Below are 56,828 nucleotides of genomic sequence, written 5' to 3'. Positions count from 1 at the left end.
GCGGGGAGAAGTCTCTCTGATGACGTTTGACCCATGAACTTTTTCCGCAACGGCGCGGACGAAGGCAGACCGAAACAGACAGGAGAACATCATGACGCCAGAGCAGATCGCCCTCATTCAGCAGAGCTTCGCCAAGGTCGCGCCGATATCGGAGCAGGCCGCGGTGCTGTTCTACGATCGCCTGTTCGAGGTGGCGCCGTCCGTGCGCGCGATGTTTCCCGAGGACATGACCGAGCAGCGCAAGAAGCTGATGGGCATGCTCGCCGCCGTGGTTGGCGGCCTGTCGAACCTGGAGTCGATTCTTCCCGCGGCCTCCGCCCTCGCCAAGCGTCACGTCGCCTACGGCGCCAAGGCCGAGCACTACCCTGTGGTCGGCGCGACCTTGCTGTGGACCCTGGAGAAGGGGCTCGGCGAAGCATGGACGCCCGAACTCGCCAAGGCCTGGACCGACGCCTACGGCGTGCTGTCCGGCTACATGATATCCGAGGCCTATGGCGCACAAGCGCAGGCCGCCGAATAGGAGATGCCTCGTGAGTGAACCGCTGGTCATCGTCGGTAACGGTATGGCGGCCGCGCGTCTGGTCGACGAGCTTGCGAAGACCGCGCTCGGCCGCTACGCCGTCGCCGTGATCGGCGAAGAGCCGCGGCTCGCTTACAACCGCGTGCTGCTCTCCTCCGTGCTGGCCGGCGAGACCGGCTCGCACGAGATCGAACTGCGGCCGGCCGAGTGGTGGCGCCATCGCGGCGTCACGGTGCGCTACGGCTATCGCGTCACCGAGATCGACACCGGCCGCCGCGAGCTGAAGATCGAAGGCGAGGAGAGCATGGAGTACTCCAAGCTCGTCCTCGCCACCGGCTCGACGCCGCTGCGGCTCAACGTGCCGGGTGCCGATCTGGCCGGCGTGCACACCTTTCGCGACACCCGCGACGTCGACCTGCTGCTGACGCTGGCCGCGGCGAAGAAGCGCGTCGTCGTGGTCGGCGGCGGCTTGCTCGGGCTGGAGGCGGCCTACGGTCTCGCCAAGGCCGGTGCCCCGGTGACGCTGCTGCATCTAATGGACCGGCTGATGGAGCGCCAGCTCGATCCGCCCGCGGCCGACCTGCTCAAGACGCTGGTCGAGCGCAAGGGCATCCGCATCCTGCTCAACGCCAGCACGAAGTGCATTCATGGCGACGGTCATGTCGAGGCCGTCGAGCTCGCCGACGGCAGCCGCATCGAGGCCGACGCCGTGATTTTCGCTGCCGGCATCAAGCCGAACGTCGTGCTGGCGAAAGATGCGGGTATCGCGGTCAATCGCGGGATCGTCGTCAACGACGTCATGCAGACCTCCTCAGCCGACATCTTCGCGCTCGGCGAATGCGCCGAGCATCGCGGCACCTGCTATGGCCTTGTCGAACCCGCTTACGAGCAGGCGCGCGTGCTGGCGCGGCATCTTGCCGGCCGCCCCGCCGCCTATCAGGGCAGCGTGGTCTCGACCAATCTGAAGGTCTCCGGCGTCAGCGTGTTCTCCGCCGGCGACTTCATGGGCGGGGAGGGCAGCGAGAGCCTCGTGCTGTCGGACCGCAGCCGCGGCACCTACAAGAAGCTCGTGATCGCCGACGGCCGGCTCACCGGCGCCGTGCTGATCGGCGATACCGTCGATGCGCTCTGGTATCTCGAGCTGATCCGCAGTCGCGACAAGGTCGCGGCGATCCGTACAGACATGATGTTCGGCCGCGCGCTGGCGCACCCCTCCAAGGCTGCTTGACAAGGCTTGTTGACGATGACGGCGATCGATCCCGCGCTCCGCACCACCAAGACGACGTGCCCCTATTGCGGCGTCGGCTGCGGCGTGCTGGCGACACCCGACGGCAAGGGCGGGGCGGCTATCGCCGGTGATCCCGACCACCCCGCCAATTTCGGCCGGCTGTGCTCAAAAGGCTCAGCGCTCGGCGAGACCGTCGGGCTCGAAGGCCGGCTGCTCTACCCGATGATCCGTTGCAAGGGCGTGCTGGAGCGCGTCGCCTGGAGCGATGCGCTCGATCATGTCGCCCATCGCATGCAGCACATCGTGGCGCGCGACGGCGCCGACGCGGTCGCCTTCTATCTCTCCGGCCAGCTCCTCACGGAGGACTATTACGTCGCCAACAAGCTGATGAAGGGGTTTGTCGGCACGGCGAATGTCGACACCAATTCGCGGCTCTGCATGTCCTCCTCGGTCGCCGGTCACCGCCGTGCTTTCGGCGCCGACACCGTGCCCGGCTGCTACGAGGATCTCGACCAGGCCGATCTGCTCGTCTTCGTCGGCTCGAATGCAGCCTGGTGCCATCCCGTGCTGTTCCAGCGCATGCTGAAGAACCGGCAGGATCGTGGCGCGCGCATGGTCGTGATCGACCCGCGGCGTACCGATACCGCCGGCGATGTCGATCTCTTCCTCGGCCTCAAGCCCGGCACCGACACGGCGCTGTTCTCCGGCCTCCTCGTTCATCTCGCCGACAATGGCGCACTCGATCGGGACTACATCGCGCAGAATACCAGCGGATACGACGACGCGCTGGCGCGTGCGCGCAACATCGCAGGCAGTGTCACTGCGACGGCGCTTGCCACGGGCCTCTCCGAGCAGGACGTCGCCACCTTCTTCAGGATGTTCCGTGACATCGAGAAGGTCGTCACGCTCTATTCGCAAGGCGTCAACCAGTCGGCGCAGGGCACCGACAAGGTCAACGCCATCCTGAACTGCCATCTTGCGACGGGGCGCATCGGCAAGCCCGGTGCCTCGCCGTTCTCGCTCACCGGCCAGCCCAATGCGATGGGCGGTCGCGAGGTCGGCGGCCTCGCCAACATGCTTGCCGCCCATATGGGTTTCACGCCGCCCGACATCGATCGCGTCAGGCGGTTCTGGAAGGCGCCGCGCATCGCCACCCATGAGGGGCTGAAGGCGGTGCAATTGTTCGAGGCCATCAATCGCGGCGAGGTCAAGGCGCTGTGGGTGATGGGCACCAACCCGGCGGTGTCGCTGCCGGATGCCGACATGGTCCGCGATGCCCTGAAGAAGCTCGAACTGTTCGTGGTCTCCGAGAACGTGCTCTCCAACGACACGGTCGAGGCCGGTCCGCATGTGCTGCTGCCGGCGCTGGCCTGGGGCGAGAAGTCGGGCACGGTGACCAATTCCGAGCGGCGCATCTCGCGCCAGCGCGCCTTCCTGCCGGCGCCGGGCGAGGCGCGCCCCGATTGGTGGATTCTCAGCGAGATCGCAAAACGTTTCGGTTTCGGCGACAGCTTCAACTACAAATCCGCCGCCGATATCTTCCGCGAGCACGCCGCACTCTCGGCCTTCGAGAACAATGGCAGCCGCGATTTCGATATCGGCGCGCTGAGTTCGGTGTCCGACGAAGCGTTCGACGCCTTGAAGCCGGTGCAATGGCCCGCGCGCGACGGGCAGCCCCCCGGCGAGCGCTTCTTTGCGAGCGGCGGGTTCATTACCAATGACGGCAAGGGCCGCTTCGTCGCGCCGGAGGTGCCGGCGCTGCGCGGCGAGACCGGTCCGTCGCGCCCCTTGCGGCTCAACACCGGGCGCATCCGCGACCAGTGGCACACCATGACGCGCACGGGGCTGAGCCAACGGCTGGGCGCGCATTTGCCGGAGCCCTTCGTCGAGATTCATCCCGATGACGCCAGCAAATACGGCATCGTCCATGACGGCTATGCCCGCATCACCACCGATTATGGCCAGTGCATCCTGAAGGCCGTCGTCAGTGAACGGCAGCAGCGCGGCAGCCTGTTCGTGCCGATCCACTGGAGCGCGACGAACACCTCGCACGGCCGCGTTGGCGCGCTGGTGCAGTCCTTCACTGATCCGTTCTCGGGCCAGCCGGAGACGAAGGCGACACCGGCCGCGATCGCTCCTTACGAATTCGTCTTCCGCGGCTTCGCGCTGTCGCGAAAGCAGATCGACCTGCCGGAGAACCTGTTGTGGACCCGCGTCACGGTCGCCGGCGGCTTCGGCTATCTCTTCGCGGACAACGGCGATCTTTCGCGCTGGCCCGCCTGGCTCGAGAACGTCGCGGGCGAGGACGTTGCCGAGTACCGCGACTTCGGCGGCGGGGTCTATCGCGCCGCCTCGTTCGCAGGCGACCGTATCGAGACCTGCCTGTTCGTCGGACCCGCGCACGATGCCGGCGATTGGGAGGTGGTGAAGAATGCATTCGCCGCCGACCAGGTGACCGACGAGCAGCGCCGCATGCTGCTGTCCGGCAAGTCGATAGAGGGCGCCGCTTCGACCGGCCCGATCGTCTGCGCCTGCTTCGGCGTCGGCCGCGGCACCATCTGCGACACCATAGCTGGCGGCGCACGCACCGCCGCCGAGATCGGCGCCAAGCTCAAGGCCGGCACCAATTGCGGCTCCTGCATCCCCGAGATGAAGCGCCTGATCGCGACGACCGCGGCGGTGCCGGCAAAGCAGGTGAAGGTCGCTGGCGCGGCGGGGTAGGGCTGCTTTTCTGGGGCGTCGCCGACATTCGATGTCATCGCCCGGCTTGACCGGGCGATCCAGTACGCCGAGACACTTTTGATTAAGCGGTGAGGCCGCGGTGTACTGGATTCCCCGCTTTCGCGGGGAATGACAATGAGGGCGAGGCGCCATGCCGCCCACGCCAATCGACGCGCCGTCGATTGTGCCCTATGCTGCCGCGCTCCCCCTCTGCAATCACAACAACAATGATGTACCTGGAAACGCCGCCCCGCCTGATCGAGACAAAAGTCTTCTCCGCAATGCCCGACAAGTTCCGCCGCAAGGGCGTGCGGACGGATTGGGCCGATGCCAACCGGCCGGGCATTGCCACCGACAGCTTCATCGAAGGGCCGTCGTCGGATGCCGACGGCAACCTCTACATCGTCGACATTCCGTTCGGCCGCATCTTTCGTATCGCGCGTGACGGCGAGTGGTCGCAGGTCATCGAATACGAGGGCTGGCCGAACGGGCTGAAGATCGCATCCGACGGCCGCATCCTCGTTGCCGACTACATGCACGGCCTCATGGAGCTCGATGCAAAGGCCGGGCGGATCAAGCCGGTGCTGACTGCGCGCAATTCGGAATCGTTCCGCGGCTGCAACGATCTCCACCTCGCCAGCAATGGCGACGTCTATTTCACCGATCAGGGCCAGACCGGCCTGCACGACCCCAGCGGCCGGGTCCATCGTCTCGCGTCGAATGGCCGGCTCGATTGCCTGATCGATACGGGCATCAGCCCGAATGGTCTCGTGCTCGACCCGACCGAGACCGTGCTGTTCGTCGCGATGACGCGCGACAACGCGGTGTGGCGGTTGCCCTTCATGAAGGACGGCAGCGTGTCCAAGGTCGGCCGCTTCTGCTCGCTGTTCGGCACCAGCGGTCCTGACGGCATGACCATGGATGCCAAAGGCCGCCTGTTCGTCGGTCATGCCTCGCTCGGCCACGTCTTCGTGTTCGCGCCCAACGGCGAACTGATCGCGCGGATCAAGTCCTGCGCGGGGCCGAACTGCACCAATGTCGCGATCGGTGGCGCGAAGAAGGATCGGCTCTATATCACGGAGTCGGCGACGGGCAGCGTGCTGGTTGCCGACATCAGTGATCTCTAAAGCGCGATGCGATTGGATGAATCGTCATCGCGCTTTGGGTCATTGTTTGAGCATGATCTTTTCGGAAAACCGCTGCACACTTTTCCGGATCATGCTGTAGAGCATCTGAAGGAGTAAACATGAAGACACATCCCTTCGGCCAGACTGGCGCCAACGTCTCCGTCATCGGGCAGGGCACCTGGTATCTCGACCACGGCGACCGCAAGCGCGCGATCGCGGCGCTTCAGCGCGGGCTCGATCTCGGCATGACCCATGTCGACACCGCCGAGATGTATGGCGATGCCGAACTCGTCATCGCGGATGCGATCGCGAGCCGGCGCGACGAGGTGTTCCTCGTTTCGAAGGTGCTGCCCAGCAACGCCTCGCGCCGCGGAACCATCACCGCTTGCGAGCGCTCGCTGAAGCGGCTCAAGACCGACCGGCTCGACTGCTATCTCCTGCATTGGCGCGGCTCCTATCCACTGGAGGACACCGTCGCTGCGTTCGAGGAACTGGTGAAATCAGGCAAGATCAAATCCTGGGGCGTCTCCAATTTCGACGCGGACGATCTCGACGAAATTCTCGACGTTGCGGGCGAGGGCCGGATCGCGTGCAACCAGGTGCTCTATCATCTGAAGGAGCGCGCGATCGAGCATGCGGTGATCCCGTGGTGCGAGCGGCACGGTGTCGCCGTCGTTGCCTATTCGCCGTTCGGGCACGACGATTTCCCGGCGAGCAGCAGCAAGGGCGGCGCGGTGCTGGCGCGCATCGCGGAGACGCGTCGCGCGACGCCGCGTCAGGTCGCGCTGAGCTTTCTCACCCGTGCGACTACGGTGTTCGTGATTCCGAAGGCCTCGTCTGCGGAACATGCCGGCGAGAATGCGGCGGCAGGCGACCTCGTGCTGACGAAGGACGAGATTGCCGCGCTGGACGCAGCGTTTCCCCGCGGGCCGAAGCCGCGCAGCCTTCCCATGCTGTAGTGCACAACGGGCAATATTAACGGAGCATTGACGCGCGCGGCGGCCCGCGCATATCGGCATCCTGTTTTCGGAAGTTGTGAACGGGGCGCATTTGTCGTTTTTTACGGCCGTTCTCGATTCGCATTTTGCCCGGGTTCCAGCCGTGACACCGCCGCCCGCCGCAGCCGCAAGGCTCGACAGTATCCCCATGCCCGCGCCGGAGAAGAAGCAGCAGGCTCGCCGCGCGCCTGCGCGCGTCGATCATCCCTTCAAGGGCATCGCACTGATCCTGCTCTCGACGGTGTTTCTCGGCTGCTCCGACGTCACCGCGAAGTATCTGGCGGCCAGCCTGCCTTCGATCGAGATCACCTGGATCCGCTTCCTCACCTTCACGCTGCTGTTCACGCCGGTGATGCTGCCGGCCTCGCCGCTCTATGCGATGCGCACCAAGCGTCCCGGCCTTCACGTGATGCGCGGGGCGGCGCTGCTCGGCTCCTCGCTGTTCTTCATCACGGGCCTCGGCTTCCTGCCGATCGCGGAGGCATCGGCCACCGGCTTCGTTGCACCGCTGTTCGTCACTGCGCTTTCGATCGTCTTCCTCGGCGAGAAGGTCGGCATGCGCCGCTGGCTCGCGACCGCGCTCGGCCTCATCGGCGTGCTGATCATCCTGCGCCCGGGCACCAGCGCATTTCACCCCGCCGCGTTCTTTCCGTTGGTCTCGGCCGCGTGCTGGGCCGGCACCCTGATCCTGACACGCATGATGAGCGGACGCGAGGCCGTCGTCACCACCATGGCGTATTCCTCGCTGACGGGCCTTGCGATCCTCACCGCGCTGGTGCCGTTCGTCTGGGTCACGCCATCCTGGACCGCGATCGCGCTCGGCATCTTCATCGGCGTCGCCTCGACCGCAGGCCAGTGGATCGTCGTGCTGGCCTATCGCTACGGCGATGCCTCGGTGCTGGCGCCGTTCTCCTATACGCAGCTGCTCTGGGTCAGCATTCTGGGCTTCTTCATCTTCGGCGAAGTGCCCGATGTCTTCACCATCACCGGCGCGGCCTTCATCGTGGCCAGCGGCCTCTACATCGCCCATCGCGAGCGTGTCCGCCGCGCCCAGCTCCTGGTACTGGAAGAGCGTTCCCCGAACGCCTGACGCAAGTTCGCTTCTCGTGCTTCGTGGTATCAGCGCTCCAAACAATACGGGAGGAGCCGGATGCGGGCCGCGATTTTCAGGAACGGAGAGATCGTCGTCGACCGGATCGCCGAGCCGAAGCCGGGCCCCGGCCAGGTGCTGGTCAGGACGCTTGCCTGCGGCATCTGCGGCTCCGATCTGCACGCGCGCCAGCACGCCCATCGCATGGTCGAGATGGCACGGAAGGTCGGGCGCAAGCCGATGGATCTCTCCCGTGACGTCGTGTTCGGCCACGAGTTCTGCTGCGAAATCGTCGACTACGGCACCGGCACCGAACGCAAGCTCAAGCCCGGCACCCGCGTCTGCTCGCTGCCGGCGCTGCTGACGCCGCAGGGTATCGAAGGCATCGGCTATTCCAACGACAATGTCGGCGGCTATGCCGAGGCGATGCTGCTGAGCGAGGCGCTGCTGCTTGAGGTGCCCAACGGGCTTGCGCCCGAGCATGCCGCGCTCACCGAGCCGCTGGCGGTCGGGGTCCACGCCGTGGCGAAAGCCAATATCAGCGGCGGCGAGGTGCCGCTCGTGATCGGCTGCGGCCCGGTCGGCCTCGCGGTGATCGCCGCGCTGAAGCTTAGGGGCTTGCACCCGATCGTCGCCGCGGACTATTCGCCGGCCCGGCGCGCGCTTGCGGCGAGGCTGGGCGCCGACGTCATCGTCGATCCCAGGGTATCGCAGCCCTATGCGACCTGGGCCGCGCACGCGCAGATGTCGGAAGCGGAGAAGGCGGCGCGACCACCGTTCCGGGCCATGCTGCCGGCGCTGAAGCCCGCGGTCATCTTCGAATGTGTCGGCGTGCCCGGCCTGCTGCAGCAGGTGTTCGAAGGCGCGCCACGCGATGCCAAGATCGTGGTGGTCGGCGTCTGCATGGAGAGCGATAGAAGCGAGCCCATGCTCGGCATCATGAAGGAGCTGAGCGTCCAGTACGTGCTCGGCTACACGCCGGACGAATTCGCAGGCTCACTGCGCCTGATCGCGGAAGGGCTGGTGGACGCCGCGGCGATGGTGACCGCCGAGGTCGGCATCGACGGTGTCGCCAAGGCGTTCGCCGATCTCGCCAATCCCGAGATGCATACCAAGATCATCGTGCAGCCGTGGCGGTAACGGCCACGTAGGGTCGGCAAAGCAGTAGCGTGCCCACCATTCTCACCACAAACGCGGACGCAGGGTGGGCATGGCGCTACGCGCCTTTGCCCACCCTGCGAGACCACCGTCAATATTTCGCCGGCACGTACATCTCCGGCGGGACCGGGCCTCGCTGATAGTCGGGGTTGCGCACGCGCGGCGGCAGCCTCACCAGAGCCCGCGCGACCTCCTGGTACGGGATCTGGGTCAATAGATGCGCGATGCAGTTGAGCCGGGCGCGTTTCTTGTCCACGGCATCGACGATCCACCATGGGCTATCCGGCAGATGCGTGTGCTCCAGCATCGTCTCCTTGGCCTTGGTGTACGCCTCCCAGCGACTGCGGGATTCGACGTCCATTGGGCTCAGCTTCCACTGCTTCAAGGGATCCTTGATCCGCATGGTGAAGCGGAACTGCTGCTCGTCGTCGGTGATCGAGAACCAGTACTTGACCAGGATGATGCCGGAGCGGATCAGCATGCGCTCGAATTCCGGCACTGACTTGAAGAACTCCTGATACTCGTCCTCCGAGCAGAAGCCCATCACGCGCTCGACGCCGGCGCGGTTGTACCAGCTACGGTCGAACAGCACGATCTCGCCGCCGGCCGGCAGGTGCGCGACGTAGCGCTGGAAGTACCATTGCGTTCGCTCGCGCTCGCTCGGCGCCGGAAGCGCCGCGACGCGGCAGATGCGGGGATTGAGCCGCTGGGTGATGCGCTTGATCACGCCGCCCTTGCCGGCGGAGTCGCGGCCCTCGAACAGCACCACGACCTTCTTCTTCTCGCTCTGCACCCAGTCCTGGAGCTTGACGAGCTCGCCCTGGAGGCGAAGCAGTTCCCGGAAATAGAGCCTGCGATCGACCGTCGGTTTCAGCGTTCCGGCCTCGTCAAGGAGCTCGTCGAGACGGGCATCATCCAGCTCCATCTCCAGTTCCTCGTCGAGATCGTCGGCCATTTCCTGGATGATGCGCTCGCGCTTGGAGATCTCGGATTTGCGATCGGCTGCGGTCATGGGTGCTTCTCTCGGCTCGGATACCAGTCACAACGACCATCGGCGGGGTTTGTTGCGTCCATGTGACATGCGATCCCGCCGACGCAGGTCACTCCGGCAGTGCGATCGAATACTTCACCTGGCTCAGCGCAAAGCTCGACTCGATCGAGGCGATGCCGTCGAGCCGGGTGAGCTTGGTCTTGAGGAACGTCTCGTAGGAGGCGAGGTCGGCGGCGACGACGCGGAGCAGATAGTCGCGGTTGCCGGTCATCAGATAGCATTCCAGCACCTCGTCCCATTTCGAGATCGCGCGGGCGAAGCGATTGAGGTCCTCCTCCTTCTGCCGCGCCAGCTTGATCGAGATGAAGACGCTGACATGCAGCCCCAGCGCCTTCTGGTCCACGGTCGCGATATAGCGCGAGATCACGCCGCGCTCCTCCAACAGCTTGACCCTGCGGTGGCAGGGCGAGACCGAGAGCCCGACCTTGTCGGCTAGCTCCTGCATGGTCATCCGGCTGTCGTTCTGGAGATGGCTGAGGATTTTTCGGTCGATGGCGTCGAGCTCTGGCATTGGGATGTAACCTGGGTCAGGAGGCGTCTGATTGGTAAAATATCCCAATCTTGACCGGTATGGCGCGAAAAATTGAGAAGTTTGGCGCGGCCCGCAGGGGTATGATCGGTGCTTATTTCCCGGAGCATCGCCATGCCCGTTGATCCCGCTCGCCTCGACACCCTGACCGCGCTTGCCCGCAAGGCGCTGTGGCTATCGTCCTGGACCATCCACCACGCCAACCACATCCGCGCCAATGCGGACGGCCTCAAGGTCGGCGGCCACCAGGCCTCCTCCGCCTCGCTCGCGACCATCATGTCCGCGCTGTACTTCCACGTGCTGCGGCCGGAGGACCGCGTCGCGGTGAAGCCGCATGCGAGCCCGGTGTTCCACGCCATCCAGTATCTGTTCGGCCGCCAGACCCGTGAGAAGCTGGAGAATTTTCGCGGCTTCAAGGGCGCGCAGTCCTATCCGTCGCGCACCAAGGACGTCGACGACGTCGATTTCTCCACCGGCTCGGTCGGCCTCGGCGTCGCGCAGACGCTGTTCTCTTCGCTGGTGCAGGACTACGTCAAGGCGCATGGCTGGATGAAGGACCGCCGCGAAGGCCGGATGATCGCCCTCGTCGGTGACGCCGAGATGGACGAGGGCAACATCTTCGAGGCTCTGGCAGAGGGCTGGAAGCACGGCCTGCGCAACACCTGGTGGGTGGTCGACTACAACAGGCAGTCGCTCGACGCCGTCGTCCGCGAAGGGCTCTGGGAAAAGTTCGAGACCATGTTCCGCAATTTCGGCTGGGACGTGGTGATCGTGAAGTACGGCCGCCTGATGCGCGAGGCCTTTGCGGAAGCAGGCGGCGAAGCCTTGAAGCGCTGGATCGACAACTGCCCGAACGCGCTCTACGCGGCGCTGTGCTTCCAGGGCGGTGCGGCCTTCCGCAAGCATCTGCACGACGAGATCGGCGACCAGGGCCCGATCACGAAGCTGATCGACAGGCGCAGCGACGAGGAGCTGCTGGCGCTGATGTCGAATCTCGGTGGCCACGACATGGCGAGCATGCTGGAGGCGTTCGACTCCATCGATCACGATCGCCCGGTCTGCTTCATCGCCTACACCATCAAGGGCGTCGGCCTGCCGTTCCAGGGCCACAAGGACAACCACGCCGGCCTGATGACGGTCGCGCAGATGGAGAAATATCGCGACAGCCAGAACATCCGGCCCGGACACGAATGGGACAAGTTCGAAGGGCTGGCGCAGGATGCGGACGAACTCGAAGCTTTCCTTGCACGGGTGCCGTTCAACCAGGACGGCCGCCGGCTGACGGCTCCCGTCGTCGAGGTGCCCCAGCAACTCGCCTTCAAGCCGTCGCCGCAGATGTCGACCCAGCAGGGCTTTGGCCTCGTGCTCAACGAGATCGCGCGCAGCGACGGCGAACTGGCAAAGCGCATCGTCACGACATCGCCCGACGTCACCGTCTCGACCAATCTCGGCCCTTGGGTCAACCGCCGCGGGCTGTTCGCGCGCGCCGAGAAGGCGGACTTATTCCGCAGCGAGAAAATTCCCTCGACCTACAATTGGGACGCCTCGCCCAAGGGCCAGCATCTCGAGCTCGGCATTGCCGAGATGAACCTGTTCATCATGCTCTCCGCGCTCGGCCTGTCGCACCAGATCAACGGCGAGCGGCTGCTGCCGGTCGGCACGCTCTACGATCCCTTCATCGAGCGCGGCCTCGATGCGCTGAACTATGCCTGCTATCAGGATGCCCGCTTCATGGTGGCGGCGACGCCGTCCGGCATCACGCTCGCGCCGGAGGGCGGCGCGCACCAGTCGATCGCGACGCCGCTGATCGGCATGGCGCAGGATGGCCTGGCTTCATTTGAGCCGGCCTTTGTCGACGAGCTCGCGGTGATCATGGCGTTCGGTTTTGAGCACATGCAGCGCGAGGCGGGCGAGGGCGGGTCGGTTTATTTGCGGCTTTCCACGCGCAGCATCGAGCAGGCGCAGCGCATCATGACGCCGGAACTGGGGCAGGGCATCACCGACGGTGCCTATTGGCTGCGCAAGCCGGGCCCGAATGCCGAAGTCGTGATCGCCTATACCGGCGCAGTCGCGCCGGAAGCGATCGAGGCCACCGGCTTCATCGGTGAGAGCCGCCGCGACGTCGGCCTGCTCGCGATCACCTCGGCGGATCGTCTCCACGCCGGTTGGACCGCCGCGCGGAAATTGCGGCGCGACCGCCGCGGCGTCCAGCATCTCAGCCACATCGAGAAGCTGCTGGCGCCGCTGCCGCGCGACTGCGGCATCGTGACCGTGATCGACGGCCATCCTGCCGCGCTCGGCTGGCTCGGCAGCGTCCGCGGCCACCGCGTCGAGGCGCTCGGCGTCGAGCAGTTCGGCCAGACCGGCAGCATCGCGGACCTTTATCGGCACTACGGCATCGACGCCAACGCCATCATCGATGCGGCCGAAAGCCTCACCACCGGTGCGCCGGTGCTGCACCGGAAGATGGCGGTGTAATCGAGGTAACCACGGTGTCATTCCGGGGCGGCTCGGAGGGCCGAACCCGGAATCTCGAGATTCCGGGTTCGATGCTTCGCATCGCCCCGGAATGACTGCTGAGAGAATCTTGCCACGTTCCCGCCATCGGCTCATATAGCCTCCGCTCGCCGCAACGCTGGCCCCGCATATGGCGGGTTCAATTGCCGGCGCTTTCGTGCAAGGATGCCTGCCGAAACGCCCCCTCCAAGCCCCAAGAAGAGGTTAACGATGGTCAATCGCATGCAATTCTACATCGACGGCGCCTGGGTCGATCCCGCCGTCAAGAAGTCCACCGCCGTGGTCAATCCGGCGACGGAAGAGGCGATGTACGAGGTTGCGCTGGGCTCCAAGGCCGACGTGGACAAGGCCGTCGCCGCCGCCAAGCGCGCTTTTGCCACCTTCTCCCAGACCAGCCGCGAGGAGCGCGTTGCGCTGCTGTCGAAGGTCATCGAGGTCTACAAGGGCCGTCTCAAGGAGATCGGCGCTGCTGTCTCCGACGAGATGGGCGCGCCGCTGCCGATGGCGGAAAAGCTCCAAGCCGGCGCCGGCCTCGGCCATCTCATGACCACGCTCGACGTGCTCAAGAACTATCATTTCGAGGAGCCGGTCGGCACCGCCATGGTGCTGCGCGAGCCGATCGGCGTGGTCGGCATGATCACGCCCTGGAACTGGCCGCTGAACCAGATCGCCTGCAAGGTCGCGCCCGCGCTCGCCGCCGGCTGCACCATGATCCTCAAGCCGTCGGAATTCACCCCGACCTCGGCGCTGATCTTCGCGGAAATCCTCCATGAAGCCGGTGTGCCCAAAGGCGTGTTCAACCTCGTCAACGGTCTCGGCCCCGAGGTCGGCGCCGCCATGAGCGAGCACCCCGACATCGACATGATCTCCTTCACCGGCTCGACCCGCGCCGGCATCGACGTGGCCAAGCGCGCGGCACCGACCGTGAAGCGCGTCAGCCAGGAGCTCGGCGGCAAGTCGCCGAACGTCATCCTCGAAGGCGCCGACCTGCAGAAGGCGGTGACCGGCGGCGTGATGCACATGTTCAACAACTCCGGCCAGTCCTGCAACGCGCCCTCGCGCATGATCGTGCCGCTGTCGAAGATGAAGGAAGTCGCCGCGATCGCGAAGGCCGTGGCCGACAAGACCAAGGCCGGCGATCCCCGCGCCGAAGGCACCACCATCGGCCCGGTCGTCAACCGCGGCCAGTGGGACAAGATCCAGGGCCTGATCAAGAAGGGCATCGACGAGGGCGCTACCCTCGTCGCCGGCGGCCCGGGCCTGCCCGAGGGTGTCAACAAGGGCTTCTACGTCCGTCCGACCATCTTCGCCGACGTCACTCCTGACATGACCATCGCCCGCGAAGAGATTTTCGGACCGGTGCTGACCATCATCGGCGCCAAGGACGAAGCCGACGCCGTGCAGATTGCCAACGACACGCCCTACGGCCTCGCCGGATACGTCACGGGTGCGACCGTCGAGGACGCCAAACGTGTCGGCCGCCAGATCCGTGCCGGCAACGTCAACCTCCAGGGCGTGCCCAACGACCGCACCGCTCCGTTCGGCGGCTACAAGCAGTCGGGCAACGGCCGTGAGTGGGGCAAGTTCGGTCTCGAGGATTTCCTCGAAGTGAAGGCCGTTGCCGGCTTCAACGCGGCGTAAGCATAGTCGCGTGAACCAACATGACGCCGGAGCGGGAAACTGCTCCGGCGTTTTTGTTTTGCGCCGTCGTCATGCGAGCGAAGCGAAGCAATCCAGAGTCCCTCCGCAAAAACAGCCTGGATTGCTTCGTCGCAAGAGCTCCTCGCAATGACGGAGGAGAGAGGAGCGCCTATCCTCCCACCGCGCCCGGCGTATTCACATACAGATCTCGTAGGGTGGGCAAAGGCGCGCGCTTCGCGCGACGTGCCCACCATTCAGAAGTGGTGGGCACGCTTCGCTTTGCCCACCCTACGAGACCTCCTTTGCGGAGCGCCTATCCCCCCACCGCGCCCTGCGTGTTGACATACAGCGCGTAGATCGACTGGCTCGCGGCCATGAACAGGCGGTTGCGCTTGACGCCGCCGAAGCAGAGATTGGCGCAGCGTTCGGGCAGCGCGATGCGGCCGATCATGACGCCGTCGGGCGCGAACACCACGACGCCGTCGAGCTCGGGATCGCCCATGCCCCAGCCGCACCAGAGATTGCCGTCGATGTCGCAGCGCATGCCGTCGGGCGTGCCGGGACCTGCATCGATGTGGACGCGCTTGCTGGAAATCGTGGTGCCGTCGGCCGAGACGTCATAGGCGAGGATCTTGCGGTTCGGCACCCCGCGTGACTCCACGACGTAGAGGATCTTCTCGTCCGGCGAGAAGCACAGCCCGTTCGGACCGAGCACGCCTTCGGCGACGATCGTCGCCCTGCCGGTCGCGGGATCGAGCCGGTAGACGTTCGGCTCGATCTCGGGTTCTGCCGTGTAGCCCTCGTAATTGCCGAGCAGGCCGAAGGTGGGATCGGTGAACCAGATCGAGCCGTCGGACTTCACCACGACGTCGTTCGGCGAGTTGAGCCGCTTGCCGTCGAACGAGTCGATCAGCACGGTGATGCTACCGTCATACTCGGTGCGGACAACGCGCCGCCCGCCATGCTCGCAGGTGATGAGCCGCCCCTGCCGGTCGCGGGTGTTGCCATTGGCGAAGTTCGAGGGCTTGCGGAACACGCTGACGGCGCCGGTCTCTTCCTCCCATTTGAGGATGCGCTGGTTCGGAATGTCGCTGCAGAGCAGATAGCGCCCGTCGCCGAACCACACCGGACCCTCGGCCCAGCGCAAGCCGGTCGCCAGCCGCTCCACCGCCGAAAGTTTCAGCCAGTATTTTTCGAAGCGGGGATCGAGTGCCTTGATCGCGGGATCAGGGTAATAGGTCGCCGGCCGCCAGCCTTGGTTATGGGACGATGCATCGTTCATGTACGGTTCTCGTCGTTGCGTTCCCTCTGTCCAAGTCTGCTAGCATCAGATATCCATGGCCGCAAATCGGCCGCTAGAGATGAGGGAAAAATATGCCGCGCATCTTGATGACGGGAGCTTCGGGCGGAATCGGAACGCGCCTGCGCAAACTGCTGCCGCAGATCTATCCGGATCTGCTGCTGTCCGATATCAAGCCACCCGCCGATCTCGGAGCCAACGAAACGTTCAAGGCGGCGGACCTCGCCGATCTCGCGCAGTGCGAGGCGATTTGCGAGGGCGTCGACGGCATCCTCCATTTCGGCGGCTATTCGGTCGAAGGCACCTGGGACCAAATCCTCCAGGCCAACATCATCGGCGGCTACAATCTGTTCGAGGCCGCTTATCGCACGGGCGTCAAGCGCGTGGTGTTCGCCTCGTCGAACCACGCCGTCGGCTTCTATCCGCGCCACCACAGGATCGGCACGGACGTCACCGCGCGGCCCGACAGCCGCTACGGCGTCAGCAAGGTGTTCGGCGAGGCCGTCGGCGCGCTCTACGCCGACAAGCACGGGCTGAAGGTGACGTGCCTGCGCATCGGCAATTTCGGCGACATGCCGCTCGACCAGCGTCGGCTCGCGATCTGGCTCAAGCCCGATGATCTGGTGCAGCTCTGCCGCATCGGGCTCGAACATCCCGACATCCATTTCGAGGTCTTCTACGGTGCCTCTTTCAACGAGCGTGCCTGGTGGGACAATCACCGCGCCTACGAGCTCGGCTATCGCCCGACCGGCCGCGCCGAAGATTTCCGTGAGCACGCGATGGCGGAGCAGGCCAAGCTGAAGCCGGACCCGGTCGGCGATTATTTCCAGGGCGGCACGTTCTGCAGCATGGAGTTCGATGCCGACCCAGGCCGCGTGATCGACTGGACCAAGCGTTAGAAGCGGCTCACCTGCCGAGCGTCAACAGCGGCTTGCCTGTCTCGACAATGTAGGTCGCAAGCTCCGCCGCGTTGCCGCTGCCGACGTTCGTCACCGCGTGATGCACTCCGTGAGGAATGAGCAGCACGTCGCCGGCCTTCAGGATCACCGGCGGCCTGCCGTCGAGCCGATACTCCAGCTCGCCTTCGATCATATAGACGAGCTCTTCGCCCGGGTGACTGTGCCTGACGGCGACAACGCCCGGAGGAAAATCGACGCGGACCTGGACGACCTCGCGTCCGGGGACGCTCAGAGCTTCCTTCATGAGATGTGTGCGCTTGATGTCTCCCAGCCGTGGCTCTTCGGATCGGGCGGCGAGCGAAGTCAGGCCGGTTGCGGCGATCAGCGCCGCCGCAACGATGATTCCATATCTCTTCATGTGAATGGCCTTTCGGTTGTGCGCGACGTTGCGCGAGTGTCGATCAGGCGGCGGCCACTGCGGCAGGTGTTGCGCGAAAGCTGATGGCCATGCGGTTGTAGGCATTCATCAGGCTGATGGCGATCGTGAGGTCCACAAGCTCACGCTCCTCGAACACGGCGCGTACGGCTTGGTATGCCTCGTCGGGCACGCCCGTCTCGGCAACCCGTGTCACCGTTTCCGCCCAGGCCAGGGCAGCCCGTTCGCGGTCGTCGAAGAGATTGCCGGCCTCGCGCCATGCCTGCAGCAGCGCGATCTTCTCGACCTTTTCTCCCTTCTTGAGCAGGTCGCGGGTGTGCATGTCCAGGCAGTAGGCGCAGTTGTTGATCTGAGAGATCCGCAGATAAACCAGCTCGATCAGCGTGGCGGAGAGCCGGCTCTGCAGGACGTAGCCGTAGACGCCGCCGAGCGCCTTGATGCCTGCCGGCGCGACCTGGTTGTAGTCGAGACGCTTACTCATGTTTCTCTCCTTGACGGTGACCCTGCTGGACGGCAGTGGTCAGATCCTTCTCGCTGCTGTCGACGACGAACACTGCGAGCAGGCTTGCGGGTTTGGACCGGCTCGCATTGCGGCTGACGGGATGACGGGAGCCCGGCGGCTCGTAAAAGCTCTCACCGGTGCGGTAGACCCGTCTGGGTCCGTCGTTCACCTGAGATTCGATTGCGCCTGACAGCACGTAGCCGAAGATGAAGGCCGACTTGGCGTGGATGTGCGAAGGCGACGCTCCGCCAGGTGCGTAGTTCACAACCAGGGCGACGACTGACTTGCCCGGGATATTGGGGATCGATTGCTCGAAGTGCGGCGTGACCGTTTCGCCGATGCCGTGGGCGGCGCTGGGCGCCGCACCCGCAATGGCAATGGCAGCGAAAGCCGCCCCGAAGATGAATGGCACTTTCATGGAGGGTCTCCTGTTTTCGAATTCGTGTCTGTTGCGCTGTGGGGTGAGTTCTCACCTGCGGATGGCGGCCTTCAGCGAGTCCGTGAACACCCAGAAGGAGGCGGCGAACAGGCCGACGTCCTTCAGCAGGAACTGCCCCGGAGCGACCGTGATCGCGGGCGCCCCGAGTTCCGGCACGACGACGCCGGGCGTCGAGATCATGAAGCTCAGCGTGGTGACGAACAGCCCCGCCGACAAAAGCCCGCCGGCCGCGGAATAGATCGGACTGGACAGCCGGAGCGCGATCAGAAGCCCGATGCTCAGTTCGACTAAGCCGAGAAAGGTCGAGAAGCCGCGGACCGAAAACAGCGCGTAGAACCAGCGCAACAGTGGGCTGTTCTCCACCAGAGGCACCAGCCCCTGTGCTTCGTAGTCGGTGAACTTCATCCCGCCGAACCAGGCATAGATGATTGCAAGCGATGCATAGAGACCGATCCGGCTGACCGGTTCGGCGTAGGCGAGCAGGCGTTCAGACTGGTCGCGCCAGCTGATGGTGCGGCTCAGCGCGATAGGTGAGGTGGGCGAGTGGCTGATGATGCGTGACATGGTTGTCTCCGTTTTGATGCTGGGTTTCGCTCACGCATTCACGTGCGTGTGCAGGTTGTAGCGAGGGGCGGGAATGGCGCTCGAGAGCTTGTTCGTCATGGCGAGCCGCGTGCTCTCGTGGCGATCCCACGCGGACCGGTCGGCCAGCGCCGGGATCGTCACGACCTCGCCGAGGTCGAGACCCGCGAGCGCCGCGTCGACCATGTCGTCGGCCGACATGACGATCTCGGCGGGCAGTTGGTGGACCGGTGTACCGGCGACATCCCAAAACTCGGTTGCAGTGGCGCCCGGCAGCACGGCTTGCACGCGGATGCCCTTGCCGGCGAGCTCGTGAACGAGTGACTGGGTGAAGGCGAGCACGAAGGCTTTCGAGCCGCCGTAGACGCCGTTCAGCAGTTCCGGCGCGATCGCGGCGATGGAGGCGATGTTGATGATTGTACCGTGGCCGCGGTCGATGAATCCGGGGACCGCCGCGTGGGTCAGGCGCGTGAGCGCGCCGACGTTGAGGCGGATCATGTCCTCCATCTTGTCGATGTCGGAGGCGATCAGCGGGGCTGAGGCGCCGACGCCGGCGTTGTTGACCAGCACCGAGATGCCGGGCTCGGTTCTGAGGAGTTGCTCGACATGGCGCAGGTCGGACGGGGAGGTGAGATCGGCTTGCACCGTCTCTACCTTGCCGCCGCTTTCATTGGCGAGCCTGCGCGCCAGCGATGCGAGCCGCTGCCTGTTGCGCGCAACGAGGATGAGGTCGTGGCCGCGCTTCGCCAGGCGGTCGGCGTAGATCGCGCCGATTCCGGTCGAAGCACCAGTGATGAGGGCCGTGCCTTTTCTGGTCTGGGTCATTTTCGTCTCTCCGTTTCGGTGCGGAGAGGAATAGGCACTTCCGGAAATGATCGGTATCTGGCAAATCCGGGATCTATCCTTCCAGAATATGGAAGACCCAGATGGATCGTCTCGAAAGCATGTCGGTGGTTTTGGCGGTGGCGGAGGCCGGCAGCCTGTCCGCCGCCGCACGCCGCCAGAAAATGCCGCTGGCAACAGTGAGCCGGAAGGTCTCGGAGCTCGAGGAGCACCTGCGCACCAAGCTGTTTCACCGATCGAGCCGCGTCCTCGTTCCCACCGATGCCGGGCGCTCCTACATCGCCGCAGCTAAGCGAATTCTTGCCGATCTCGCCGAGGCCGAGCGGGTTGCTTCCGGCGAATACACCACGCCGCGCGGAGATCTGAGTGTCACGACGCTCGTCGCACTCGGCCGCCTCTGCCTGCAGCCGATCCTGGCCGAGTTCCTTGCAGCCTTCCCGGAGGTCGACGTTCAGCTCAACTTGCAGGACCGGACGCTCAATCTCCTGGACGAGCACATTGACGTCGCGCTTCGCGTCGGCGAACTCGCCGACAGCGGCCTGATCGCCGTGCGCGTGGGAGACATTCGCCGCGTGGCATGCGCCAGCCCGGCCTATCTGGAATTACGCGGGATACCGCAGTCTCCCGACGACCTCTCTGCGCATGACTGCATCAGCTATCCTCCGCTTCAGTCGCCGAATGTCTGGAGGTTCAAACGCGGGCAGACCGAGTATGCTGTCCCGGTGCGGTCGCGCTTCATTGCGAGCAATCTCGAATCGGCCTTCGATGCGGCACGCGCAGGCATAGGGGTCACCGTCGCGTTCTCATACCTCGTCGCCGACCCGCTGCGGTCGGGAGAACTCGTCGCGCTTCTGCAGGACTTTCAGCCGCCGCCGCAGCCGGTCAACTTCGTTTATTCGCCCAACCGCTTCATGCCGGCCAAACTGCGAGCCTTTCTCGATTTTGCAGTACCGCGCCTGAGGACGCGCCTGGCCGACATGCCCCGGGACGTGGCGTCGCGGAAGCAACGGGCGTGACTGTGTCGGGCGCGGACATCAGAAATGCAGGTTGAGACGCAACAGTGCCTGGTGCCGTTCGAACTGCTCCAGGTTGAGGCTGCGGCCGTCGCCGACCGCGCTGCCTGCAACCTGCATCTGCCAGGTGCCGGAGATGCCGACTTCCTTCGAGATGGTGTAGGAGAAGGTCGGGCCGGCGAAGACCGCATCGCCTACGAAGCGGTCGAGTGCGCCGCCGTCATACGCCCGCGCGTAGCGAACGCCGAGGCCGAGCACGAGCTCGGGCTGCACTGCGTACGAGATCGCTGCCTGCAGCTGCATCTCGGAATCGTGTCGCCAAAGATTGGTGACGATCTCGCGGGTTCCGCCGGTCCCGTACCAGACGTTGAAGGCCGCAAACAGCCTGTCCTTGACCAGCTCGCGATCGAACAGTGCGGCAAACTCTGCGCCATATTGCTGGATATGCACGCCGCTGGCGTCGTCGATCCGGCTCCAGCCGGGCTGTGCGTGAAGGGTGAGCCCAAAGGGTGCGACGGCGCGATCGACCAGCTTGTAGCGCAGTTCAAGCGCGGCGCCGCCGAAAGAGACATCCGAATGATCGGCAAGTCCCGGAACGCCGCTGATGCGCTGTCCGCTCAGTGCAAATCCGGGTGCGATCCGGAAATTGTCCGAGACCGTGTACTTGATCTGATTGAGATTGGCCCAGGCCGCGTAGCTGCCGGAGCGCTTGCCGAACGCGCCGACATTCTCGAACTCGATCTCGATTTCGCCGGGCTTGCCGATGTCGGAGCCCATGCTGAAGCCGAAAATGTGCTCGGTGTCGATCTCCGCGTGGGCTGACGGCAGGTTCTGCGCAGGCTTCGAGGCGGCGTGGCTGAGCGGGTCACGAGGCGTACCATATGTGCGCCCCGGCTTGTCGTCGGCGAAGGCCAAGGCACAGCTCGCCAGCTGACTGGCCACGATCGTTGCCGCCGCTACGGCGCGCGGGAAGCTCAATATTCCAGACACGAACAATTCACCTCTAAGCCGAGACTCGCTGATGGACGGAAGGTCTCAGGCGTGCGCCGACCGTATGCAAATGCAAGTCATTCGCAAGATATTCCATGAAATTGCCCTCGATGCAATTGTTGCGACTCATTCTTAGTTGCGTTCAAGTGTCGCGGCTGGACTGAGCTCCAGCGCAATCGCCTGGGGAGAGGCCGGGGGGCGCCGGGGAATTCGCGCGGGTCAGGCCTCAATTGATGCAAGACCAGCTGGCCGCACCGGCTATGCGAGACCAGTGCGGATCGCGAGCGGCTGGGAAGATTGTGCGGTCCTTGCGCGCTTGTGGGCCACGACGTGCCGGCCGGAGGCATTGACCGTGCTGCCGGCACGGGGCTGCGACAGGACGTCTGCCGAGCCAGTCAAGCTAATCGAAATCAACCTCTGGCGATGTCCCGGCTTATCTTCTGCAATCGTGCAAAGGCGGCCCACGCGTTTGGATACTGGGCGTCTCTTGAATCGATCGTGAGCAGCGCGCGGCAGGCCTCGTTGATGTCGTCCGCTGAAGGACGCATGGAGATGTCGCCTGATGACTCCGCCCGCTTCCAGCGGTCCTCGACCTCTTTCGCCCGGGCCAGTGCTTCCGACGGGGTTCGCTTCCGGGTTGGCTTCGCCAATGCGTGGTCCGGAGGGAATGTGGGCCAGGCGGTGGGAGGCCGATCGGCTCGCCAGTCGCCTTCCTTGGCGGCCTCGCGCTTCGCGGGCGGATTTGCCTGTCCATGTGCGGCATCAGGGGGAACGGTCCGGCCGGCCAACTCACGGATCTGCTGCTCCATTGTCCCGCCAGAGGACGATCCGCCCGCCGAGGGCGCAGGCGCTGTCAGGACGGGCGCAATCGACGTCTGCACGTCGGGGGCAATCTTCTGAACGGTCTTGACGACCGCCGACGCGCCGGGTGACAGAGCCGGCCGCTCTTGCGCGACCTTGTCGTCCTCGGTGGGGCAGGGCCGGTATCCCGAACGCTGACGCGTGATGCGTCCGTCATCATCGATGCGGGCAAAATCAATGGCCACAGTGTAGACGAAAGCGGCGTCGATGACCTGGCCGGACTTGTCCCTTGCCTTGACACCGCCGCAAACATATCTCGCCGCGCCGGCTTCGACTGAACGCAACGCGCCGAATGTGGCCGTCCCTGGATCGATCAGCGCATGTCGAACGGCTGCGCGAGCTTTCATGTGTTCGGTCGATAGCGCGCTGATCAGGACGTCAGGATTGATCAAATCGGGCTGGTAGTACCACACATACTCCACGGCGAAAAATGCTGCGCCGAAAGCCGCTGCGACCAGGACACCGGGTACATTCATGGGAATTTCTCCGGGTGAAGGAACCCGGCATGGTCGTTATCTGTTTCGACACCATTTGCGCTAGAGTCTTCTAACAAGTCGTTAATCGGTTGTGAGGTCGCGAAGAATCTACCAGACGATGGTCCTCGGGAAGGGATGAGCTCCGCCGGATCCATGCGTGCGTCTTGTTGACAATACGGGGCGAGGCGGTACCACCATGGCAAACTGGACGGAGCGACCTGATGACGAGCGGCTTGCGTAAGGGTCTGACGAGCTATGGCGATGCCGGCTTCTCGCTGTTCCTGCGCAAGGCGTTCATCAAGGCCATGGGCTATTCCGACGACGCGCTCGAGCGTCCGATCGTCAGCATCACCAACACCTATAGCGACTACAATCCCTGCCACGGCAACGTCCCGCAGATCATCGAAGCCGCCAAGCGCGGCGTGATGCTGTCCGGCGCGATGCCGTTCGTGTTCCCGACCATCTCGATCGCCGAGAGCTTTGCGCATCCGACCTCGATGTACCTGCGCAACCTGATGGCGATGGACACCGAGGAGATGATCCGCGCCCAGCCGATGGATGCGGTGATCGTGATCGGCGGCTGCGACAAGACGCTGCCGGCGCAGGTGATGGCGGCGATCAGCGCCGACCTGCCGACGGTGGTGATCCCGGTGGGGCCCATGGTGGTCGGCCATCACAAGGGCGAGGTGCTGGGCGCCTGCACCGATTGCCGCCGGCTATGGGCCAAGTATCGCGCCGGCGACATGGACGATGCCGAGATCGAGGCGGTGAACGGGCGCCTCGCGCCGTCGGTCGGCACCTGCATGGTGATGGGCACGGCCTCGACCATGGCCTGCATGATCGAAGCCATGGGCCTGTCGCTACCGATGAGCGCGACGATCCCGGCGCCGCATGCCGAGCGTTTCCGTCTCGCGGAGGCGAGCGGCAAGGTGGCCGCCGAGATGGCGAAGACGAAGGGGCCGAAGCCCAGCGAGTTGCTGACGCCGGCCTCTTTCAGGAATGCGCAGGTCGTCCTTCAGGCGATCGGCGGCTCGACCAATGGCCTGATCCATCTGACCGCGATGGCGCATCGCTCGCCGCACCGGCTCGATCTCGAGGTGTTCGACCGGATCGGCCGCGAGGTGCCGGTGCTGGTCGATCTCAAGCCGTCCGGCGAGCATTACATGGAGCATTTCCATCACGCCGGCGGCGTGCCGAAACTGCTGGCGCAGCTCGGCGATCTCGTCGATCTCGATGCCAGGACCATCTCGGGCCAGACGCTGCGCGATGTCGTGGCGAACGCGGAGGACGTGCCTGGGCAGGACGCGATTCGTTCGCGTGACAACCCGATTAAGAAGGAAGGCGGCCTCGCCATCCTGCACGGCAATCTCGCGCCGCGCGGCGCCGTCATCAAGCAATCGGCCGCGAGTCCGAAGCTGCTGCAGCACACCGGGCGCGCGGTGGTGTTCGAATCCGTCGAGGACATGACCTTGCGGGTCGACGATCCCGATCTCGACGTCACCGCCGACGACGTGCTGGTGCTGCGCAATGCCGGTCCGAAGGGCGCGCCGGGCATGCCGGAAGCCGGCTATCTGCCGATCCCGAAGAAGCTGGCGCGCGGCGGCACCAAGGACATGGTGCGCATTTCGGATGCGCGCATGAGCGGCACCGCGTTCGGCACCATCGTGCTGCATATCACGCCGGAATCCGCCGTCGGCGGGCCGCTGGCGCTGGTCGAGAACGGCGACATGATCCGCCTCGATGTCGAAAAGCGCAGCATCGAGCTGCTGGTCGATGCCGCCGAGCTGGAGCGGCGACGCGCCGCGCCGAAGCTGGCCGCCGTCCCCGAGGAAACGCGGCGCGGCTACGCCTGGCTGTTCAACGAGACCATCATGCAGGCCGACGAGGGCTGCGACTTCGACTTCATGCAGAGGACCGGAAAGTAGACGGAGAAGCGTTGATCGGCCGCGCGAACGAACGCTCGGATCGGCTGCTTCAAATTGCCGGCGGAGACAGGCTGCATCTGTCCTAGGTAACGACCTGCTCGATCCGCTACTGCGCGTCTTCGTGCAGGTAGCGGAACGGCGTGCCGTGGCTGTTCTTGAAATAGCTGCCACATAGTGCGTTTGCCATGGCTTGCATCACGGCGTCGTGGCAGACGAACAGGAGATTGTCGTCGGGATGGCGCGCGAGCCACCCCGAGACGCAGGCCAGCGACCGTCCGGCCATGGCGTCCCAGCTTTCGCCGTCGGCCGGCAGGATCGACACGAGACCCGTCGCGGATTTGACGCCGTGCTTGATCATGAGGTCGCGGACGGGGAGGCCTTCAAAGCTGCCGAAATCGTACTCGATGATGCCGTCGTCGATCGCGAGCGGCACCGCGATCACGTCCGCGATGATCTCGGCCGTCCGCGCCGCGCGTACCAGGGGGCTTGCGACGATGCGGCTGATGCCGACGCCGCGCAGCACGTGCGCGGCCTCGCGCGCTTGTCGCAGGCCATCGTCGTTCAGCGGATTGTCGGTGCGGCCCTGGAATCGCCCCTCGCGATTCCAGTCGGTCGCACCGTGACGGAGGCCGTAGAACGTGCGCGCGGGCCTCGTCACTTCGACTTGCTCGTGAACTTCTTCACGGCGGTGCGGAACGCCTCCGTGTTCATCGCCATGATGATCTTGTGCTCCTCGGCATCGAGCTGCTGCTTCACCGGCGTGGTCGCGGCCTGGTAGACCAGCTGCTTGGTGCCGGCGATCGCGGCCGGCGGATTCTGCGCCAGCCGTTCGGCAAGCTGCCGCGTCGCCGCCTTCAGCTCGGTCGCGGGAACGGTCTTGGCGACCAGGCCCCATTCATAGGCCTGCTGCGCGGTAAAATTGTCCTCGGCGAGAAAAATCTGCAGCGCGCGGCGCGAGCCGACCGTGCCGACGATGCCGACCGTCGAGCCGCCATCCGGCGACACCCCGATCTTGGCATAGGCGGGCGTGAACCTGGCATCGTCGGCGGCGATGCAGAGATCGGTGACGAAGGCGAGGCCCATGCCGGCGCCGGCGGCCGAGCCGTGCACGCTGGAGAGCGAGATCTTCGGCATGCGCCTGACGGTCTCGATGAAGGCATGATAGTGCTTGAGCAGCTCGCCGACGACGGGCGTCACCGTGCCGGCTTCGGCGGCGGCTCCGATCGTCTGCAGGTCGCCGCCGGCGCAGAACGCGCGGCCTTCGCCTTCGAGGACGACGACGCGGATGTCGTCCGCGCCTTCGATATAGGTCGCGAGCTGTTCGAGCTTCTGGGCAATCGCAAGGTTGATCGCGTTGAACGCAGCAGGGCGGTTCAGCGTGATGGTCGCGATCGGGCCGTCGATCCGCAGCAGGGCGGGATCATCGGGTTTTGAGACGGGAGCGGTCATCTGGAAAATCCCCGGCAGGAGGTCGAGACTCGAACTAAATCGCAGAAGGCGAGGGGTGACAATCCCCGGCCGCCGCCCTTGCGCCGGGCGGAACGATAGGCTCAAATGGGCCCGTCTTCGCCAGGGAACGGACACGAGCGCCGGCTCCTCCTAAGGCCAGCAAACCAAAATCAGCGAGAGAGGAGACGGCATGGGTTACGCTCGTGTCTTCCGGAAATGGGCTGTCCAATGACGGGCGGTCCGGTGATCATCGTCGGCGCAGGCCATGGCGGCTATCAGGTCGCGGCATCGCTGCGCCAGGCCGGCTTTTCGGAGCGCATCTGCCTGATCAATGACGAGGCGCATCTGCCCTATCAGCGCCCGCCGCTGTCGAAGGCCTACATCAAGGGCTCTGCGGGGCCGGAGAGCCTGATGTTCCGGCCCGAGAAATTCTATCAGGACCAGAAGATCGAGCTGATTGCGGGCCGCGCCGCCTCGATCGACCGCGCGGGGCACAAGGTGCATCTCGAATCCGGCGAGACGCTGGCTTACGGCCACCTCGTGCTGGCGACCGGCGCGCGCAATCGCCTGCTCGACCTGCCCAATGCCAACCTGCCCGACGTGAGATATTTGCGCATCCTCGACGACAGCGAGGCGCTGCGCAAGATCATGCCGTCGAAGACACGTGCGGTGATCATCGGCGCCGGCTTCATCGGCCTCGAATTCGCCTCCACCGCGCGGATCAAGGGCCTCGAAGTCGATGTGCTCGAGCTCGCCCCGCGCGTGATGGCGCGCGCGGTGACCGCAGAGGTCTCGGAATATTTCCAGGACCGCCATCGCGAGGCTGGCATCCGCATCCATCTCGGCGTGCAGGCCACCTCGATCGAGGCGGAGGGCGGCAAGGTCACCGGCGTTTCCTTGAGCGACGGACGGCATCTGCCGGCCGACCTCGTCGTGGTCGGCGTCGGCGTGCTGCCGAACATCGAGCTCGCGGTCGAGGCGGGGCTGCCGGTCGCGGCCGGCATCATCGTCGACGAATATCTTGCGACGGCCGATCCTGACATCTCGGCGATCGGCGATTGTGCGCTGTTCGCAAGCCCGCGCTTCGGCGGATCGCTGCGGCTGGAATCGGTGCAGAACGCCACCGATCACGCCCGCTGCCTTGCGGCGCGCCTGACCGGCGACAAGAAGCCCTATGACAGTCATCCCTGGTTCTGGAGCGACCAGGGCGACGACAAGCTCCAGATCGCAGGGCTCACCACCGGCTACGACCGCGTCGTGCTGCGCGGAGACCCTGCCAAGAAGGCGTTCTCGGCGTTCTGCTACAAGGGCGACAAGCTGCTCGGCATCGAATCCATCAACCGCGCCGGCGACCACATGTTCGGCCGCCGCTTGCAGGGCATGGATCGCACGATCACGCCGGAGCAGGCCGCGGACGAGAGCTTCGACCTGAAGGGCGCGCTGGCGTGAGCGCTTAGCGCGGCAAAACCGCCGCCACCTCCGCGGCCGTCGGCATCGACGGCCCGGCGCCCATCCGCTGCACGCTGATCGAGGCGGCGGCATTGGCGAAGGCGAGGGCGGCGCGCAAGGGCACATCGTCGGCCAGTTGCGCGGCCAGCGCGCCGACGAAGCAGTCGCCGGCGCCCGTGGTGTCGAGCGCCTTGACCACGCGGCCAGGCACGGCAATCTCCTCGCGCCCCGCGAGCGCGAGCACGCCGCGCTTGCCGAGCGTGACGCAGATGGTCTGGTCCTCCCGCGCTTGAAGCTGCCGCGCCACGGCAATGATCCTTGCCGCCTCGTCGCTCTCGGAGAGCCCGCTGCCTGCGAGGAAGCCGAGCTCGGTCTCGTTCAGCACGAGGATATCGACGAGCGCGAGCAGCTCCCGGGACATGGCCTGCGCCGGTGCGGGGTTGAGCAGCGTCGTAGCTCCGGCGCCGCGGGCGCGCCGGAAGAACGCGGCGATGGCCGGCAGCGGAATCTCGAACTGGCTGACGGCGACGTCGCCCGCCAGCAGCGGCACGACCTCGACATCGTCGGCGCCGACCAGCCCGTTCGCCCCGGGAATGACGACGATGGTGTTGTCGGCCTCCGCCACCGTGATGATGGCCGTCCCGGTGTGGGCCTCCGCCGTCTCCTGGACGTAACCGAGATCGATGCCCTGCTCGCCGAGAAAGGCCTTCAGCTCGCCTCCGAATGAATCCTTCCCCAGCCGCCCGATCAGCGTGGTCCGCGCGCCAAGCCGTGACGCCGCGACCGCCTGGTTGGCACCCTTGCCGCCCGGAAAATACAGCACCTGCCGGCCGGCGACGGTCTCGCCGACCTTCGGATGGCGATCGGCGGTCGCCACCACATCCATGTTGATGCTGCCGGCGACGTAGACGCGTCCCATCGTAATCCCTGCGACCGTTAGACCCTGACTTCGAACTCGTGCCTGACCTTGGCGATGTCGACGAGTGTCGGCAGGCCGGCCTCGTTGCCGAGGCGCTGGATCTTGAAGGTCGAGGCGGCGCGCGCGAAATCGAAATGCTCGCGCCAGCTTTTGCCGGGATGGGCGAGGTAGGAATAGACATAGGCACCGTGGAAGACGTCGCCGGCGCCGTTGGTGTCGATGACGCGTTCGCGCGGGATCGGCATCGCCGGCATCACCTGCACCGTCCCTGTCTCGTCGTACCAGAGCAGGCCCTTCTCGCCCATGGTGACGCCGCCGATCCTGCAGCCGCGGCCCTTGAGGTAGTCGAGCATCTTCTCCGGTGTCAGGTCCATCTGCTCGCACAGCCGTTCGGCGACGATCGCGACGTCGATATATTCGAGCAGCTCATGCGTGTTGGTGCGCAGGCCGCCGCCATCGAGCGAGGTCAGGATGCCCGCCTCGCGGCAGACTTTTGCGTAGTGGATCGCGGCGTCCGGCTGGTGGCCGTCGACATGCAGCGCGCGGCAGCCGCCGAGATTGAGCATCGGGAAGGGGTGGATGTGCTCGTCGTCGCGGCAGCGGACGATGGCGCGCTTGCCGTCCTTGGGCATGATGAAGGAGAGCGAGGACTGGTTGACCTTGCGCCCGTGCAGCGAGATACCGTATTTGGCGCACATGTCCTGGAACATGCGCCCCAGCCAGTCATTGGCCGCCGTGGCGATCAGGTCCGGCACGATGCCGAGCTTGGCGCAGCAGAAGGCCGCCGTCACCGCATTGCCGCCGAAGGAGACCGCGTAGTCCGAGGCCACGTGCTTCTCGTCGCCGGTCGGCATGTGGTCGGTGATGAAGACGACGTCGATATAGGTCTGTCCGATGAAGAGAGCCTGCATTGCTTGTCCGTGATGCGCTTGTGGTCCCGGCCGGCGGGATTACTCTAGCACCGGTTCCGCTCCGGAGGGACGCTGAAATTATTCGCAAAACTGCCGCCCGAAGCGCTTGAGGTCAGCATGGTGCCGGAATACGACCATGTCGGGCCAATGCCAAGCCCGGACAAACGCCGTCTGTCGGTCCATGGGTTCCAAGTCGATTTAAGGGTGTAGGATGATCACCGGCCTCGATCACATCGTCGTTCTGGTGAGCGATATCGGTGCGGCCAAGGCGGCCTATCAGACGCTGCTCGCCCGCGCGCCGGCCTGGCAGAACTCCGGCGAGGGCGCTGACCGGGTGCTGTTCACCCTCGACAACATGACGATCGAATTGATGGCGCCGAGCGGCTTCAGCGTCACCGCCGACCGCATGCGCGCACTGCTCGAGGACCAGGAGGGCATGCTCGCCAGCCTGTGCTTTCGGGTCGCGGACATCGGCAAGATGCACCGGCGGCTGGAGCGGGTGGCCTTGAGGCCGGACCCGGTTGCGGAGGTCGAAAGCAGCGATGCGGTCAGCGATGCCGTGCTGCACTGGAAGCGCACGCGTGCCGCCACGGAGCTCACGCGCGGCGTGCGTATGTTCTTCCTCGAACTGGCCGACGAGCGTCCGAAGTCGGTCGCGACCGACATCGCGCCGATCGACGCGCTCGACCACGTCGTCATCACCACCGAGGATTCCGAGCGCGCCGCAGCACTCTATGGTGCGCGGCTCGGGCTCGATCTCGCACTCGACCGCTCGCACCAGGACTGGGGCCAGCTGATGTTTTTCCGCTGCGGCGACCTCATCGTCGAGGTGGTGCGCCGGCCCGTCGCCGGCGGTGACCTCACGCATGACCGGCTCTGGGGCCTGAGCTGGCGGGTCGCCGACATCGACGCCACTCGTGCCCGCCTGATCGCTGCCGGCCTCGACGTCAGCGAAGTCCGCAACGGCCGCAAGCCGGGCACGCGGATCATGACGGTGCGGAACGGGACCTGCGGGATTCAGACCGTGCTGCTGGAGCGCTCGCCGAAGCCGGTGGAGTGAGGGACGTCGCTCTCTCCTCCGTCGAAGACTCCCGTAGGGTGGGCAAAGCGAAGCGTGCCCACGTCTTGGCGGCTTGATGAGAAGACGTGGGCACGGCGCAAGTGCGCCTTTGCCCACCCTACGAAATTGCGTCTGGGGCACGAGATCGTTCTCAAACGCCCGCACGCGTGTTACACGCTGGCCTGAGAGCACCTCCAGCGAGCACCCGGTTTGGCGAAGGCAAAGCGAACTCTGAAATGGCAGCGCGATCCCGAAGGGATGCGGCTGCGCATTCTCGAAGCCGCCAAGCAGGAGTTTTCCGCCCATGGGCTCGCCGGCGCGCGCGTCGACCGCATCGCGGCGAAGGCCGGCGCGAACAAGCGCATGCTGTACTATCACGTCGGCAACAAGGACGAGCTCTATCTCGCCGTGCTCGAAGGCGCCTATGACAAGATCCGCAGCGAGGAGCGGGGGCTCGATCTCGAGCATCTCGATCCGCCCGAGGCGATCCGCCGCCTGATCGAGTTCACCTGGAATTACTTCCTGCGCAATCCCGAGTTCCTGTCGCTGCTCCAGACCGAGAACCTCGCGCGCGCCAAGCACCTGAAGCGCTCGACCAAGGTCAAGTCGATGCATTCGCCCTTCGTCGAGATGATCCGCACCGTGGTGCGGCGCGGTGTCGACAGCGGCGACTTCCAGGTCGCCGTCGATCCGGTGCAGCTCTACATCTCGATCGCGGCGCTGAGCTTCTTCTATCTCTCCAACTCGGCCACGCTCAGCGAGATCTTCGGCCGCGATCTCCTGGACAAGAAGGCCAAGGACGAGCGGCTGGCCCATATGGTCGGCCTCGTGCTTGCCGCGCTGACAGGGCAATCCGTGGCACTGTTCGAGATTGCCAAGGCGCCGAAGTCGCGCAGCGCGGTGGTGCAGACGGCGTAGTCGATGTTTTTCCCAATCTCCGCTGTCATCGCCCGACTTGATCGGGCGATCCAGTATTCCAGAGACGCAGGTAGGATGCGGACAAGCCGCGGCGTACTGGATTCCCCGCTTTCGCGAGGAATGATACCGGAGATCGGGCGCGACGGTCCTGCCACGCTGCCATTCACTCACATCCCTCGCGTGGCTTCCGCTGCCGGAACCCCGGCGCAAAACGTCACAGGGAAAGCTCTGGACAGTATTTATCCAACGGGTTAATTTCTGCCCACAAGGAAGAAGATGCCGGGAGTGAAAATTGGCCGAGCCGAAGCCGCAAAACGCGGTGTCCAAGATGCTGAACGCGGCCTGGGTTCGGCCGTTTCTGTTCCTGGTCTTCATCGTGGTCGCCTGGGATCTCGCGATCCGAATCTTCAGGATTCCCGCCTATCAGATCCCGTCGCCGCTCGATGTCGTCGCGGTGCTTCGCACCGAATGGCCGGAACTGCTGCGCCAGTCATGGCCAACCACCTATGCGACCGTCTGCGGCTTCCTGCTCTCGGCATTGTTCGGCATTCCCGTGGCGATGCTGATCGCAGGCTCCAGGACGGTGGAGAGCTACGTCTATCCGCTGCTGGTGTTCTCGCAGTCGGTGCCCAAGATCGCGATCGCGCCGCTGTTCGTGGTATGGTTCGGCTTCGGCATCATTCCGAAGGTGATTTCTGCGTTTCTGCTCGGCTTCTTCCCCGTGGTGGTCTCGGCGGTGCAGGGGTTCAAGTCGGTCGATCCTGACATGGTCGATCTCGCCCGCGCCATGCAGGGCAACCGTTTCCAGGTGTTCCGCGCGGTGAACCTGCCGCATGCGCTGCCGGCGATCTTCTCCGGCCTCAAAGTGTCGGTGACGCTCGCCGTGGTCGGCGCCGTCGTCGGCGAGTTCGTCGGCTCCAATTCCGGCTTAGGCTACGTGATGCAGCGCTCGATCGGCACGTTCGACCTGCCGACGATGTTCGCGGCGCTGGTGATCCTCGCGCTGCTCGGCGTGGTCCTGTTCTGGATCGTGGACCGGATCGAGAAGCTGGTCATTCCCTGGCATGTTAGCCAGCGCGAGGACGTGATTTTCGCAGCTTGAGTATTTTCGGCTCTGAAATGAAGCAACGAACGGCCACCAACGGCCGACGCAACAAGGGCAAGGGAGATTGACGATGAAGCGCTTGATTGGGGTTGTCTCGGCGGTGCTGATGACCTTTGCGGCCATGCCGGCCCAGGCGGCGGACAAGGTCGTGCTGATGCTCAACTGGTACGTCTATGGCGAGCACGCGCCGTTCTATTACGGCAAGGCCAAGGGCATTTATGCCGCTGAAGGCATCGACCTCGAGATCCAGGAAGGCCGCGGCTCGGCTGCGACCACGCAGGCCGTCGCTGCCAAGACCGCGGACTTCGGCTATGTCGACGTCCCCACCATGATGCGTGCCGCGATCAAGGGCGCGCCCGTGGTTGCGACCGGCGTGCTGTTGCAGACCAGCCCGATGTCCGCGATGGGCTTCGCCGACAAGAACATCAGGAAGCCCGAGGACATCAAGGGGAAGACGGTGGCGATCACGCCGGCCGACTCCATGACCCAGATCTGGCCGCTGTTCCTGAAGAAGACCGGCCTGAAGGAGAGCGATTTCAAGACCGTGGCTGGCGACGGCCAGACCAAGCTCAACGCCGTCATCAATGGCCAGGCCGACCTTTTGCTCGGCTACGTCATGGACCAGTCGATGAAGATCAAGGACGCCACCGGCAAGGACGTCTACCCGATCAAGTTCGCCGACTACGGCATCAACATGGTGTCGTCCGGCATCATCGCCAACACTGACTATGTGAAGGCCAACGCCGATCTCGTCCGCCGCTTCATGTCGGCGACGACGAAAGCGGTGGAAGCCGCCGAGAAGGAGCCGAAGGCCGCGGCGCAGGCGATCCTCGATGCCAACCCCAAGGGCGGCAAGATCGACACGCTGACGCAGGGCTTCGAGCTGACCATTCCGCTCTACCGGACTGCGGAGACCAAGGGCAAGCGTCCGTTCCAGGTCACCGACCAGAACATGACGGACTCCGTCAATCTGATGGTCGAATATGGCGGTCTCGACGCCAAGGCCAAGGACAACCCGAAGGCCTTCTACACCAATGATTATCTGCCGAAGAGTGGCACGTGAACGATCATTTTCCGCTGTCGTCCCTGCGAACGCAGGGACCCATAACCACCGGCCTCAATTGGTGCGGAAGGTCTCTCCCCGCGTGCCCGAACGCGCCGGCACGGCGTAGGGGTCCCTGCGTTCGCAGGGACGACGGGTGGAGAGGGCTGCGATGAGTCCTGCGACCAAACCAATCGATGTCAGCACACCGGCCGCCCATCTGAGACTGGTGAGCGACCGGGCGGGCGATGCGTCGGGCATCAAGCTGTCAGGCGTGTCGAAGACATATCGGACGCGCGACGGCGACGTGCCGTCGCTGCGGCCGCTCGACTTCCACATCAACGACGGCGAGTTCTTCGTCGTGGTCGGTCCGAGCGGCTGCGGCAAGTCCACGCTGCTCAAGCTGATCTCGGGCCTGCTGGCGCCGACGACGGGCGAAATCCTGGTCGAGGGCGAGAAGGTGACGGCGCCGCATGGCAATGTCGGCATCGTCTTCCAGAACGCGCTGCTGCTGCCATGGCGCAACATCCTGTCCAACGTGATGCTGCCGATCGACATGAAGCGGCTGCCGCGGCAGGAATATCTCGATCGCGCCAAGGCGCTCCTGAAGCTGGTCGGGCTCGAAGGCTTCGAGAAGAAGCTGCCCTGGCAGCTCTCCGGCGGCATGCAGCAGCGTGCCTCGATCTGCCGCGCGCTGGTGCACGATCCCAGGATCATGCTGATGGACGAGCCGTTCGGCGCGCTCGATGCGTTGACGCGCGAACGCATGAATGTCGAATTGATCCGGATCCAGCGCGAGACGAAGAAGACGGTGCTGCTCATCACGCATTCGATTCCGGAAGCCGTGTTCCTCGCCGACCGCGTGCTGGTCATGACCGAGCGCCCCGGCGCGATCGCCGCGATCTACGACGTGCCGCTGCCGCGCCCGCGCACGCTCGACGCGATGGCCGATCCGGTGTTTACGGAGCTCGTGCAGCGCATCCGCAAGCATTTCTTCTCGCAGGGCGCGCTGGATTAGGGCGATGAGAATGCCGATGACAGCTGCGCGATCGGTGCGCTCCCTCCCCCGCCTGCGGGGGAGGGTTGGGGAGAGGGTGTCTCCGCTCGCGAGAACCCTCCAGAGGAGAAAGCCCTCACCCGGCGCTTTGCGCCGACCTCTCCCGCAAGCGGGAGAGGTGCACTGCCGCTTGGGCTGCATCTCGGGAGCCAACTAACATCATGTCTCCCCGCCTGAAGCTGCGAGACATCGCCTTCTTCGAACGTCCCGTGCAGTTCGCGCGGCCGTTCCGCTTCGGCGCTGTTACCATCAGCGCGACGCCGCAGCTGTTCGTGCGGGTCGAGATCGAGGTCGAGGGCAGGGGCGTTGCGGTCGGCGCCAGTGCCGAGCTGCTGGTGCCCAAATGGTTCGACAAGCGGCCGGAGCTGTCGCCGGCACAGACGGTCGATGGCTTGCGTCGCTCGCTGGAGATCGCGCGCGGTCTCTACCTGGCGCGGACCGGATACCAGACCGCGTTCGATCTGCATGCCTCGTGCATCGGGGCGCAGATCGCGACCTGCGCGAAGAAGAACATTCCGGCTCTCGCCGCGGCCTACGGTCCGGCGGAGATCGACAAGGCGATCCTCGATGCGCTGCTGCGCGCCGCCGAGACCAATTTCTTCGAAGGGATGGCCGGCAACATCGCCGGCATGGACGCGCGACTCTCGCCTGACCTTGTGGGGGCGGACATCGCCACGTTCCTCCGCGGCCGGGCTCCGCTGGAGCGTGTTGCCATCAGGCACACCGTCGGTCTTGACGATCCCGTAGAAGGCGAGGGCGGCGTTGCCGACCCGCGGGAGAACGCGGGTGCGCGCTATTTCAAGCTCAAGCTGTCGGGCGATCCTGCGGCCGACGCGGCGCGGCTTGCCCGGATCGGCAAGGAGCTCGATACGCTGGGGCATGACTACAAGGTGACGCTCGACGCCAACGAGCAGTACGCCGACCTCGCGGCGTTGCGGGCGCTGATCGACCGGCTTGATCATGACGCCGCGCTGCGCCAGATCGCGGCGCGATTGCTTTATGTCGAACAGCCGATGCCGCGCGACATCACCCGGCAATCGCCGCTGGGCGCACTGGCAGATCGCGGTTTCATCATCGACGAAGCCGACGATTCCTACGATGCTTTTCCGGCCGCCCGGGCCCTCGGCTATCGCGGCATCTCCTCCAAATCCTGCAAGGGCATCTACAAATCCATCGTCAATGCCACGCGCGCGGCGAAATGGAGCGCGGAAGGCGGAACGTTCTTCATCACCGGCGAGGACCTCACCTGCCAGGCCGGTCTTGCCGTGCAGCAGGACCTCGCGCTGGGCGCCTTCATCGGCGTCACCCACGCCGAGCGCAACGGCCATCACTATGTCGACGGCTTTGGCGACACGCCAACTCCTGAGGCGCAAGCCTTCGCGGCCGCGCATCCCGATCTCTATGTCGACGCAGGGCGAGGCGTCCGGCTCTCCATCCACGACGGTGATCTCCTGACGGGATCGCTTCATGCAACGGGCTTTGCGACGTCGGTCCATCCGGACTGGTCAGCGCTTCGTCCGCTCGAACAGCCAAAATCACTTCAGGAGTATCTGGCATGACCACGCAACGCCTCGGCCTCATCATGAACGGCGTCACCGGCCGCATGGGGCTCAACCAGCATCTGATCCGCTCGATCGTTGCGATCCGCGATCAGGGCGGCGTCCGCCTGAAGAACGGCGACCGCATCATGCCCGATCCGATCCTGGTCGGCCGCAGCGCGGAGAAGGTCGAGGCGCTCGCCAGGCGCTTCAACATCACGCGCTGGACCACCGATCTCGATGCCGCGCTCGCCGACAAGAACGACACCATGTTCTTCGATGCCGCGACCACGCAGGCGAGGCCCGGTCTGCTGACGCAAGCCATCAATGCCGGCAAGCATGTCTATTGCGAAAAGCCGATCGCGACGAACTTCGAGGAGGCGCTGGAGGTCGTCAAGCTCGCGAACGCTAAGGGCGTCAAGCACGGCACCGTCCAGGACAAGCTGTTCTTGCCCGGCCTGAAGAAGATCGCCTTCTTGCGCGATTCAGGCTTCTTCGGCCGCATCCTCTCGGTGCGCGGCGAGTTCGGCTATTGGGTGTTCGAAGGCGGCTGGCAGGAGGCGCAGCGGCCGTCCTGGAATTACCGCGACGAGGACGGCGGCGGCATCATCCTGGACATGGTCTGCCACTGGCGCTACGTGCTCGACAACCTCTTCGGCAATGTCCAGAGCGTGGTCTGCATCGGCAACACCGACATTCCCGAGCGCTACGACGAGCAGGGCAAGAAGTACAAGGCGACCGCGGACGATTCCGCCTACGCGACGTTCCAGCTCGAGGGCGGCATCATCGCTCACATCAACATGTCCTGGGTGACGCGCGTCTATCGCGACGACCTCGTCACCTTCCAGGTCGACGGCACGCTCGGCTCGGCGGTCGCAGGCCTTACCGATTGCATGATCCAGGCGCGGCAGGCGACGCCCCGGCCGGTGTGGAATCCCGACGAGAAGCGGCTGTACGATTTCTACGGCGACTGGCAAAAGCTGCCCGACAACGTCACCTACGACAACGGCTTCAAGGAACAGTGGGAGATGTTCATCCGCCACGTCTACGAGGATGCGCCCTACAAGTTCACCCTGCTCGAAGGCGCCAAGGGCGTGCAGCTCGCCGAATGCGCGCTGAAAAGCTGGAAGGAGCGGCGCTGGATCGACGTCGCCCCGGTCAGGGCGTGATGGTTGGATAAGTCTCAATGTTAGTCCGTCATTGCGAGGAGCGAAGCGACGAAGCAATCCAGATTGTTGCCGCGGAGGCATTCTGGATTGCTTCGCTTCGCTCGCAATGACGAGGAGAGGTCAGAAATCATGAACAAGCCAGTCCAACCCATGTCGTCATTGTCGTTGAAGCTTCCGAAGGCCGATCGCTCCATCGAGACGTACCGGCTCGCGGCCTCACGCACGTTCCCCGCCAAGCTCGAGGGACCGCTGAACCGCATCGCCTTCTCGGCCGTGCACACGGTCGCCGATCCCTTCGCTGACAACGATCCCTGGCTCTCGGCCGCCGTCGATTGGGACAGGACCATCGCTTTCCGCGAGCACGTCTGGGATCTCGGCCTCGGCGTGGCCGAAGCCATGGACACCGCGCAGCGCGGCATGGGGCTGGACTGGCCGACGTCGCTGGAGCTTATCACGCGCTCGGTCGGCGCCGCCAAGCGTCGCAACGCGCTGGTGTTCTCCGGGGCCGGCACGGACCATCTCGCGGTCGAGGATGCCAAGAGCCTCGATGACGTGATCCGCGCCTATGAGGAGCAGATCTCCGCAGTCGAGAAGGTGGGCGGCCGCATCATCCTGATGGCGTCGCGCGCGCTGGCCAAGCTCGGCCGCAACGCCGACGATTATGCCAAGGTCTATGACCGCGTGCTGTCGCAGGTCCGCGAGCCCGTGATCATCCACTGGCTCGGCGACATGTTCGATCCCGCGCTGACGGGCTATTGGGGCACCAGGGATCTCGACAAGGCGATGGACACGGCGGTCGCCATCATCAACGACAACGCAGCCAAGGTGGACGGCGTCAAGGTTTCGCTGCTCGACAAGCAGCGCGAGATCGACATGCGCCGTCGTCTCGACAAGCGCATCAGGATGTATACCGGCGACGACTTCAATTATGCCGAGCTGATCGCCGGCGACGAGCAGGGCTTCTCGCATGCGCTGCTCGGCATCTTCGATGCGATCGCGCCGGCGGCGTCCTACGCGTTGTCGCGGCTGGCGGCCGGCGACGAGACCGGCTTCCACGACGTGCTCGGGCCGACCGTGCCGCTGTCGCGCCACATCTTCAAGGCACCGACGCGCTTCTACAAGACCGGCGTCGTGTTCATGGCCTATCTCAACGGCCATCAGGATCATTTCACCATGGTCGGCGGCCAGGAGAGCACGCGCTCCACGCTGCATCTGGCCGAGCTGTTCCGTCTGGCTGATAGGGCCGGCCTGCTCGCCAACCCTGAACTCGCGACGCGGCGGATGAAAATCGTGCTCGCCACCCACGGTCTCGAATCCTGATGCGCGATTTCTCGTCCGACCATCGCTGGCTGTCGCTGAACACGGCGACCGTCCGCAAGCAGGGTGACCTCGTCGCGATCATCGATGCTTGTGCAAAGCACGGTATCCGCGCCATCGATCCCTGGCGCGACCAGGTCGCTGCCGTCGGTCTCGAGCGCGCCGCGCGCGCCGTGCGCGAGGCCGGCCTCGAACTGTCAGGCTATTGCCGCGGCGGCATGTTCACCTCGGCCGCCTCGCGCCGGGGCGAGGTGCGGGACGACAACAGGCGCTGCGTCGATGAGGCCAAGGCGCTGGGCGCGCCCTGCATCGTGCTCGTCGTCGGCGGCTTGCCGCAATATTCGCGGCCGGGCAGCGAGCCCTCGAAGGACATCGCGGCGGCGCGCGGACAGGTCGAGGAAGCGCTCGCCGAGATGCTCGACTACGCCCGACAGGCGAGGCTGCCGCTGGCGATCGAGCCCTTGCATCCGGCCTATGCAGCCGACCGCGCCTGCGTGAACACCACGAAGCACGCGCTCGACATTTGCGACCGGCTCGACCCTGATCGCAGCGGCATGCTCGGCGTCGCGCTCGACGTCTATCACATCTGGTGGGACCCGGAGCTGATGGAGCAGATCGCGCGCGCCGGCCAGGATCGCCTGCTCGCGTTCCACGTCTGCGACTGGCTGGTGCCGACGAAAGACATCCTCAACGACCGCGGCATGATGGGCGACGGCGTCATCGATATCAAATCGGTGCGTCAAGCGGTCGAAGCGCAGGGCTTTGCCGGCTATTCCGAGATCGAGATCTTCTCCAACGACTGGTGGGGCAAGCCGATGGACGAGGTGCTGGACACCTGCATCGCGCGGCACAAGACGGTGGTATAGGTCGCGCGCGCGGGCCTCACGGACTTGCGACCTGTTGCAGCGTGTTGAAGCGCGCCTTCTGCTCGCTGCTCAGCGTGGCATAGAACTCGTCCAGTGCGGGTTCGACCAGCCTGGCGGCCGTCAGCGTGGCCCCTCTGAAGTTACTGCCGCTTTCAGCGATAGAGCGGACATTGATTGGACTTACTGCTGGCTCGCCCCGATCGCGAATGGACCCAAAGCAGAAGTCGTCGTTGAAATAATCATTGGCCGCAATTTCGGTCAGTCGGCACTTCACGCTCATGTGTCCTCGGCGAGGTCGCGACCTCCATTGAATTACGGTCGTAATTTAATATTATGACCGTAATGACATCGAGCTGGACCGCTGTTGTGCGGCGGCCGGATGCCGCCAAACAGCTCCTAGTACCCGGAATCAGAGCTGAGTGATACGGCGGCCTTTGAAACGGCGTTGACGGACCTTTTTCTTGGTCCAGACGAAGGGCTCGGCTCTGTCGTTGTATGCGTTGACGTAGGCATCGATGTGTTCCTGAAGCTGCTTGAGGCTCGTGAAGGAGGTGCCGCTGAGCGACTGCCCCTGCAAGATGGAAAACCATACTTCGACCTGATTGAGCCATGACGCACTTGTCGGCGTGAAATGAAATTGCACGTTGGGGTGGGCCTTGAGCCAGTCCTCGTTCTTTTTATGGGTGTTGAGGTTGTCGAGGATGACGTGAAGCTTGCGGTTCGGAAAAGTCGCGGTGACGCTGTTCATGAAATCGAGAAACTCGACGCGGCGCCGGCGTTTTGAATGGGTCGCGATGATCTTTCCGGTGGCGACTTCGAGCGCCGCAAACAATGTTGTGGTGCCATGCCGCTTGTAATCGTGGCTTTGGCCGGTCAAGGCGCGGCCATTGGGCAACTTCAGATAACCCTGCGCTCGCTCCAAAGCCTGGATCGAGGGCTTCTCGTCCACGCACAGCACAATGGCCTTCGCCGGCGGCGCGACATAGAGGCCGACAACATCGGCGGCTTTGGCCGTAAAGTTCGGGTCGTTGCTCTCGCACCAGGACTTGCGAGCCACCAGGTCAATCTTGTGGCTGCGCAGGAACCGCCAGACATATTGGACATCGACATCGCCCAGCGCCTCGGCCAGCAGGGGGCCGGTCCAGCGCGCAAACCCTTGCGGTGGCGGCTTATCCAGCAGCTTCAGAATCCGCTTGTCGGTCGTCTTCGTATAGATCGGCTGCTTGCCAGGCCGCGGCTTGTCTTGCAGCCCTTCAAGGCCATGGTCGGCATAGCGATGCCGCCAAAGGCTGACAATCCGCGGCTGGACCCCAACTTCCTTGGCGATCGACCGGGTGCTGCGCCCATCCGCCGCCAACAGAACTATCCGCGCCCGCTTCAAATCGCGCTGCAACGTCACCGGTGAGCGACAGCACGCCTCAAGCACCTTGCGATCTTTCCTCGAAAGGTGGACTTCTCTTGCTTCGGGTATCATCCCGACCTTGAATCACGACTCACGTTCCAAGAAAAGTGGGTACTAGCGAGGATTTCATGGACGACACGGCCACTGCCTCATCGCAACAAACCACAGATGCCAGCTCGCTTGGGCTCGCAGCCGCTGCAGCAGCGGTTCGCAACGGCGACATTACCTCGGAAGCCTACACCGCGGCGCTCTTACAGCGCGCCCGAGCGCTCGCCGAACTAAATGCCTTCATCACCATCGACGAGGCGGGGGTGCTGGCGGCCGCGAGGGCCGCAGACAAGTCGCGTGCGGCCGCATCGGCGGCCCCGCTCCTTGGCGTGCCGCTCGGGGTGAAGGACAGTTATTTGACGAAAGGGCTACCTACTAGCCTGGGCATCGAAGGTCTGGCTCATTTTGTTCCGCGCGAAGATGCCGACGCTGTCCGGGCCATCAAGGGGGCGGGCGCGTTGATTTTCGGCAAGAACAACCTCGTCGAGATGTCTTACGGCCTGACCGGACACAACGCACGTTACGGTCAGGTGAAAAATCCGCACGCACGGGATCGCATGTCGGGCGGCTCCTCAAGCGGCTCCGCCGCATCCGTGGCTGCTGGGCTCGTTCCCGCGTCCCTGGGCGGTGACACCGTCGGGTCAATCCGGGTACCCGCATCGTTCTGTGGAGTCGTGGGCTTCAAGCCAACGACCGGGCGTTGGCCGCGCAACGGCGTTGCTCCGATCTCCCATACACTCGACACGACGGGCGTATTTGCCCGAAGCGTTGAGGACTGCATCCTGGTGGATCAGGTCGTGACTGGTGAACAGGCTGCGGGACCCTCCGGCGGCGGCTACGGCCTGAAGGGAACCCGGCTGGCCTTCGCGCCGCGACAGTTCCTCGATCTGGTTGACGCGGAAGTCGAGACCCGATTCCGCGCGGTGGTCCGGCGACTGCAGGACGCCGGCGCCGAAGTCGTTGAAGTAGACCTTGGCGACGACTTCAATTCCCTCGTCCAAACCGCGACATGGGGCATCTTCGCTCATGAGACGATGGGCACCATCTCGGAATTTCTTCGCCGCCATGAGATTCCGACCACGTTCGAGGCCATTTACGAGGGCCTCAAGCCCCAACTTCGGCAGGCGTGGGGGCACATCGTACTGCCAGGCGGCGCGGGTGCTACCTCGGCAGGGGCCTATCAGATGGCGCTCAACGTGAGCCGGCCGGAAATTCAGCGCCGGCTCCACACGGCGTTCGTCTCTCATGGGGCGCTAGCTATTCTGCAACCGACCACGCCCTGCACGGCGCCTTCGATCGAGGAGCAGGCGACCGTCCATATCGCGGGGCAGAACGTCAGCTACCTCGCTTTGGCGAACCATACCGTGTCGGCAAGCAGCGTGGGACTGCCGGGTATCAGCCTTCCTGTTGGCCTGTCGCGCGCGGGGCTGCCGATCGGTCTCGAGCTGGACGCCCCCTTGGGAAGCGACCGGCGGCTTCTAGACCTTGCCCGCGTTGTCGAAGGCATCTTGGGTGCCAATCCCAGTGCGATCTAACGTCGTGGCCGCTTCGCGCGGAAGGACCACTGCAAACAACGACAAGCGTCCAGAGGATCAACAGATGGCCAATGCACTGCACTCAACGCGCGCCATTCCGGTCGAGCACGTCACCATCCGCTCAACAAAGCCCTTCGAGGACGTTCGAGCCAAGCTCGCGGCCTTAGCACCCCGCATCGATGACGGGATATTCACTCTCTTGAGATACGGGGAAAGCGAGCGCGCCCTTCGAGAGCTGGAGGCATGTCCACCGCTCACCATTTTTGGTCAGCGTGACCATGGGGCACTCCTGGCAATTGCCGGGCTGACGCGCCGCTCCTTCCAGTTTGATATCGGAAATCCGCTCACCGCATCCAAGATGACCCGGCATCAACTGTCGGCGGGGCTGTATGCGCCCATTCGTGTCCTGCTGCGCGAGGATGACGATGGCGGTGTCGCGTTCGAATATGATCGACCAGCATCCCTTTTCGGTCAGTTTGGCAGCGATCATGTGGATGCAGTTGCCCAGCAACTTGATCGCGACCTCCAGACCCTGTTGGAAGCGGCTGCAGCTTAACGGCTGCGGGTCATTGATGGAGTGGAGAGAAGATGCGTTTCGAGAAAGGACACAAGGCAGCGACGCGACGGCACATCATCGATGTGGCGTCGAAGTGCATACGCCGAGACGGTATCTCCGCCGCTGGGATTGCCGGGATCATGGGCGAGGCCGGTCTGACCAAAGGCGCATTCTCTCCGCACTTCGAGTCCAAAGACGCACTCGTTCGCGAGGCGCTGGAGAGCGCGCTCGGAGACCAGCAAGATCGGCTCGATGATGATCAGGGGAGGGGCCTGAACCTTGAAGGCGCTATCCGCAGATACCTTAACCGCGCACATCTCCAAGACCCGGCCGGCGGGTGTCCTTCGGCGGCGTTGCTCCCGGAAATCGCCCGCCAGCCCTTGTCCACTCGGCGGAACTACGAGAAGGCGCTACGAAGCTACGTTTCGTCGCTGGCCGCACTAATTCCGGATGCCGATCCTGCAGCGAGTCGCCGCCGCGCGACCGCCATCTTCGGCCTCATGGTGGGCACCCTGCAGTTCGCGCGGGCCGTCCCCGAGACTGTCCAGGCGGAGCAAATCCTGGAAGGCGGGGTTGAGGCCGCATTGCGCTTGGCGAAAGTTTGATCTTGCTAGATCAGGAAAGGACGGAGAGGTGCGGAAGGATTTTCCACGCCACCGGACCGGGCCCGACACTCCGGACTAATCACTAGTACCCACTTTTCTTGGAACGTGAGTCGTGATTCAAGGTCGGGATGATACCCGAAGCAAGAGAAGTCCACCTTTCGAGGAAAGATCGCAAGGTGCTTGAGGCGTGCTGTCGCTCACCGGTGACGTTGCAGCGCGATTTGAAGCGGGCGCGGATAGTTCTGTTGGCGGCGGATGGGCGCAGCACCCGGTCGATCGCCAAGGAAGTTGGGGTCCAGCCGCGGATTGTCAGCCTTTGGCGGCATCGCTATGCCGACCATGGCCTTGAAGGGCTGCAAGACAAGCCGCGGCCTGGCAAGCAGCCGATCTATACGAAGACGACCGACAAGCGGATTCTGAAGCTGCTGGATAAGCCGCCACCGCAAGGGTTTGCGCGCTGGACCGGCCCCCTGCTGGCCGAGGCGCTGGGCGATGTCGATGTCCAATATGTCTGGCGGTTCCTGCGCAGCCACAAGATTGACCTGGTGGCTCGCAAGTCCTGGTGCGAGAGCAACGACCCGAACTTTACGGCCAAAGCCGCCGATGTTGTCGGCCTCTATGTCGCGCCGCCGGCGAAGGCCATTGTGCTGTGCGTGGACGAGAAGCCCTCGATCCAGGCTTTGGAGCGAGCGCAGGGTTATCTGAAGTTGCCCAATGGCCGCGCCTTGACCGGCCAAAGCCACGATTACAAGCGGCATGGCACCACAACATTGTTTGCGGCGCTCGAAGTCGCCACCGGAAAGATCATCGCGACCCATTCAAAACGCCGGCGCCGCGTCGAGTTTCTCGATTTCATGAACAGCGTCACCGCGGCTTTTCCGAACCGCAAGCTTCACGTCATCCTCGACAACCTCAACACCCATAAAAAGAACGAGGACTGGCTCAAGGCCCACCCCAACGTGCAATTTCATTTCACGCCGACAAGTGCGTCATGGCTCAATCAGGTCGAAGTATGGTTTTCCATCTTGCAGGGGCAGTCGCTCAGCGGCACCTCCTTCACGAGCCTCAAGCAGCTTCAGGAACACATCGATGCCTACGTCAACGCATACAACGACAGAGCCGAGCCCTTCGTCTGGACCAAGAAAAAGGTCCGTCAACGCCGTTTCAAAGGCCGCCGTATCACTCAGCTCTGATTCCGGGTACTAGGGTCCAGACTCAATTGAGCCAATATGCGACGAGAGCGGCGAGATGAACAGCGGCCAAAAAATTACGGGCGAGCTTGTCATATCGCGTGGCGATGCGCCGGAAGTCCTTGAGCCTGCAAAAGCAGCGTTCGATGACATTTCGTCCTTTGTAGGCGCGTTTGTTGAAGCGATGGATGACGACACGGTTAGATTTATTGGGGATTACGGGCTTGGCGCCACGACGAATGATTTCGCCGCGAAGCTTGTCGCCATCATACCCTTTGTCGGCGAGGAGCACGCTCATGGGTGGCGCGAGCGCCAGGACATCGGGAGCCGCAGCGATATCGGCATCCTGGCCTGGAGTCAGATGCAGGACGACCGGCCGGCAGAGCGGATCGCTCAGCGCATGGATTTTTGTCGTGCGGCCTCCGCGCGAGCGGCCGATTGCTTGATTGTGCTCCCCCCTTTTCCGCCGGAGGCACACCGGTGAGCTTTAATCGAGGTCGAGTCGAGCGACAGTACGACGCCGTCTTCGCCAGGCTTGGCCAGCGCTTCGAAGATTGCGCACCATCGTCCTCGCTTGGCCCAGCGATTGAAGCGATTGTAGATCGTCGTGTAAGGGCCGTATTCACGTGGACAATCACGCCATCGTGCACCCGATTGCAGCATGTGAATGATGCCGCTGACGATGCGTCGGTCGTCGTCCCGATCCGGCCCCGTCAGTCCCCTCGGCAGATGCGGTTCGATACGCGCCCATTGCCTGTCGTTCAGCCAAAACAAACCAGCGCGCATTCTCTCGCCCCCGAATCAACACGTAGGCAAGAGAATCACGTGGCGCTATTTAGGTACAGACCCTAGTCTTATCGCGAGCCATGTCTCCTTTTTGCCCATCGCGTCGTCGCGCGCGCGGGCCTCACGGGCTTGCGACCTGTTGCAACGTGTTGAAACGCGCCTTCTGCTCGCTGCTCAGCGTGGCATAGAACTCATCCAGGGCGGGTTCGACCAGCTTGGCGGCCGTTAGCATGGCCTCGAGCCGACGCTGCATCGCTTCGAGCCGTCCAACCGGCGTCAGCGGCACATCGTTCGGACAGGCCGCCTGCAGGCCCTCAACGCCCTTCGCCGTCGCTTCGCTGAGACGGTCGAGCGCCTCCTTCTGTTTGCCTGCGGGGTGGAGCACAGCCTCGATCCTCTGGATCGGCAGCTGGGTCAGGCTGGACTTCGGATCGCCGCAGCTCTCGCTACTCGCTTCCTGCTGCTGGGACGAGCGGTCGCCGACATTGGGGCCGAGCGCGTTGAAGCGGGCCTGCTGTTCGTCACTGAGCGAGTTGTAGAAATTCTCCAGTGCTGGTCGCACGATCTTGACGGCTTCCAGCGTCGCGCCGATGCGGTTCATCATCGCGCGCAGGCGGCCAGGGGGTGTCAGTGCATAGGTCTCTGCGCAGGAGTCCTTGAACACGCCGGCAGCGTCGGCTGCCGCGGTCTTCAGCTCGTCGAGCAGCGCGCGTTGCTCCGGCGTCGGCTGCACCGCGCGCGCGATATCGGCAAGCGGCCAGGCGGTCACGCCCTTGTCCGGTGTGCCGCACAATTGCTGGAGCGTTTGTCGGCTTACGCTGGCGCGTGGACGGGCGCGGTCGCCGCGGGCTTGCGGATAGTCATACGGGTTGGTGCTGGCATAGGCGGCATAGGGGCTGTCACCACCCCAGAACACGGTATCGACGAAATCGTCATAGGCGTAAGCCCAATAGCCGGGCTCGTAGGCATAGGACCAGAACGTATAGTTGAAAATGTCAGAATAAGCGTAAGGCCAGAACACCGGCCCAAGCCATGCCACGAACACCGCGGGATGACGGTGACGCCAGGCTTGCCGGGGCGCCCAGCCGCTCTGGCGAGCGAGGAGGGCCGCCTGGGTCTGCGGAGTGGCCTGCTCACGGAAGCGCTCCGCAAACCGCCCGCGCTCGGCAGCCTGCACGGCGGCCGCAGTCGCCGCGGTGCGTCCGGCCGGAGCCTGCAGTCCGAGCCGCTGCTGGCGCGCCAGGTCGAGTTGCTGCGCGCGCTGCTCACGGCCGAGCAAGCGGTTCTGGGTCTCGAGCATCCGTTGCTGCTCGCGTTGCGCTCGCGCGCCTTCCACCTTTTGCGATTGCAATTGCTGAACGCGCTGCTGCAGACGATCGATGCGGGTCTGGCGCTCCGTCGTCTGGCGCGACAGCGTCTCGCGCTGTCGCTGCTGCACCACCTGCTGGCGCTGCTGGATCTGCTGCTGATGCTGCTGCGCACGCTGTTCGATCTGCTCCCGTCGCGACAGCCGCTCGCTTATGGGCGGTGCGCTGGGCCGCGAGGGGGCGGCGATGTGCGGCGTCGTCGGCCGCGGTGCCATGGCCGGACGTTGCGGTGCTGCCGGCGGGCGATGGACTTCAGGCCGTGGCGCCGCCACGTGCGGGGCGGCTCGCGGTGGCGCAGCGACATGTGGGGCCGGACGCGGTGGCGGCGAGGCGACATGTGGTGCCGGACGTGGCGCCATGGCCGGTCGCTGCGGCATGGAAGGAGGATGGGATGCCGGCGCGGCGGGACGTGCCATCGCTGGCGGCGCCGCCGGGCGGGCCATGGCCGGTGGCGGTGCTGGCCGTGCTGCCGGCGCTGCGGCTGGACCCGGTGGCCCGCCCCTTCCATGTCCATGGCCGGGTCCTTGGGCGAACGTGACGCTCGCCGCCAGCATCGAGGCACCAACTAGAACAGTCGTAAGGCAAACGCCACGCGGAAGCATGATTGTGGCTCCCAGCTCGTAATCGCCCACGACGTTCAACGCACGGCTGGCGGAATCGTTCGTTGTTGGCCACGGCCGCCATGCGATCTTCCGACGCAGGCAGTCTCAGGAGAAATCCTGCGTCAGGGTGGTGGCGAGCCGCTCCAGCGCCCAGTCGACCTGGTCGCTTGTGATCACCAGCGGCGGGGCGATGCGGATCGTTTGCTCATGGGTATCCTTGGCGAGGATGCCCTTGCCCTGAAGCGCCTCGCAGTAGCGGCGCGCGCGGCCGGCCTCGGGATGCAGTTCGACCGCCAGCATCAAGCCGCGCCCGCGAACCTCGCGGATCGTATTGGCACGAATGTCTTTCAAGCCTTCCAGGAAGCGCGCGCCCTGCCTGGCCGCGTTCTCGATCATGCCTTCCTCGACCAGCACGCGCATTGCCGCACGCGCCACCGCGCAGGCAAGCGGGTTGCCGCCGAAGGTCGAACCATGCTGCCCGGGTCTCAAAGTCCCGAGCACGTCGTTGTTCGAGAGCACGGCCGACACCGGATAGAAGCCGCCGGACAGGGCCTTGCCGAGCAGCGTCACGTCCGCCTCGATTCCCTCGTGCTGCTCGGCCAGCAGCTTGCCGGTGCGGCCGAGCCCGGTCTGGATCTCGTCGAGCACCAGCATCACGTTATTGGCGGTGCAGAGCTCCCGCACCTTGGTAAAATAGCCGGCCGGAGGAATGATGACACCGGCTTCGCCCTGGATCGGCTCGACCAGAAAGGCGACGGTGTTTGGGGTGATGGCGTCTTGCAACGCCGCGGCGTCGCCGAACGGGATGATCTTGAAGCCCGGCGCGAACGGCCCGAAATGTGTGCGTGTCTCGGGGTCGGTTGAAAAGCCGACGATGCCAAGCGTGCGCCCGTGAAAATTGTTGGCGCAGACGATGATCTCGGCCGCACCGTCCGGCACACCCTTCACCTCATAGCCCCATTTGCGGACCGACTTGATCGCGCTTTCGACCGCCTCGGCGCCGCTGTTCATCGGCAGCACCTTGTGGGAGCCGGTGAGCGCGGCGATCTCTTCGTAGAACAGGGCGAGCTGGTCGTTGTGGAAGGCCCTCGAGGTGAGCGTCAGCCTGTGCGCCTGTTCGACCATCGCCGCCAGGATCTTGGGGTGGCAGTGGCCCTGGCTGACCGCCGAATAGGCCGAGAGGCAATCGAGATAGCGGTTGCCTTCGGTATCCCAGACCCAGACACCTTCGCCGCGCGACAGGACGACCCCGATCGGCTCGTAATTATGGGCGCCAAACCGTGCTTCCGTTGCGATGAAATCAATGACCGACGCGCTCATCTGTCGTCTCTCCATTGCTGCGCGCCGGCGTCAACCGACCGCTCCGGCGGCCCTCGACCTGATCTGGGTATCGCTCTGCCGTCTTGGAAGCCTTCATGCACCCGATCGCGTGGTGTGGCCCGATCTGCTCGAAATGTCAGATGGTTCTGCGGAACCACAGGGCCTCGTTCGCCGACACGCTCTCTACTGTGCATGGGGTTGTTTTCGACATTTTTGTTCTGGAGCCCTCAGTCGATCGCGCAGGGCACGCTCAAGAACCCGCGGAACCGCACCCGTCCACCCCGGACTGGCTGCCTGCTCACGGCATAGTTCGGGAAGCGCGCCAGAAAGCGCGAGATCGCGATGGCGCCTTCCAGCCGCGCCAGCGCCATGCCGGCGCATTGATGCGCGCCGGTGGCGAAGGCGAGGTGCCGGTTCGGCGTGCGCGCAATATCGAAGCGTTCCGGGTCTGGAAACTGCGCGGGATCGCGGTTGGCCGCGCCGATGCACAGCGTCACCGACGTGCCGGCATCGAGCACGACGCCGCCGAGCTCGACACGCTCCGTGGTCATGCGATTACCGAGCTGGTTCGAGCTCTCATAGCGCAGCATCTCCTCGACCGCCGTCTTGATCATGTCGGGGTTGTCGATCAGCCGCTGCTTCTGGTCGGGATGACGGTCCAGCGCCACGAGGCCGTTGCCGATCAAATTGGTGGTGGTCTCGTGCCCGGCGTTGAGCAGGAAGATGCAATTGTGCAGCAGTTCCTTCTCGGTGAGCCGCTCGCCGTTACCTTCTCCCTGGATCAGCCGCGTCAGCACGTCGCGCTCGGGATTGCCCGGCTTGGCGCGCCGTCGCGCCACCAGCGTCTCGAGATAGGCGAGGAAATCCGTCACCGCCTTGTTGCCGCGCGCCGCCGCTTCGGGCGACACCACGGGTTCGAGGGCGCCCAGGATCGCCAGCGACCAGTCACGCAGCGGCGTGCGCTCGTCATGGGGAACGTCGAGCAGATTGCCGATCACCTCGATGGGAATGGAGGCAGCGAAATCCTCGATCAGCTCGCAAGCGCCCTTGGCGTCGAGCAGGCCGTCCACCAGCTTGATGAGGTCGCCCTCCATGCTCGCGATCGCCCGTGGCGATAGCGCGCCCATGATCAGGCGGCGCACGCGGGTATGGGACGGCGGGTCGTTGAAGACGAGGCTGGTGGTGTGGTGCTCGTAAAGCGGGGTGTCGCCGTATTTCGGCGCGAACTCGCGCTTCTTGTCCGAGCTGAACGACTTGGTGTTCTTGTAGGTGGTGACGAGATCGTCGTAGCGGGTCAGGAACACGGTGCCGTTCGGCAGGCGCTTGACCGGCTCGTTCTCCCGCAGTGCACGATAGGTCGGGTAGGGGTTGTCGTAGAACTCCGGCGTCAGCTTCTCGAGGTCGAAGCTGGCCGCCAGCGCCTTCGCATCTGCGTTCATCCCGTTATACTCGCCGGTTAAAGCCGATATGCCGTTTTTGTTGTTCTGGTCGGCGCATGCATGTGTCTACAGTCGTTCCACCTTGCTAGCCGACCGGACAGGAAAATGCACGCACGCGCTGACGCTGCCGACACGGCCCCGAACTGGCCCGACGATATCTTCGCAACATTGCAGCGCTTCGACGTCCGGCAGGTGCCGTATGTGCCCGACGCCGGTCATTCCAGGCTGATCCAGCGCGTGCTGGACTCCTCCACCATGCGCGGCATTCCGCTGACGACGGAGGAGGAGGGGGTGGCGCTGCTCGCAGGCGCCTGGGCCGGCGGCCAGCGCGGCGTGCTGCTGATGCAGTCGAGCGGCGTCGGCAACTGCATCAATATGCTGTCGCTGATCCCGATTCTGCGCTTTCCGTTCCTCACGCTGGTGACCATGCGCGGCGAGTGGGGCGAGTTCAATCCGTGGCAGGTGCCGATGGGATCGACCACGCAGGGCGTGTTCGAACTCTCCGGCGTCAAGGTGCTGCGCGCCTCGAATGCGGCCGAGGTGCCGGCCGTGCTCGAAGCGGCCGCGGCGCAGGCCTACAACGCGCTCACGCCGACCGCCGTCCTTCTGTCGCAGCGCCTGATCGGCGCCAAGGTTTTCACCAAATGAGCAAGGCCAATCTCCTCGACCGCCGCCAGGTGGTGTCCACGCTGCTCGCGGACCGCAAGGACGTCGTCGCGATCGGAGGCCTGGGGGCCTCCACCAACGACATGTGCGCCGCCGGCGACCATGCACGCAATTTCTACCTGTGGGGTGGCATGGGCGGCGCCGCGATGATCGGGCTCGGCCTCGCTCTGGCGCAGCCGAAGCTGCCGGTGCTGGTCATCACCGGGGACGGTGAAATGCTGATGGGGATCGGCAGCTTTGCCACCATCGGCCTGCAAAGGCCGCCCAATCTGTCGATCGCAGTGCTCGACAACGAGGTCTATGGCGAGACCGGCGGGCAGACCAGCCACACCTCGGCCGCCGCCGACCTCGTCGGCATCGCCAAGGCATGTGGCATTGCGAACAGCCGGGCCGTCACAACCATGGCCGAGGTCGAGACCTTTGCCAAAGCCGTCCACGACGTTTCCGTCGGCCCGCGCTTTGCCAATGTGAAGATCGACAGCGCCAGCCTGGAGCGGATCCTGCCAAGCCGGGATGGAACCTACATCCTCAACCGGATCCGCGGCGACCTCGGCTTCCAGCCGATCTAGCGAGCCGGGCGCGGCTCTCGGAGGAGGCGCCCTGCAAGCAGCCCGAGTGGTGGTGCGAATTTCCCCTGAATTTGCAACGCACTCAGGTTGCGATGCAACATAGTGCTTGACTTCTGGGTGGGTGAGTGTTTACTCACCCACCATGAGCTCATTGCGTATGACGAGCGACCTGAGGCGTCAATTGATCCTCGGTGCCGCGAAGCGCTGCTTTGCCCGACATGGCTACACCGGCACCACGACGAAGAGCGTGGCGGCCGCCGCTGCCATTTCCGAGGCGCTGCTGTTCAAGCATTTCCCGTCCAAGGCGGCGCTCTACGCCGAAATTCTCAGCGACGAATGCGAAGCGGATCCGGCTTTCATCGAGCTTCTCGAGCGGGAGCCCTCGACCGCCACGCTGGTCGAGGTGATCCGCAGGATGGTCGGGCATTTCCTGCACATTGCTGACGGTCCCGATCAGGAAGAGGCGCAGCGCCTGCGACTGATGGCCACGAGCCATCTGGATGACGGCGAATTCGCGCGTTTGCTGTATGCCAAGATCGAGACATTGATTGGGGCGGCTTTTGTCGGCTCGCTCGAGCGCGCCGTGGCTGCCGGGGATGCGCGGCCCTACGCTGGCGATCCGCTCAACCTGTTCTGGTTTGCGCATCATGCGGTGATGACCGCGGCGCTGACCAGGCTGCCGGCCACGCCTTGTCTCGCTTACGGCAAGGCGAACGACCTCGAGCGACAGCTCTGTGAGTTTCTCCTGAGGGGTATCGGACTTAACGACGCCGCAATTGCTTCGCATCTGGGCCGCGATCAGGCCGCGGATGCCGGCAAGGCGGCGATTGCAGAAAGTGCATGACATGAACATCGTAACCGAACACAAGATTTCGGGCGAACCGATCGACACCAAGGCTCCCAAGCGTCCGGTCCGGCCGGTGCTCTGGTTCATCATCGTCGGCACGCTTCTAGCTGCGCTCGTCGGTGGCCTCGTCTGGTTCAACTACTTCCGCGGCCAGATGATCCAGCAGTTCTTCGCCAACAACAAGCCGCCGCCGACGGCCGTCAGCGCGGCCGAGGCGAAGTCCGAGGTGGTGCCGAACCTGCTCACCGCGGTCGGCAGCCTTGTCGCCGTGCATCAGGTCGACGTCAGCGCCGACGTCAACGGCCGCGTCACGGAGATCAAGTTCGAGCCGGGTACGCGCGTCGAGGCCGGCACGCCGCTGGTGCAGCTGTTCGACGCGCCGGAGCAGGGCGACCTCGCCAATTACAAGGCGCAGGCGACCGTCGCGCAGCTGTCGCTTGACCGCGCCAAGCAACTGGCCGCGCGCCAGTTCGGTCCGCAGGCGACCGTCGATGCCGCGCAGGCCTCCTACGACCAGGCGCAGGCCGGCATCGCCAAGACCGAAGCGTTGATCTCGCAGAAGCTGGTGCGAGCGCCGTTTTCCGGCGATCTCGGCATGCGCAAGGTCGAGGTTGGCCAATATCTGACGGCAGGTACGGCGATCGTGTCGTTGACCGATCTGTCGCAGCTGTGGGCCAACTTCACGGTGACGGAAAAGGATTCCGGCAACCTCAAGGTCGGCCAGGTCGTCCGGCTGAAGGTCGATGCCTATCCGGGCCGCACCTTCGAGGGCAAGATCACCACGATCGAGCCGCAGATCGCGACCGACACCCGCAACATCCGCGTGCAGGCGACTATTGCCAATCCGGAGAAGATCCTCAAGCCCGGCATGTTCGTGACCACCACGGTGGTGCTGCCGGACAAGCCGGCCGTGATCACCGTGCCTGAGACCGCTGTCGACTACACCCTGTACGGCGATTCAGTGTTCATGATCGCCGAGAAAAAGGAAGCGGACGGCAAGACCAGCCTCTCGGCGGTGCGCACCTTCGTGCGGACCGGCAACCGGGTTGATGGTCGCGTCGAGATCCTCAAGGGCCTGAAAGCGGGCGACAAGGTCGTCGCCCTCGGCCAGCTCAAGCTGCAATCGGGTGCACCGGTATCGATTTCGACCGATCCGGCTCCGCCGATCCCGGCGCAGCCGCCGCGCTATTGACAACATCCTCACGTGATCCGGCCCCGCCGGATCACGTCTCTTGAGACATAGAAATCCAGATCGGAAATCGAGATCGCCGCGATGGCCCTTACCGATATTTTCATCAAGCGCCCGGTTCTGTCGGTCGTCGTCAGCCTGCTGATCCTGCTGATCGGCCTGCGCGCGGCGATGGTGCTGCCGATCCGGCAATATCCGAAGCTGTCGAACACGGTCATCAACATCACGACCGTCTATCCCGGCGCGTCCGCGGACCTGATCCAGGGCTTCATCACCACGCCGATCGAGCAGGCAGTCGCCTCCGCCGAGGGCGTCGACTACATCACCTCGTCCTCCGTGCTCGGCACTTCGACGATTCAGGTCTACATCAAGCTGAATTTCGATCCGAACCAGGCGCTCACCGAGGTGCTGGCGAAGACGAACTCGGTGAAGTACCTGATCCCGAAGGAGTCCAACGACCCGATCGTCACCAAGACAACCGGCCAGACCTCGGCCGTGATGTATCTCGGCTTCTCGTCCGAGGAGCTGTCCGGTTCGGCGATCTCCGACTATCTGACGCGCGTGGTGCAGCCGGTGCTGTCGACCGTCGACGGCGTTGCCTCGGCCGACATTCTCGGCGGCCAGACCTTCGCGATGCGTCTTTGGCTCGATCCCGTGAAGATGGCCGGCCGCAATGTGTCGCCGGCCGACGTCGCCGCGGCAATCACCGCCAACAACTTCCAGTCCGCGGCGGGCCAGACCAAGGGCTATCTCATCGTCTCGAACGTCTCGACGAATACCGGCCTCACCGACGTCAACCAGTTCAAGAAGATGATCGTCAAGGCCAAGGACGGCGGCTTCGTGCGGATGGAGGATATCGCCACCGTCGAGCTTGCCGCCCTGAGCACGGACGCCAGTGTTGCCTTCAACGGCGAGCACGCGATTTTCATCGGCGTGCAGGCAACGCCGCAGGGCAACCCCCTGACGCTGGTCAAGGGTGTGCGCGCGCTGTTCCCTGAACTCGAGCGGAATTTGCCGCCGTCGATGAAGATGAAGGTCGCCTACGACTCCACCAAGTTCATCCAGTCCTCGATCGATGAGGTGGAGAAGACGCTGGGCGAAGCCGTGATCATCGTGATCGTGGTCATCTTCCTGTTCCTGGCCTCGCTGCGCTCGGTCATCATCCCCGTCGTCACCATTCCGCTGTCGATGATCGGTGTCTGCACCCTGATGCTGGCGTTGGGCTTCAGCTTCAATCTCTTGACCCTGCTCGCGATGGTGCTGGCGATCGGCCTCGTCGTCGACGACGCCATCGTCGTGGTGGAGAACATCCATCGCCATCTTGAGGAGGGCAAGACACCGGTTCAGGCCTCGCTGCAAGGTGCGCGCGAGATCGTGGGTCCCGTCATCTCCATGACGATCACGCTCGCGGCGGTGTACGCGCCGATCGGCTTCCTCGGCGGCCTCACCGGCTCGCTGTTCCGCGAATTCGCCTTTACCCTCGCGGGCTCGGTGATCGTGTCGGGCGTGATCGCGCTGACATTGTCGCCGATGATGTGCTCGATGCTGCTGAAGAACACCGAGGAAGGCCGCTTCGCAAAGCTCGTGAACCGGGTGTTCGGCGCGATGACGCGCTGGTATGGCCGCAAGCTCGATCGCTCGCTCGACTACAAGGCCATCACCGGCTTGTTTGCGATCTCGATTCTCGGGCTGGTCGGCTTCCTCTACATGCATACTTCGAAGGAACTGGCGCCCGAAGAAGACCAGGGCATCGTGTTCGCGGTGACCAAAGCCCCGAAATACGCCAACATCGATTATCTCGATTTCTACGGCGAAAAGCTCGACAAGGAATTCGCGAAATTCCCCGAGACCGACCTGCGCTTCGTGCTGAACGGCATCAACGGCCCGCAGGGCGGCATCGCCGGCATGCTGCTCAAGCCCTGGGACGAGCGCACGCGTTCGTCGATCCAGCTCAAGCCGCTGGTGCAGGCCGAGCTCTCCAAGATCGAGGGCGTGCAGGCCTTCGCCTTCAACCTGCCGCCGCTTCCGGGCGGCCCGGGCGGCCTGCCGATCCAGATGGTGATCAACTCCACCGCCGGGTTCCAGACGGTCTATGAGCAGATGGAGAAGCTGAAGGAAGCTGCGCGCAAGAGCGGCATGTTCATCGTCTCCGACAGCGACCTCGCCTACAACCAGCCGAACGTGACGGTGACGATCGACCGCACCAAGGCACAGGATCTCGGCGTCAACATGCAGAACCTGGGCGCTACGCTCGCGGTGCTGCTCGGCGGCAACTACATCAACCGCTTCAATCTCGAGGGCCGGTCATACCAGGTGATCCCGCAGGTGCCGCGCGCCAAGCGGCTGTCGCCGGAATCGCTCGGCGGCTACTACGTGACGACCAATACCGGCCAGCAGCTGCCGCTGTCGACGGTGGTGTCCATTGAAACCAAGACCGACCCGAATTCGCTGACTCACTTCAACCAGCTCAATTCGGCGACGTTCTCGGCCGTGCCGATGCCGGGTGTGACCGTCGGCGCGGCGGTGGACTTCCTCGAAGGCGAGGCCAAGAAGCTGCCGCAGGGCTTCAGCCACGACTATCTGGCCGACTCCCGGCAATATGTGCAGGAAGGCAATCAGCTCGCGATCACCTTCGGCTTCGCGCTGATCATCATCTTCCTGGTGCTGGCCGCGCAGTTCGAGAGTCTCCGCGACCCGCTGGTGATCATGATCTCTGTGCCGATGGCGATCGTCGGCGCGCTGATCCCGCTGTTCTTCGGCGCGGCGACCATGAACATCTATACCCAGGTCGGTCTGCTCACCCTGGTCGGCCTGATCACCAAGCACGGCATCCTGATGGTGGAGTTCGCCAACGAGCTCCAGGTCAAAGAGCGGCTCGACCGCCGCTCCGCCATCGAAATGTCGGCCCGCATCCGCTTGCGGCCGATCCTGATGACGACGGCCGCCATGGTCACCGGCCTGATCCCGCTCCTGACCGCGACCGGCGCAGGCGCGGCCAGCCGCTTCTCGATCGGTCTGGTCGTCGTGGCCGGCATGTCGATCGGCACGCTGTTCACGCTGT

General features: G+C 64.5%; 51 protein-coding genes (1 of these 51 cut by a window edge). 31 read left to right on the top strand and 20 right to left on the bottom strand.

Annotated features, from left to right (window positions below; genetic code table 11):
- Positions 1 to 91: 91 nt before the first annotated feature.
- The 7 genes from ABIF91_RS03260 (at position 92) to ABIF91_RS03230 (ending at position 8,824) form a co-directional block, all read left to right on the top strand.
- Positions 92 to 520, top strand: coding sequence for a globin family protein (locus ABIF91_RS03260; RefSeq protein ID WP_028177818.1), 429 nt, complete (start codon positions 92 to 94; stop codon positions 518 to 520).
- A 10-nt stretch (positions 521 to 530) separates the two neighbouring features.
- Positions 531 to 1,748 carry an NAD(P)/FAD-dependent oxidoreductase gene (locus ABIF91_RS03255; protein WP_167332941.1) on the top strand — a complete coding sequence of 406 codons (1,218 nt, stop codon included), beginning with the start codon at positions 531 to 533 and terminating at the stop codon, positions 1,746 to 1,748.
- A gap of 15 nt (positions 1,749 to 1,763) precedes the next feature.
- On the top strand, positions 1,764 to 4,469 hold the full coding sequence (locus ABIF91_RS03250) for a nitrate reductase (protein WP_028177819.1): 2,706 nt from the start codon (positions 1,764 to 1,766) through the stop codon (positions 4,467 to 4,469).
- 230 nt (positions 4,470 to 4,699) lie between these two features.
- A complete protein-coding gene (locus ABIF91_RS03245) occupies positions 4,700 to 5,596 on the top strand; it encodes an SMP-30/gluconolactonase/LRE family protein (RefSeq protein WP_424579076.1) in 897 nt (298 codons plus the stop codon).
- A gap of 119 nt (positions 5,597 to 5,715) precedes the next feature.
- Complete coding sequence (locus tag ABIF91_RS03240; RefSeq protein WP_028177821.1) at positions 5,716 to 6,555, top strand: aldo/keto reductase; 840 nt, start codon at positions 5,716 to 5,718, stop codon at positions 6,553 to 6,555.
- 187 nt (positions 6,556 to 6,742) lie between these two features.
- Positions 6,743 to 7,684 (top strand): DMT family transporter, encoded by a 942-nt coding sequence (locus ABIF91_RS03235; RefSeq protein WP_028177822.1) that lies wholly within the window; start codon positions 6,743 to 6,745, stop codon positions 7,682 to 7,684.
- Between the two features lie 60 nt (positions 7,685 to 7,744).
- Positions 7,745 to 8,824 carry a zinc-binding dehydrogenase gene (locus tag ABIF91_RS03230; RefSeq protein WP_028177823.1) on the top strand — a complete coding sequence of 360 codons (1,080 nt, stop codon included), beginning with the start codon at positions 7,745 to 7,747 and terminating at the stop codon, positions 8,822 to 8,824.
- Positions 8,825 to 8,933: 109 nt separating this feature from the next.
- Here ABIF91_RS03230 and ppk2 read toward each other — a convergent pair whose 3' ends face one another.
- Together ppk2 and ABIF91_RS03220 are read right to left on the bottom strand one after the other, a co-directional pair.
- Positions 8,934 to 9,854, bottom strand: coding sequence for a polyphosphate kinase 2 (gene ppk2 / locus ABIF91_RS03225; RefSeq protein ID WP_028177824.1), 921 nt, complete (start codon positions 9,852 to 9,854; stop codon positions 8,934 to 8,936).
- An 88-nt stretch (positions 9,855 to 9,942) separates the two neighbouring features.
- Positions 9,943 to 10,404, bottom strand: a complete 462-nt coding sequence (locus ABIF91_RS03220; protein WP_424578755.1) for an Lrp/AsnC family transcriptional regulator — start codon at positions 10,402 to 10,404, stop codon at positions 9,943 to 9,945.
- A 132-nt stretch (positions 10,405 to 10,536) separates the two neighbouring features.
- On the opposite strand from ABIF91_RS03220, the gene ABIF91_RS03215 reads away from it, so the two are divergent.
- Both ABIF91_RS03215 and ABIF91_RS03210 read left to right on the top strand, forming a co-directional pair.
- Positions 10,537 to 12,900, top strand: coding sequence for a transketolase (locus ABIF91_RS03215; RefSeq protein ID WP_028177826.1), 2,364 nt, complete (start codon positions 10,537 to 10,539; stop codon positions 12,898 to 12,900).
- A 249-nt stretch (positions 12,901 to 13,149) separates the two neighbouring features.
- Positions 13,150 to 14,580, top strand: a complete 1,431-nt coding sequence (locus ABIF91_RS03210) for an aldehyde dehydrogenase family protein (protein WP_028177827.1) — start codon at positions 13,150 to 13,152, stop codon at positions 14,578 to 14,580.
- 313 nt (positions 14,581 to 14,893) lie between these two features.
- Here the strand turns inward: ABIF91_RS03210 and ABIF91_RS03205 are convergent, their stop codons facing one another.
- Entirely contained in the window at positions 14,894 to 15,862 is a 969-nt protein-coding gene (locus ABIF91_RS03205; protein ID WP_028177828.1) for an SMP-30/gluconolactonase/LRE family protein, read from the bottom strand.
- Between the two features lie 92 nt (positions 15,863 to 15,954).
- On the opposite strand from ABIF91_RS03205, the gene ABIF91_RS03200 reads away from it, so the two are divergent.
- Positions 15,955 to 16,779, top strand: a complete 825-nt coding sequence (locus tag ABIF91_RS03200; protein ID WP_028177829.1) for an NAD-dependent epimerase/dehydratase family protein — start codon at positions 15,955 to 15,957, stop codon at positions 16,777 to 16,779.
- 7 nt (positions 16,780 to 16,786) lie between these two features.
- Here ABIF91_RS03200 and ABIF91_RS03195 read toward each other — a convergent pair whose 3' ends face one another.
- From ABIF91_RS03195 to ABIF91_RS03175, 5 genes are read right to left on the bottom strand one after another with little or no spacing between them, the layout of a single operon-like run.
- Positions 16,787 to 17,197, bottom strand: coding sequence for a cupin domain-containing protein (locus tag ABIF91_RS03195; protein ID WP_028177830.1), 411 nt, complete (start codon positions 17,195 to 17,197; stop codon positions 16,787 to 16,789).
- Between the two features lie 43 nt (positions 17,198 to 17,240).
- Positions 17,241 to 17,696 carry a carboxymuconolactone decarboxylase family protein gene (locus ABIF91_RS03190; protein ID WP_028177831.1) on the bottom strand — a complete coding sequence of 152 codons (456 nt, stop codon included), beginning with the start codon at positions 17,694 to 17,696 and terminating at the stop codon, positions 17,241 to 17,243.
- Positions 17,689 to 18,135, bottom strand: a complete 447-nt coding sequence (locus ABIF91_RS03185; RefSeq protein WP_028177832.1) for a cupin domain-containing protein — start codon at positions 18,133 to 18,135, stop codon at positions 17,689 to 17,691. Before ABIF91_RS03185 ends, ABIF91_RS03190 begins: the two co-directional genes overlap by 8 nt.
- 51 nt (positions 18,136 to 18,186) lie before the next feature.
- Positions 18,187 to 18,720, bottom strand: a complete 534-nt coding sequence (locus ABIF91_RS03180; RefSeq protein WP_028177833.1) for a YkgB family protein — start codon at positions 18,718 to 18,720, stop codon at positions 18,187 to 18,189.
- A gap of 30 nt (positions 18,721 to 18,750) precedes the next feature.
- The gene (locus ABIF91_RS03175; protein ID WP_028177834.1) at positions 18,751 to 19,563 is read right to left on the bottom strand and encodes an SDR family NAD(P)-dependent oxidoreductase; all 813 of its coding nucleotides are present in this window, start codon (positions 19,561 to 19,563) and stop codon (positions 18,751 to 18,753) included.
- Positions 19,564 to 19,664: 101 nt separating this feature from the next.
- Here ABIF91_RS03175 and ABIF91_RS03170 point away from each other — a divergent pair, with 101 nt between their 5' ends.
- The gene (locus ABIF91_RS03170) at positions 19,665 to 20,597 is read left to right on the top strand and encodes a LysR family transcriptional regulator (RefSeq protein WP_028177835.1); all 933 of its coding nucleotides are present in this window, start codon (positions 19,665 to 19,667) and stop codon (positions 20,595 to 20,597) included.
- Between the two features lie 18 nt (positions 20,598 to 20,615).
- Here the strand turns inward: ABIF91_RS03170 and ABIF91_RS03165 are convergent, their stop codons facing one another.
- A complete protein-coding gene (locus ABIF91_RS03165; RefSeq protein ID WP_424578754.1) occupies positions 20,616 to 21,509 on the bottom strand; it encodes a hypothetical protein in 894 nt (297 codons plus the stop codon).
- Between the two features lie 485 nt (positions 21,510 to 21,994).
- On the bottom strand, positions 21,995 to 22,921 hold the full coding sequence (locus ABIF91_RS03160) for a hypothetical protein (RefSeq protein ID WP_028177838.1): 927 nt from the start codon (positions 22,919 to 22,921) through the stop codon (positions 21,995 to 21,997).
- Positions 22,922 to 23,142: 221 nt separating this feature from the next.
- Between ABIF91_RS03160 and ABIF91_RS03155 the strand changes: the two genes are divergently transcribed.
- Positions 23,143 to 24,846 (top strand): IlvD/Edd family dehydratase, encoded by a 1,704-nt coding sequence (locus ABIF91_RS03155; RefSeq protein WP_424578753.1) that lies wholly within the window; start codon positions 23,143 to 23,145, stop codon positions 24,844 to 24,846.
- 106 nt (positions 24,847 to 24,952) lie between these two features.
- On the opposite strand, the gene ABIF91_RS03150 is transcribed toward ABIF91_RS03155, so the two are convergent.
- Positions 24,953 to 25,504 (bottom strand): histidine phosphatase family protein, encoded by a 552-nt coding sequence (locus ABIF91_RS03150; RefSeq protein WP_424578752.1) that lies wholly within the window; start codon positions 25,502 to 25,504, stop codon positions 24,953 to 24,955.
- Positions 25,501 to 26,295 (bottom strand): enoyl-CoA hydratase/isomerase family protein, encoded by a 795-nt coding sequence (locus ABIF91_RS03145; RefSeq protein WP_028180779.1) that lies wholly within the window; start codon positions 26,293 to 26,295, stop codon positions 25,501 to 25,503. The genes ABIF91_RS03150 and ABIF91_RS03145 overlap by 4 nt, the downstream gene beginning before the upstream one ends.
- A gap of 228 nt (positions 26,296 to 26,523) precedes the next feature.
- Between ABIF91_RS03145 and ABIF91_RS03140 the strand changes: the two genes are divergently transcribed.
- Positions 26,524 to 27,744 carry an NAD(P)/FAD-dependent oxidoreductase gene (locus ABIF91_RS03140; protein WP_028180780.1) on the top strand — a complete coding sequence of 407 codons (1,221 nt, stop codon included), beginning with the start codon at positions 26,524 to 26,526 and terminating at the stop codon, positions 27,742 to 27,744.
- Positions 27,745 to 27,748: 4 nt separating this feature from the next.
- Here ABIF91_RS03140 and ABIF91_RS03135 read toward each other — a convergent pair whose 3' ends face one another.
- Both ABIF91_RS03135 and ABIF91_RS03130 read right to left on the bottom strand, forming a co-directional pair.
- A complete protein-coding gene (locus tag ABIF91_RS03135; protein WP_028180781.1) occupies positions 27,749 to 28,663 on the bottom strand; it encodes a ribokinase in 915 nt (304 codons plus the stop codon).
- A 17-nt stretch (positions 28,664 to 28,680) separates the two neighbouring features.
- On the bottom strand, positions 28,681 to 29,574 hold the full coding sequence (locus tag ABIF91_RS03130) for a sugar kinase (RefSeq protein WP_035679928.1): 894 nt from the start codon (positions 29,572 to 29,574) through the stop codon (positions 28,681 to 28,683).
- Positions 29,575 to 29,785: 211 nt separating this feature from the next.
- Between ABIF91_RS03130 and ABIF91_RS03125 the strand changes: the two genes are divergently transcribed.
- The 9 genes from ABIF91_RS03125 to ABIF91_RS03085 all read left to right on the top strand — a co-directional run bounded on the left by ABIF91_RS03125 (position 29,786) and on the right by ABIF91_RS03085 (position 39,646).
- Positions 29,786 to 30,634: a VOC family protein gene (locus ABIF91_RS03125; RefSeq protein WP_028180783.1), complete on the top strand. Its 849-nt coding sequence runs from the start codon at positions 29,786 to 29,788 to the stop codon at positions 30,632 to 30,634.
- A 210-nt stretch (positions 30,635 to 30,844) separates the two neighbouring features.
- A complete protein-coding gene (locus ABIF91_RS03120) occupies positions 30,845 to 31,552 on the top strand; it encodes a TetR/AcrR family transcriptional regulator (protein WP_196233533.1) in 708 nt (235 codons plus the stop codon).
- Between the two features lie 292 nt (positions 31,553 to 31,844).
- Positions 31,845 to 32,654: an ABC transporter permease gene (locus ABIF91_RS03115; RefSeq protein ID WP_028180785.1), complete on the top strand. Its 810-nt coding sequence runs from the start codon at positions 31,845 to 31,847 to the stop codon at positions 32,652 to 32,654.
- A gap of 73 nt (positions 32,655 to 32,727) precedes the next feature.
- On the top strand, positions 32,728 to 33,720 hold the full coding sequence (locus ABIF91_RS03110) for an ABC transporter substrate-binding protein (RefSeq protein ID WP_028180786.1): 993 nt from the start codon (positions 32,728 to 32,730) through the stop codon (positions 33,718 to 33,720).
- A 151-nt stretch (positions 33,721 to 33,871) separates the two neighbouring features.
- A complete protein-coding gene (locus tag ABIF91_RS03105) occupies positions 33,872 to 34,717 on the top strand; it encodes an ABC transporter ATP-binding protein (RefSeq protein WP_028180787.1) in 846 nt (281 codons plus the stop codon).
- A 200-nt stretch (positions 34,718 to 34,917) separates the two neighbouring features.
- Positions 34,918 to 36,315 carry a hypothetical protein gene (locus tag ABIF91_RS03100; RefSeq protein ID WP_028180788.1) on the top strand — a complete coding sequence of 466 codons (1,398 nt, stop codon included), beginning with the start codon at positions 34,918 to 34,920 and terminating at the stop codon, positions 36,313 to 36,315.
- Positions 36,312 to 37,463 carry a Gfo/Idh/MocA family protein gene (locus ABIF91_RS03095; protein ID WP_284279577.1) on the top strand — a complete coding sequence of 384 codons (1,152 nt, stop codon included), beginning with the start codon at positions 36,312 to 36,314 and terminating at the stop codon, positions 37,461 to 37,463. The genes ABIF91_RS03100 and ABIF91_RS03095 overlap by 4 nt, the downstream gene beginning before the upstream one ends.
- Before the next feature lie 129 nt (positions 37,464 to 37,592).
- Complete coding sequence (locus ABIF91_RS03090; protein ID WP_424578751.1) at positions 37,593 to 38,783, top strand: dihydrodipicolinate synthase family protein; 1,191 nt, start codon at positions 37,593 to 37,595, stop codon at positions 38,781 to 38,783.
- Positions 38,783 to 39,646, top strand: coding sequence for a sugar phosphate isomerase/epimerase family protein (locus ABIF91_RS03085; RefSeq protein WP_028180791.1), 864 nt, complete (start codon positions 38,783 to 38,785; stop codon positions 39,644 to 39,646). The genes ABIF91_RS03090 and ABIF91_RS03085 overlap by 1 nt, the downstream gene beginning before the upstream one ends.
- 16 nt (positions 39,647 to 39,662) lie before the next feature.
- Here the strand turns inward: ABIF91_RS03085 and ABIF91_RS03080 are convergent, their stop codons facing one another.
- Both ABIF91_RS03080 and ABIF91_RS03075 read right to left on the bottom strand, forming a co-directional pair.
- A complete protein-coding gene (locus tag ABIF91_RS03080) occupies positions 39,663 to 39,926 on the bottom strand; it encodes a Spy/CpxP family protein refolding chaperone (RefSeq protein WP_028180792.1) in 264 nt (87 codons plus the stop codon).
- 129 nt (positions 39,927 to 40,055) lie between these two features.
- Positions 40,056 to 41,120, bottom strand: coding sequence for an IS630-like element ISRj1 family transposase (locus ABIF91_RS03075; RefSeq protein ID WP_011084514.1), 1,065 nt, complete (start codon positions 41,118 to 41,120; stop codon positions 40,056 to 40,058).
- A gap of 56 nt (positions 41,121 to 41,176) precedes the next feature.
- On the opposite strand from ABIF91_RS03075, the gene ABIF91_RS03070 reads away from it, so the two are divergent.
- The 4 genes from ABIF91_RS03070 (at position 41,177) to ABIF91_RS03055 (ending at position 44,985) form a co-directional block, all read left to right on the top strand.
- Positions 41,177 to 42,631: an amidase family protein gene (locus tag ABIF91_RS03070; protein WP_035678132.1), complete on the top strand. Its 1,455-nt coding sequence runs from the start codon at positions 41,177 to 41,179 to the stop codon at positions 42,629 to 42,631.
- 64 nt (positions 42,632 to 42,695) lie between these two features.
- Entirely contained in the window at positions 42,696 to 43,187 is a 492-nt protein-coding gene (locus tag ABIF91_RS03065) for a DUF302 domain-containing protein (RefSeq protein WP_035678135.1), read from the top strand.
- A 32-nt stretch (positions 43,188 to 43,219) separates the two neighbouring features.
- Complete coding sequence (locus tag ABIF91_RS03060) at positions 43,220 to 43,792, top strand: TetR/AcrR family transcriptional regulator (protein ID WP_424578750.1); 573 nt, start codon at positions 43,220 to 43,222, stop codon at positions 43,790 to 43,792.
- Between the two features lie 128 nt (positions 43,793 to 43,920).
- A complete protein-coding gene (locus tag ABIF91_RS03055; RefSeq protein WP_026192128.1) occupies positions 43,921 to 44,985 on the top strand; it encodes an IS630-like element ISRj1 family transposase in 1,065 nt (354 codons plus the stop codon).
- Between the two features lie 22 nt (positions 44,986 to 45,007).
- On the opposite strand, the gene ABIF91_RS03050 is transcribed toward ABIF91_RS03055, so the two are convergent.
- From ABIF91_RS03050 to ABIF91_RS03035, 4 genes are all read right to left on the bottom strand, one after another.
- A protein-coding gene (locus tag ABIF91_RS03050) for an IS5 family transposase (protein WP_110115998.1) occupies positions 45,008 to 45,768 on the bottom strand; the annotation gives its coding sequence in 2 pieces (ribosomal slippage) (positions 45,008 to 45,429 and positions 45,429 to 45,768; 762 coding nt in all).
- 121 nt (positions 45,769 to 45,889) lie between these two features.
- On the bottom strand, positions 45,890 to 47,350 hold the full coding sequence (locus ABIF91_RS03045; protein ID WP_035673527.1) for a Spy/CpxP family protein refolding chaperone: 1,461 nt from the start codon (positions 47,348 to 47,350) through the stop codon (positions 45,890 to 45,892).
- 492 nt (positions 47,351 to 47,842) lie between these two features.
- Complete coding sequence (gene rocD / locus ABIF91_RS03040) at positions 47,843 to 49,057, bottom strand: ornithine--oxo-acid transaminase (RefSeq protein ID WP_028178286.1); 1,215 nt, start codon at positions 49,055 to 49,057, stop codon at positions 47,843 to 47,845.
- 227 nt (positions 49,058 to 49,284) lie between these two features.
- The gene (locus ABIF91_RS03035) at positions 49,285 to 50,496 is read right to left on the bottom strand and encodes a cytochrome P450 (RefSeq protein WP_424578749.1); all 1,212 of its coding nucleotides are present in this window, start codon (positions 50,494 to 50,496) and stop codon (positions 49,285 to 49,287) included.
- 105 nt (positions 50,497 to 50,601) lie between these two features.
- On the opposite strand from ABIF91_RS03035, the gene ABIF91_RS03030 reads away from it, so the two are divergent.
- The 5 genes from ABIF91_RS03030 to ABIF91_RS03010 form a co-directional block, all read left to right on the top strand.
- Positions 50,602 to 51,144, top strand: a complete 543-nt coding sequence (locus tag ABIF91_RS03030; RefSeq protein WP_028178284.1) for a phosphonopyruvate decarboxylase — start codon at positions 50,602 to 50,604, stop codon at positions 51,142 to 51,144.
- On the top strand, positions 51,141 to 51,731 hold the full coding sequence (locus tag ABIF91_RS03025; protein WP_028178283.1) for a thiamine pyrophosphate-dependent enzyme: 591 nt from the start codon (positions 51,141 to 51,143) through the stop codon (positions 51,729 to 51,731). The genes ABIF91_RS03030 and ABIF91_RS03025 overlap by 4 nt, the downstream gene beginning before the upstream one ends.
- A gap of 142 nt (positions 51,732 to 51,873) precedes the next feature.
- Positions 51,874 to 52,575: a TetR/AcrR family transcriptional regulator gene (locus ABIF91_RS03020; protein ID WP_061878200.1), complete on the top strand. Its 702-nt coding sequence runs from the start codon at positions 51,874 to 51,876 to the stop codon at positions 52,573 to 52,575.
- A 1-nt stretch (position 52,576) separates the two neighbouring features.
- A complete protein-coding gene (locus ABIF91_RS03015; protein WP_424578748.1) occupies positions 52,577 to 53,770 on the top strand; it encodes an efflux RND transporter periplasmic adaptor subunit in 1,194 nt (397 codons plus the stop codon).
- Positions 53,771 to 53,851: 81 nt separating this feature from the next.
- On the top strand, positions 53,852 to 56,828 hold the 5' portion of the coding sequence (locus ABIF91_RS03010; RefSeq protein WP_028178280.1) for a MexW/MexI family multidrug efflux RND transporter permease subunit. 119 nt of this gene lie beyond the right edge of the window; the window shows 2,977 of its 3,096 coding nt (coding positions 1-2,977); it begins with the start codon at positions 53,852 to 53,854; its stop codon lies off the right edge, out of view.

The sequence above is a fragment of the Bradyrhizobium sp. USDA 241 genome, assembly GCF_049739505.1.
GTDB lineage: Bacteria > Pseudomonadota > Alphaproteobacteria > Rhizobiales > Xanthobacteraceae > Bradyrhizobium > Bradyrhizobium liaoningense.
Note: the sequence above shows the minus strand (reverse complement) of the source record. Positions and strands in the feature narration are given on the sequence as shown.

Bases quoted from the DNA above. Each gene is read 5' to 3' on its own strand.
- ABIF91_RS03235 (WP_028177822.1), top strand. From the start codon at position 6,743: ATGCCCGCGCCGGAGAAGAAGCAGCAGGCTCGCCGCGCGCCTGCGCGC.
- ABIF91_RS03180 (WP_028177833.1), bottom strand. From the start codon at position 18,720: ATGTCACGCATCATCAGCCACTCGCCCACCTCACCTATCGCGCTGAGC.
- ABIF91_RS03245 (WP_424579076.1), top strand. From the start codon at position 4,700: ATGTACCTGGAAACGCCGCCCCGCCTGATCGAGACAAAAGTCTTCTCC.
- ABIF91_RS03135 (WP_028180781.1), bottom strand. From the start codon at position 28,663: ATGGGACGCGTCTACGTCGCCGGCAGCATCAACATGGATGTGGTGGCG.
- ABIF91_RS03160 (WP_028177838.1), bottom strand. From the start codon at position 22,921: ATGAATGTACCCGGTGTCCTGGTCGCAGCGGCTTTCGGCGCAGCATTT.
- ABIF91_RS03080 (WP_028180792.1), bottom strand. From the start codon at position 39,926: ATGAGCGTGAAGTGCCGACTGACCGAAATTGCGGCCAATGATTATTTC.
- ABIF91_RS03195 (WP_028177830.1), bottom strand. From the start codon at position 17,197: ATGAAGAGATATGGAATCATCGTTGCGGCGGCGCTGATCGCCGCAACC.
- ABIF91_RS03110 (WP_028180786.1), top strand. From the start codon at position 32,728: ATGAAGCGCTTGATTGGGGTTGTCTCGGCGGTGCTGATGACCTTTGCG.
- ABIF91_RS03125 (WP_028180783.1), top strand. From the start codon at position 29,786: ATGATCACCGGCCTCGATCACATCGTCGTTCTGGTGAGCGATATCGGT.
- ABIF91_RS03260 (WP_028177818.1), top strand. From the start codon at position 92: ATGACGCCAGAGCAGATCGCCCTCATTCAGCAGAGCTTCGCCAAGGTC.
- ABIF91_RS03070 (WP_035678132.1), top strand. From the start codon at position 41,177: ATGGACGACACGGCCACTGCCTCATCGCAACAAACCACAGATGCCAGC.
- ABIF91_RS03175 (WP_028177834.1), bottom strand. From the start codon at position 19,563: ATGACCCAGACCAGAAAAGGCACGGCCCTCATCACTGGTGCTTCGACC.
- ABIF91_RS03155 (WP_424578753.1), top strand. From the start codon at position 23,143: ATGACGAGCGGCTTGCGTAAGGGTCTGACGAGCTATGGCGATGCCGGC.
- ABIF91_RS03030 (WP_028178284.1), top strand. From the start codon at position 50,602: ATGCACGCACGCGCTGACGCTGCCGACACGGCCCCGAACTGGCCCGAC.
- ABIF91_RS03095 (WP_284279577.1), top strand. From the start codon at position 36,312: ATGACCACGCAACGCCTCGGCCTCATCATGAACGGCGTCACCGGCCGC.
- ABIF91_RS03055 (WP_026192128.1), top strand. From the start codon at position 43,921: ATGATACCCGAAGCAAGAGAAGTCCACCTTTCGAGGAAAGATCGCAAG.
- ABIF91_RS03145 (WP_028180779.1), bottom strand. From the start codon at position 26,295: ATGACCGCTCCCGTCTCAAAACCCGATGATCCCGCCCTGCTGCGGATC.
- ABIF91_RS03100 (WP_028180788.1), top strand. From the start codon at position 34,918: ATGTCTCCCCGCCTGAAGCTGCGAGACATCGCCTTCTTCGAACGTCCC.
- ABIF91_RS03065 (WP_035678135.1), top strand. From the start codon at position 42,696: ATGGCCAATGCACTGCACTCAACGCGCGCCATTCCGGTCGAGCACGTC.
- ABIF91_RS03015 (WP_424578748.1), top strand. From the start codon at position 52,577: ATGAACATCGTAACCGAACACAAGATTTCGGGCGAACCGATCGACACC.
- ABIF91_RS03205 (WP_028177828.1), bottom strand. From the start codon at position 15,862: ATGAACGATGCATCGTCCCATAACCAAGGCTGGCGGCCGGCGACCTAT.
- ABIF91_RS03075 (WP_011084514.1), bottom strand. From the start codon at position 41,120: ATGATACCCGAAGCAAGAGAAGTCCACCTTTCGAGGAAAGATCGCAAG.
- ABIF91_RS03130 (WP_035679928.1), bottom strand. From the start codon at position 29,574: ATGCAGGCTCTCTTCATCGGACAGACCTATATCGACGTCGTCTTCATC.
- ABIF91_RS03140 (WP_028180780.1), top strand. From the start codon at position 26,524: ATGACGGGCGGTCCGGTGATCATCGTCGGCGCAGGCCATGGCGGCTAT.
- ABIF91_RS03085 (WP_028180791.1), top strand. From the start codon at position 38,783: ATGCGCGATTTCTCGTCCGACCATCGCTGGCTGTCGCTGAACACGGCG.
- ABIF91_RS03220 (WP_424578755.1), bottom strand. From the start codon at position 10,404: ATGCCAGAGCTCGACGCCATCGACCGAAAAATCCTCAGCCATCTCCAG.
- ABIF91_RS03025 (WP_028178283.1), top strand. From the start codon at position 51,141: ATGAGCAAGGCCAATCTCCTCGACCGCCGCCAGGTGGTGTCCACGCTG.
- ABIF91_RS03190 (WP_028177831.1), bottom strand. From the start codon at position 17,696: ATGAGTAAGCGTCTCGACTACAACCAGGTCGCGCCGGCAGGCATCAAG.
- ppk2 (WP_028177824.1), bottom strand. From the start codon at position 9,854: ATGACCGCAGCCGATCGCAAATCCGAGATCTCCAAGCGCGAGCGCATC.
- rocD (WP_028178286.1), bottom strand. From the start codon at position 49,057: ATGAGCGCGTCGGTCATTGATTTCATCGCAACGGAAGCACGGTTTGGC.
- ABIF91_RS03240 (WP_028177821.1), top strand. From the start codon at position 5,716: ATGAAGACACATCCCTTCGGCCAGACTGGCGCCAACGTCTCCGTCATC.
- ABIF91_RS03105 (WP_028180787.1), top strand. From the start codon at position 33,872: ATGAGTCCTGCGACCAAACCAATCGATGTCAGCACACCGGCCGCCCAT.
- ABIF91_RS03215 (WP_028177826.1), top strand. From the start codon at position 10,537: ATGCCCGTTGATCCCGCTCGCCTCGACACCCTGACCGCGCTTGCCCGC.
- ABIF91_RS03035 (WP_424578749.1), bottom strand. From the start codon at position 50,496: ATGAACGCAGATGCGAAGGCGCTGGCGGCCAGCTTCGACCTCGAGAAG.
- ABIF91_RS03045 (WP_035673527.1), bottom strand. From the start codon at position 47,350: ATGGCACCGCGGCCGACGACGCCGCACATCGCCGCCCCCTCGCGGCCC.
- ABIF91_RS03170 (WP_028177835.1), top strand. From the start codon at position 19,665: ATGGATCGTCTCGAAAGCATGTCGGTGGTTTTGGCGGTGGCGGAGGCC.
- ABIF91_RS03060 (WP_424578750.1), top strand. From the start codon at position 43,220: ATGCGTTTCGAGAAAGGACACAAGGCAGCGACGCGACGGCACATCATC.
- ABIF91_RS03200 (WP_028177829.1), top strand. From the start codon at position 15,955: ATGCCGCGCATCTTGATGACGGGAGCTTCGGGCGGAATCGGAACGCGC.
- ABIF91_RS03090 (WP_424578751.1), top strand. From the start codon at position 37,593: ATGAACAAGCCAGTCCAACCCATGTCGTCATTGTCGTTGAAGCTTCCG.
- ABIF91_RS03185 (WP_028177832.1), bottom strand. From the start codon at position 18,135: ATGAAAGTGCCATTCATCTTCGGGGCGGCTTTCGCTGCCATTGCCATT.
- ABIF91_RS03250 (WP_028177819.1), top strand. From the start codon at position 1,764: ATGACGGCGATCGATCCCGCGCTCCGCACCACCAAGACGACGTGCCCC.
- ABIF91_RS03230 (WP_028177823.1), top strand. From the start codon at position 7,745: ATGCGGGCCGCGATTTTCAGGAACGGAGAGATCGTCGTCGACCGGATC.
- ABIF91_RS03020 (WP_061878200.1), top strand. From the start codon at position 51,874: ATGAGCTCATTGCGTATGACGAGCGACCTGAGGCGTCAATTGATCCTC.
- ABIF91_RS03210 (WP_028177827.1), top strand. From the start codon at position 13,150: ATGGTCAATCGCATGCAATTCTACATCGACGGCGCCTGGGTCGATCCC.